The following is a 54,797-nucleotide window of genomic DNA, read 5'->3' as shown; positions in this document are numbered from 1 at the left end:
CCCGATTCGATCACCGTGACATCCGTACCGGTACCCGCATCGGCAATGGTGAAGCGCACGTGCGTCGAGTACTCGTCGAGCGCTTCGGCGGGGATTCCCGACCAGCGAAAGCCGAACGAGTCGTCGGGCACGACCTCGGTGATTTCGATCGGGAAGCTGCCGTAGTCATCCCAGTCGATGCTGCCCGTAGCACCGGGCTCGAGCGCGGCGAAACCCACACCGTCGCCAAACCACTTGGCCATCACCTCGGGGTCGGTCAGCGCCTGCCAGACGCTCGCGCGCGAGGCCTCGATGTGCACGGTGCGGGTCACGGTGTGCCCCTTGATTCTTGCGTGATCAGACACGATATTTCCTTCAGGTTCAAGCCGAGCGCGACGGCACAGTGCCCGCCGAGCGGCACGTTGACAAGTCCTGCAAACGCACCTCATCGAGCGTACACACGATTGCGTCTCCATTCACGGGCGAGGAAGCGCCGTGACCGCGTGGGGCAACGCATCAGAAGCCTGTCCTCCGAAGCCGGAGGTCGGCCGGGGTCACTGCGTCCTGCGGGTCACGGGCCAGTGAGGCAATAGGGCCGGCTGTTCGATCATCGAAGCAGCTCGAGCACGATCCCGCCCGCAGCGCCGACCATGACCACCGCCCACGCCGGCACCTTCCAGGCGATGAGCAGCACGAAGCAGACCAGTGCCAGGGCGAACGTGGGCGGTCCGGTGACGGCGGTCACGAACACGGGGTCATAGAGCGCGGCGGCGAGGATGCCGACCACGGCGGCATTCGCACCGCGCATGATGGCCTGCGCTCGCGGCCGCGTTCGGAAGCTGTTCCAGAAGGGGAGCACGCCGACAAGGATCAGGAAGCTGGGCAGGAGGATTCCGCCCAGAGCGACAGCCGCGCCGAGAATGCCACCCGGCCCCGTGGTGGAGAGGGTGCCGAGGTATGCCGCGAAGGTGAACAAGGGCCCGGGAACGGCCTGGGCGGCCCCGTATCCGGCGAGGAACTGATCGGAGGTGACCCAGCCCGTGTCGACGACACCGGTTTGGAGAAGAGGGAGAACGACATGGCCGCCACCGAAAACCAGCGCCCCGGCTCGGTAGAAGGCGGCAAGCAGCTGAATGATTCCGGAACCGGTGACGGATGCGACCACGGGGAGCCCGACCAGGAGGACGGTGAACAGGGTGAGGCACATCCACCCGGCCAGGCGACTGACGGGAAACCGGGCGAGGGTCGTGGTGGAACTCGTGCCGGTGCGGCAGCAGATCAGGCCGAGGAGAGCTCCAACCACGATCGCCCCGATCTGGCCCACAGAACCGCCGAGCAACAGGGCGCTCAGCACGGCCACCACGGCGATCGCGGCACGAGGCCGGTCGGGGGTGAGGGTTCGCGCCATTCCCCGGACTGCCTGGGCGACGATGGCGACGGCAACAATCTTCAGACCGTTCAGGATGCCGGCGCCGATGACGCCCTCGAACAGGGACGTCCCGAACGCGAAGGCCGTGAGCAGCACAGCGGACGGAAGAGTGAACGCGACGGCCGCGGCGATCCCGCCGGCGGGACCCGCGCGGTAGAGCCCGATTCCGAAGCCGACCTGGCTGGAGGCCGGGCCGGGAAGGAACTGCCCCAGGGCCACGAGGTCGGCGTATTCGTCGTCATTCAGCCACTTGCGCCGCTGAATCAGGTCCTCACGAAAATAGCCCAAGTGCGCGATCGGCCCGCCGAAGGAGGTCAGGCCCAAACGGAGGAAAACCCGGAACACCTCCCACACGGATCCCCGCCCGGTCGCTCTCACGGCCGTGATCGTGTGGTCATCGCTCATTGTCGGGAGCCTCGTTGCTGTCGGTCACAATTTCATTATCGATGTTTGGGTCACGAACTCGTAAACGCCGAGTGAACGCTTCCCGAACCCACCCGTCGCTCGACTGGCGAGTCCGGCCTGGAGGCTGGGCGGCTAAACGGCGGCTTCCCGAATGGCGGGACGCCGGCCGTGGCGTGACAACCGCACTCACCGCCTGACCGCCGCTGCCGCTGCCGGTCACGGCGTTGTTCACTTGGTCAGTTGCACAAGTCGATCGCGGTCGCACTGACTGTCCCTGCAGGCGCAATTGCCAGCCCAGGGTTAATGCCCTTCGCGTAGTTACCTTGATTTGTCAGGCCCGTTGAGCAGACGTGACGGATGCCCCACCGTAGAGCGCAATCGACGTTCGTGATGTCCTTGGGCGTGACTCCGGGAACCGTACTCGCCGCACAGGGCCTCGCGGAGCGAACAGCACCTCGGTGGTCACGAAGCAACTCCTCATGCGTTGCCGGGTCACGAGAATCTAGACGAGTATTTTTGTCCAGGTGGTCGAGGAATGCTTCAATCGCGGCCTCCGGAGCCCGAAGCTGCCGCTTTCGATACGCACGCCGTTTTCAGCACCGAGATCTCGCAGGTCGCCCGTTAGCCCTTTTGATCAACTCCATGCAGTTCTCGCCCCCGATAGCTCAATACAGGGCGAGACTATCGCCCTGCAGCGGTCTGAGCGGGGCCCCGTCGTTTCGGCCTCTAGTACTCGGGCCATTCACGGCCGGCCGGACGGCGCCCAACTACGAGATGGTGTCGCCGAGGTTGTCGGAGAGAATTTCCAGCACCAGACCGCGAGCGTGCTGTGCCCGGTCGGCGAAGACCTCCGCGACCAAGTCCACGAGCGCCTCGACGAAGGCGGCTTGCGCGACCCGTGAGTAGTGTTCCAGTTCATCCCGAAAGCTTGCCGGGGCGACGACCAGCACCCGGTGGGCCAGGCCCGTGAGGTCAGACTTTTGGAATGACGTGATCGCGATCACATTCGCCCCAGCGCTCACCGCGGCCGCGGCGGTGCGCAGGCTGAACTCGTTCGTGCCCGTGCCGCTCACCACCACGCATACGTCGTCGGGTGTCAGCTGCCGCGCCGCAATTTGCTGCGACACCGCGTCGGGCACGATCTCGGCCGATCGTCCGATCGACGTCAGACGCGTCGCAAGATTGCTGGCCACCGAGGCGGACAGCCCGTTGGCTACGACGAAGACCCGTCGCGCCCGCGCGATCAAATCGATTGCGCCCTCGAGCTCATCAACATCGAGAAGGCTGGTGGAATTGTTCAGGGCCCGCGCGGTTCTGTCCATCACTGTGCGCAGCCGGCCGATGGCCCCCTCACCGTGGTCGAACGAATCGTGGGCGCCCAGCTCGCCAGCGAGCGCCATCCTGAGCTGTGGGTACCCGCGGTAGCCCAGGGATTGGCTTGCCCGCACCACGGACGATCGGGCAACGCCGACTCGATCCGCCACCTGCTGGGCGGTTAGTTCCACTACGAGTTCCGGCTCGGAGACGATGAGGTCAGCCACCCGACGTTCGGTGGGCTGCAGGGTGTTGCGTACGGCGGCGACTCGCACCGTGATGGGCGCACCCGAGCCGACCGGAGGTTCAGCGATCACGAGCGTGCTCCTTGACTGATGGGCGGTCGCCTGATGCAGGCCATTTTCCTACGGTACCGCGTGGCAAAGTGTGAGCGACCGCTGCCGTCACCTCAGGACGCCACCGAAACGAGTTCGTGCCCCACGACGGTCCCATCGAGCAAGTACACGTCACCGTAGCGAGGAAGCACCCGAGGCATGGAGACGGTGAGCGCCTCGGGCCGCTTCCCGTGGATGGGAAGCACACAGCCGGGGGCGACATGCTCGACGAAGGCCAACAGGTCATGACCGAGCGCATGACCGGTGGATCCGGCCTCGATTACCGCAATACCCAACTTCTGCAACCAGAGCTGAAAGACTTCCCAGTCGGGCATGAACGGTCCGAGCGGCTCGCCCTGCGAGTGCACCCAGACGGTACTACCGGAAACGATCGGCAGGTCCGCCAAGGCCGGTGCATCATGCCCGTCGGGCTGCACGAGATAGTGGCCGGGCTCAGCCGCCACCGCTGCGACGGTCACTCGGTTGATTCCCGCAGCGAGCGGGCGTGAATCGGACTCGGCGCGCTCCGATGCCCAGCTGGTGACGTCCGACACTCCCATCGCCGCCAGGAGAGCGGCGTCCCGGCTCGGCCACACGAGTTCGCGCCCGTGGGTTCGGGCGAGCGCAATCAGCCGCTGGGCACGCTCCGCGTCGCGGGGGTAGGCCGACATGAGCACCAGGCCGGGCACGCCGGTCAGCTCTGCGGCCAGAATTTCCTCGATCTCTGCCTCGCTGCGCGTAGTGATCGGGGGGTGATCGAACGAAAGCATCGTCGTTTCGGTGACGAGCAAATCCACACCGCGGATGCGTTCGGCGAAAGCGTGCGAGCGCATCCCGCCATCGCGATGAAAATTGAGATCCCCCGTGTAGACCACGCTACCGTCAGGTGCTGTAACCAGCACCCCGCACGCGCCGGGGATGTCGTGGTCGACGGGGATCAGCTCGACCGTGAGGTCGCCCACCCGAATCGTCTCTCCGGTGTCGACCGCGATCGGCGCCAGGGGGTGTCCCGGGCGGTACTCACCGGTGTCGCGCAGGGCGTTGAGCATCACCGTTGTCTCCTCAGACGCGTACAGCGGCAGGCTCGGGTCGAGAAATCCGAGAGCCCCCTCGTGATCGATGTGGGCGTGCGAGAGGAACACGGCTGTGGGTCGCGCATCGCGGTTTGCGCGGGTGGAGGCCGCCAGCTGCGGATCCGAGGCGAGCTGCGCCGGGTCGTAGAGTCCCGGCGAGACGGGCAGCTCGGCGGCCCGCAGCAGGTCGACCAGCTCGTGGCCGCGGCGCGGGCCGCCGGGGGTCTGGAGCAGGCCGGTATTGAGGTCGCGCATTCCGAAATCGAGAATCACCCGGGCGTTCGGGGTGGAGACGAGTACGACGCTGCCGCCGATCACCTCGATGCCACCCAGAATCTGCACCCGCGTTTCGGTTGCGGTAGTTGTCGTGTTCATGTCGTTCGTCCTTTGGTTGAGAGATGATCGGAGTGTTCCGGGGCGTTCCGGGCGAAGCGCCCGGCGTCAGCCGCGCACGGCGCCCTGCAGGCCCCATTTGTCGCCGATGAAGAAGCGCTGGGCGAAGAGGTAGAGCACGATGAGCGGAATCGTGGTGAAGACCACGGCGGCGCTCAGGCCGGTCCAGTCGGTTCCCTCGGTGCCGTAGAAGAGTTGCAGTCCCACCTCGATCGGGCGCACCGCGTCCGACGTCGTGAAGATGTATGGCCAGATCAACGCGTTCCACGACCCCAGGAACGAGGTCAGCCCGACCAGCGCGAGGCTCGGCACCACGAGCGGCGCACCGATGGAGAACAGCATCCGCAGCGGGCCGGCGCCGTCCATCTCGGCGGCCTCGAAGATCTCCGGCGAGACCTTGGTGAACGCCTGCCGAATGAGAAAGATTCCGAAGGCCGTCGCCGCGAAGGGCAAAATTTGAATTAGATAGGTGTCCAGAAGGCCGAGCGTGCTGGCCACGAGAAAGTTGGGAATGAGCAGCACGGTGTGGGGAATCATCAACACCCCCATCACGAGAGCGAACGCGGCGTTACGGCCGCGAAACCGCATGAGCGCAAAGCTGAATCCGGCCAGCAGCGACGTGAACATACACAGGCTGGCGACGGAACCTGCGATCAGCATCGTGTTGCCGAAATACCGCAGCCACGGCGCCGCCTCCCAGGCCCGCTGGTAGTTCGCCCAATTCCAGGAGGGAAGAAAGGACGGCGGAACCTGGTAGACGTCGCCATCGTTGGCCAGGCTGGTGTTCAGCACCCACAGGAGCGGGAACAGGAACAGCAGCGCAAGAGCCGTGACGACGACCGCATGCGTCAGGCGCGCAACTCGCCGCCGGTGCCGCCCCGCGCGGGGCAAGGCGGCGACGGGTGCGAGCGCGGGCTCATCGAGCGCTGAGTCGCGTGGCCGCGCCCGCTGCTCGGTAAGGGCGGTCACTTGACCAGGGCGAGAGCGGCGTCCTGTGCGCGTTCGAGTGCGTCAGCGGGCGTGGATGCGCCCGCGAGCGCTTCGGAGACCATCGCGGCGAAGATCGACAGGCTGTCCGTGGTCCACGGGCGCGGGGTCGGGCGCACGGCGATGTCGAGCTGAGCGATCACGTCGCTCACCCACGGGTTGCTCGCGATGTAGTCGGCGTAGACGGGCTCGTCGATGGCGTCGGGGGTGACGGGCAGGTAACCGGTCGCGGCCGCCCACTCGGCCGTTTCGGCGGACGAGGCGAGAAACTCCATGTACTGCCAGGCGGCATCCTGCTCGGCGTCGGTCGCGTCGGCGAACATCGCGATGTTGGTTCCCGACAGCGCGTTTGAGGCGCCCTCTGTGCCCTCCGGCAACGTCGCGACGCCCATCTCGAACTTGCCATCCACCGCGGCCAGGTTGTACTGGTAAGACGCCACCGTGCTCAGGTCGAACGCACCCTTCTCGGCACCGAGCGCCTGCTGGCCGGGATAATTGGTGCCCGCGGCCAGTGCGCCGTCTGCCTGCAGCCCCACCAGGTATTCCAGCGCGCTGATCACCTCAGGGTCGGTGAAGGTCGGCACACCCTCGTCATCGAACATCGATCCGCCGTTGGACTCGGCGATCATGCCGACCAGCTCGCTGCCCTGGCCGATGCCCGAGGCTCCGCCCGGATCCGTCGAGACGGCCACGACACCGTCGGTCGACACGTCGCGCGCGGTCGTCGCGAACTCCGTCCACGTGCTCGGAGCGTCGGCAACCAGGTTTGAGTTGAAATACTGCACGTAGAGCGACTTGTTGAAGGGCCACATCCAGTTCTGGCCGTCGACCAGGGTCATGTCGTTCTTGATTCCATCGTAAAACGAGTCGTACGTAGCCGACCCGGCGACGCGATCATCCAGCGGCAGGATGACGTCGCTGTCGGCGAGCGTCACGGCCCACGCGGCGTTGACCTGGGCGATCGTCGGCGCGGCGCCGGCGGCGACCGAGGACTCGATCTTGGTGAACAGGGTCCCGTAATCCGGCTGCTCGATGAGCTCGACGGTGATGCCGGGATTGTCGGCTTCGAACCGCGCGGTGGCCGCCTCGAGCGAGGGCTTGAGCGCCCCCGACGACATGGCTTCCATGAAGGTGACCGTGACGTCGCCCGAAGCCGAACCGGCGTCGGCGTCGGGGGTGCTGCATCCGCTGAGCGCGATGGCAAGCACCACTCCGGCGCCGGCGACGCCCAGGGTGCGCCGTCGTGAGCCGAAGGCGGATGTGGAGCTGTTGGTCGTGGAGCTGTTGGTCGTGACGTTGTGCGACGTGGTGCTGTGAGACGTGCATCGAGACATTGCGGACTCCTGAGGTTGAGAGTGGGAACGAACAGACACGGAAAGAGTGCGGGGAAAGATGGGCGCGTCAGGGATCGAGGCGGCGGTTCACGCGCTGCTGGGCGTAGGCCATGACCGCTGTGATGGCGAACAGCACGACAGCCAGAGCGGCGGCGTACCCGGCGTTACGCGACACGAACGCCTGTTGGTAGACCTGAAAGCCCAGGGTGGCGGTCGAGTATCCCGGCCCGCCGCCCGTCATCACGAAGAACTGGGTGAAGGCCTGCAGGGCGTTGATCGTGGCGATGATGACCGCGAAGACGACGAAGGGCCGCAATTCGGGCAGGGTGATGTACCAGAATTCCTGCCAGTGGCTGCAGCCATCTATCCGGGCCGCCTCACCGAGCTCCTGGGAGACACTGGCTAGCCCACCGATGAAAATCATCATCGAGAAGCCGGTGGCGTGCCACAGGGAGTAGATGAGGATCGCGAGCAACGCCGTGTCGGGGTCACCCAGCCAGTTCACGCGCGGCAACGCGAGCCGCTCGAGTACGGCGTTGATCACACCGAATCGATCGTTATACATCCAAATCCAGGAGATGGAGGTGGCAACCTGGGGTGTGACGAAAGCGAGAAAAATCGCTGACCGGCCAAACATCGATAGCCGGGTGGGCCGGCGCAGCAGCACGGCGATGGCAAGCCCGAGCGCGGTGACGATTACAACCATGCTGACCACGAAACTCGCGGTGACGGCGAGGGTGCTCCAGAAAGACGGGAGCATGGCCCCGCTGACCATCGCGGTGTAGTTGTCGAGGCCGATCAGCGTGGACTGGCCGATATTCAGCCAGTTCCACTCGAACAGGGAGATCCCGAGCGTGGCCAAGGTCGGCACGATGGTGAAGACGGCGAATACCACGACCGCCGGGGCGATGAAGGCGTAGGCCCACCGCGAGGCGAACGGACGACGGCGACGGGAGACAGTCACGACGGTCATTGCCGGGCCGGTTCGCTGATGGTCATGGTGCGCACCCACTCGCGTAGGTCGGGCAGAAGCGCGGTGATTCCAGCGGCGCGGTAGGTGGCCGGTTCATCTCCGGTGCCCCAGATTCCGACGTGCGCGGTTATCAGCCCTCGCGCGTGGGCCGGGGCAAGATCGTTGCGCCAGATGTCGCCGATGCACAGAATGTTGCGTGGCCCGTCTTGCAGCAACTCGTCGAGCAGGTGTTCGAGGCCGCTGGGTTTGCCAGCCGAGGTGACAATGCGGTCGAAACTGGTGGCCAGCCCCAACGAGACCAGTGCCTGCTCGAGCCGGGTGGTGGGTGAGTTGGTGACGAGCATCCGCTCGGCGCCGGTGTTTTCGAGAAAGTCAGCGAGCCCGTCGGGCGCGACGACGGGTGCGGTCGGTGTGGCAAGCAGGTCGCGGCTGCGGCGGTAGCCTTCGTCGAGGTCGGCCCGCTCGACACCACAGCCCACCGCGAGCATGCGCACCAGGTCGTAGGCGTCGGTGGCGCTGAGATGGATTCCAGCCGCCAGCATCCGTTCCGTGTCGCGACGTAGGTGATCGCCGAGGCCGGCAGCGGCGGCCACCATGGAGGCGTAGGCCAAAACGGGGCCGTCGCCGAGGGCAACGGTGCCGTCGAAGTCGAAAATGAGAATCGGGCGTTGCACTGTTCTGCTCTCTGACCCAGGTGATCGGCAGTCTGGGCGCTTCGTCCATAATGTTGAATCAAAATGGACGGAAGGGCCAGAAGTGGTGAACGCAGCGTAAATTCCGGACTTCGACGAAGGCCGCGCCCGTCCTGCGCGCACGTCTCTGACCTGTGCGAGCTCATGCGTCGACTCTCCGAGAGGTCTCAGGCGGGATGTCGCAGTTCGGAATCAACATTCCCGCAGCATCGGCGGTCCACTGGACTGCCGCCATGCCACCCCACTGCAAGCCGGTCGGATCGAAGGGAGGAAGATGGACGTCGTGAAGATTCTCTCGATTCAGTCGGCCGTCGCTTACGGCCACGTTGGCAACTCGGCCGCGGTGTTCCCCCTCCAGCGCATTGGGGTCGAGGTACTGCCGGTCAACACCGTGCACTTCTCCAACCACACGGGGTACGGAGCCTGGCGCGGATCCCTCATTGCACCCGAGGATGTGCACGAGGTCATCCTCGGTATCGAAGAACGCGGGGTGCTCCCCCAGATCGACGTCGTGCTCTCGGGATACCAGGGCGGCACCGGCATCGGCGACGTCATCGTGGATGCGGTCAAGCGAGTGAAGGCGGCGAACCCCTCGGCCATCTACGCGTGCGACCCCGTGATGGGTAACGCGAAGTCGGGATGCTTCGTGGCGCCCGAGATCCCCGTGCTACTTCGGGATCGCGTCGTCCCCGTGGCCGACATCATCACTCCGAACCAGTTCGAGTTGGGATTCCTCACCGGAACCGAGCCATCGACGATGCAGCCAACACTCGATTCCGTCGACCTCGCCCGAATGATGGGACCGTCCACCGTGCTCGTGACGAGTGTGGAACGCCCCGACCGCGAGCCCGGCACCATCGAGATGCTCGCAGTGGATGCTGCGGGCGCCTGGATCGTGCAGACTCCCCATCTTCCTTTCAAGGCGAACGGATCGGGTGATGTCACCGCGGCGCTCTTCTCGGCGCACTACCGCGCGACGGGTGACGCCGCTGTGGCGCTGGAACGGACCGCGTCCAGCGTGTTCGACCTCATCGAACTGACCTACAAATCGGGTGAGCGAGAACTGCAGCTCGTGCAGGCGCAAAACTCCTACGCGGATCCGCGCATGCAGTTCTCCGCCCGGCGCGTGCGCTGAGATGTCAGACCTCTGCTGGGGTTGCACCCGCCACGCCTGACTGTCTGTCCAGCGCGCCGAACCCTCACGCCCGCGCAACGGAGTTGCTGGACTTCTCGACAGCGTCCTCGTGTGCTGGTTCGGAGGGTTTTCGCCTGCTTGCCGCGTTGATCGGTCGATAGGTTGTGAGCATGTACTTCTCAGAGAGCAATCCAGAGGACTTCCCGGCGCCCCCGACCATAGCGGAGGTGACCGCCCGATTTCGAGTGCCGGTGATGTCGTTGGTTTCCCAGCCCGCTCTGGAGCTGCGAAGCGTCTCCACGACGGAGTCGTCCATGAACGGAGAGCCAGCCCTTCTCACTACGGTGTCACTCTCGTACACGTTCTGGCAGGTCCCCGGAGACCACGCGGATCCGGCCAATTTGGCAGATCTCGGAGCGGCGGACCTAGCGGCGCTCGACGCACCGCCGATTCGGCCGCTGCCGGACTGGTTGATGGCGCAACGCGCGCTGATACGCTATCCGATGCTCTGGGAGGCGGTCATGACCACCCGTCCGTCGAACGACGGATGGCAGACCCCCGAGTCCACACTCGTCGATCACGTCAACTACGTCGTGATGAACACATTCCGTGAGCAGCGTGCAGCCGGAGGATTCCCGGGGGAGCTCGATTCACCCGCGACTACAGCGCACATCGAGCACACATCCGTCCGAGTTGACGGTGCCGACCTCCCCGGGATGCACCTGGACACGGACCCGAACGTGTACGGCGTCGGCGTCGCATTCACTGATCGGATCTTGACCGCGGTCATCGCTCGCGACCACCTCACGGACATCACCCTCGCCTTTGAGACGCTCGCTTCGCATCCCCCCGCGGGCTGACGGTATGCGTCTGAGGTGCCAAACACCCAACGAACACCGCAAGGTGAACCTCCAGCGGGCACCCTCATAGCGTTGACGCGATGGTGACAGGTCGTGTGTATGCTCTGCACATGACGGCGCCCCAGATCTATGTCACATTCCCCGGCACAGCCCGCGAAGCACTCGGCTTCTATGCGGAAATTTTCAGTGGAGAGCTCTCCTTCCACACCTACGAGGACTTCGGTCGCAGCGACGGCCCGCCAGATTCCATAGCTCACGGAGTCCTCACCGGCGTCGTTGCTTTAGCGGGATCCGATGCCGCAGCAGGCGAGAAGAGCGTACGACTCCAAGGAATGATGCTCTCATTACTGGGGGCCGCCAAACCGGAAGTTCTCCACGAGTGGTTCAACAAACTTGCAGTTGGCGGCCAGATCGTCGACCCCCTTGCCCCGAAGCCATGGGGCGCCTCGGATGGCCAGGTCATTGACCGTCATGGACTCCACTGGCTCATCGGATACGAACGGCAATGAGTGACACACAGCCGCTCGCCCAGTGAGCGAACGAGCGCCAGCACGTGCTTCGAGCGGCAAGGTCCGCTGCAGGATCGATCTCGATGCACCTCCCCGTTGGACGCCTCCAGCCAGCGTTTTCGATGCGCCACCGATGCGTGACGGGCGAGAGGTCGTCCTCCGCGTACGCCCACGCGGTGCCGCCCATTCTCAGGCCGGCGGCGCGAAGAACTCTAGCGGCAGCCCGTCAGGATCGCGGAAAGACAGGCCTGACCCGTATCCGGCGTCTGTGATGGTGTCGTGGCTGACGCCGAGCTGGTCCAGGCGCTTCTCCCAAAGCTCCAGCTCGGACCGGTCCGCGACGCCGAATGCGACGTGATCCAAGCCCGCACGGCGCTCGCTGAACGGCGTCGTCACGTCTGAGTCAGGGAATTGGTGTAGCCCGACGAGGGTACCGCTTACCATCCAGACGACGTGACGGAAGGGTCCGGTGTCCTCATCGAGCACTGGCTCGTCCTCGAACAACTGCGTGTACCAAGGGATGCTCACCTCGAGGTCTCGTACCGTGAGCGCCACATGGGCGATGGGTGGGAAAATCGTCATCGATGGTTCCTCCTGGATTCCACTCAGCACGATCGTTCGTGCGTACGTCAACCCTACGGTCGTTCGTCTCGCAACCGTCGAGGGACCCGGCGGGCTCGTGGTGAGGAGACCGTCGGCGGCGCAAGTTTCTTCGTTCATGCCACGAGGCGGTTTGACACATATTCGATTCACTGCGACCGTGTAAGGAAGTTAGTAGCGCCGCAACGATGGGGGACTTCACAATGTCGACGACAGCCTGGCCACGCTGATGAATACAAAACTGAAGGAGAACAGCGTGACCGAAAGGCGGGATGGTCACGCCAAACGACCAAGCGGCAGTCAGATCGTGGGCTGGGCCGCGATGGTGTTCTGCGGGGTGCTGGCCTTCGTTAACGCCGCAACGATCGCGTCAAGTAATGGGATGCGTGCGTTTCTGGTCGTCTGCGGCGTCGTGCTTAGTGGAATCTTCGTTACCCAGCTGGGCCGCTGGTCCTTCACACGCGGGAACCCTGCGGGTCCGAAGGGGCGCTGACGACCCCTCCCATTTTTGACAAGGGGCAGCCCGCGTGGGCCGCCCCTCTGTTTTGTTCACGTGACATTCGATTCCGCCACTGGTGTCGTGACCAAGGACTGAAAGCGGTGTCAGGTCAGCCCATCGTGGTCATCGAGGAGCAGGTGCTCCCCCACACCTAGGCGGCGCGCGGGCCCCTACGCCCGCACGCGCACCACCCAGCCGACCACCTTGCCGGGATGGGCACGGCGGTCGCGAAAGCTCAGCACCCGGTGCTGCATGGCTCCGCCCGGTTCCGGCACCAGCCCGCGCACCGCAGGGTCTGTGGACTGTTCATATCGCACCGAAACCTGGTCGATCCGGGCCACCCGGCCGGCGAGGTGGGTTCGCTCCGACAGGTCGGCGAGGCCTCGCCCGGCGTCAGCATAGGTGTCCAGCTGCAACGGGATCGATCGCCGACCCGCGAACAGGCGGGCAACCCAGGCCAGGTCCATCCGCACCAAGTCCCAGTCAACGCGTTCGTCGAGTTCTACGTTCATGCCGTCTTCGGCGACCTGCCAGTCGGTGAACCACACATCGGTCTCGTCGGAATGCTTGCTGGGAACGATGTCCTCGTCGTCGACTGCTTCGGCGTTCTCGCGCACGAGCGGTTCGTAGGAGCCGACGTAGTACACCCTCGCTGCCGGAGATTGCTCGCTGCCCGAAGTCGTCATGTCACCACCTTATGAAGCCGCCGCCGCTGTTGCGAGTTTGCAGATCCGGCCCGATCATTGGCGTCAAGCACAGAGCTGCACCAACTGGTTTTCGGGTCACATCGAGCGCGAGGCGGATGCCCCTCCCGCGGTCTTCTTTGTCGGCCGAGGGGTCTGCGCGAGGTGCGTTCCCCGTGACCGACGGTTGTGGAAAATAGCGACGAATCATCACTATCTGCTGTTCAGACAGGGCATAGTGTGCAGATGACCATCCCCGTTGATCCCACCCTGATCATGTCCGACCGGGACGCGAGCTCCGGTCCTTCCACCAAACGAGACGCTCCGCTCGATACGGGCGAGAGGAGCGGCCCCCTGCCTGAGCCGAGCGTGGCCCTGTGGGTCACGATGTGCGGGCTAGTGCTCGTGTTGGCTGCGAGCGTGGTCGCCTCTGTGCAAGTCTCCGGAGCGGCGCAGACGGCCGGCATCGTACTGGCGGCGTTCGTTGCCTTGATGGGTATCGTCTACTGGGCGTCCGTTGCATCCATTCGCCGCCTCGTCAACCAGCTCGAAGCTCGCTTCCCGGGTTCCGTCGTCTTCCCTGTTGCTACCACCGCAGGCCTGAGGTCCGATGTTGCGTTGCTTGCCGCCGTCAACGGTGCCAAGCTTGGTCAATACGCAGGCGTAACGGCGGACCGCGCCGGTATCTCCATCTGGAAGACGGCACGCTCAGAGCAGCCCCTGAACGTGCTGCTCTGGGACGAAATTGCCACTGTGGAAACCAACTCGGTGCTGGTTTCGTTGGTACCCGTCACCTCCCTGACTCTGAGCGGGCACCAGCATGGATTTCCGTTCAGGTTGCCGCTGCCCGTCTACTCTGCGACCACCGGTTATCCGGGGTCGCGTCGCCAGTTCGCTTCCGTCTCCACCCGACTGCACGAATTGCGAGCCTCCGCTGCAGCCGACGGACGGGCCGGCGATGCCCGGCTGACACCGGCTGAGGTGAGGCGTAAGAAACCGCGCGTGGTGGGCGCGCTTGTCGTCACTGTTCTCGTGGGTGTCGTCGGCTGGTTCGGCGGCCAGTACATCTTCGAGTACGCCGACGATGCCCGAGTGGCACTGTTCGACACTCCAGAAGCTGCCGAAGCGGTCGCGTGGGTGTCCGATGACGGATTGAGTAGTGTCACGTTTCCTGGCACGCCGGCGACCACCACCCAGGAGGAGGTGGTCTTCGGACAACCCGTGCTCCTGACCGTGACCGTCTGGGAGCGCGAGGACGTGGCTTTGGCCGTTCAGTCTTCGCCTGTCGCCCCGCTACTCCCCACCGGCGTGGAACTGTCCGCGCTCACCGCGGCCGATATTGACTCGCTACTGAAGTCTTCGCTCGACGGAGCTGTCGCAAACGTCAAGGACGGCACGCTGGTGACCGAGAGTTATGCCGACCTGGACGGTGCACGCACCCTCCGCGGCACTATCTCGTCCGCCGCGCCCGGGACGATGGACGTCATCATTGCTTTCCATGCAGGATCCCTCCACATCGCTTTGGCCGGCGGAGAGGACAACCGGAGTGAGATGAAGTCTGCGTTCCTGGCATCATTTCACCTGAGCTGAGCGTGGAACCTTCTCGCGAGCGGATTACGAATCTAGATTCCGTCGCCGTTTCAGCCCATCTCTTGTGCGTACCTGCCCGAATGAACCAGAGCACACCGACCAGGCCGGCCCCCGCGAGGCGCTGGACCGGCTGGGACCCACCCCCGCGGGCCTGATCGTGCTGCATCTGCTCGGCGCGGGTCCGCTCAGCCAGACGGAGCTCGAGAACGCCGACGCGATGTGGGTCGCGCTGCTCAAGATCATCTCCGCCTCGTCTGCGCGCCGCTGGTAACCGGCCGCACGCACCTGGCAAGCGGGGCACCCCACGGGCGTGTCTCCTGCGGCTGCAACCAGGTCATGATGGCTCGGAAAATGACTCTGCCACGCGGATGAAAACCCAGGTCGCCATCTAAACTGGTCGTTTGCCCACGGAAGGAACCACAATGAGCATGGAAGGCGCGGCCTGGAGCTCGCTCCACAAGATTTCTCGCGCCCGGGAGGGCAAGCACGGCTTCTCCCGTGAGTCCGTGCGACGGATCATGAGGTTTGCGGTGCCCTACCGGTCCAAGCTGCTGATCTTCATCGCCCTCTCAGTCGTTGGAGCTTTCCTCGCGGTCGCGACACCGGTACTCGCCGGCCAAGTGGTCGACGTCATCGTCGCCCAGGGCGGGGTCACCACCATCGTGTGGATCGCCGTTGTCATCGCCCTCGTAGCCGTGGCCGACGCCGCAGTGTCCCTGGTGACGCGCTGGTACTCGGCGCGGATCGGCGAAGGCGTGATCCTCGACCTCCGCACCGCCGTCTTCAACCACGTGCAGAAGATGCCGATCGCGTTCTTCACCCGCACACGCACGGGCGCCCTCGTGAGCCGCCTTAACAACGATGTGATCGGAGCTCAGCAGGCCTTCAGCGGCACGCTTTCCGGCGTGGTCACGAACCTCGTGGCGCTGATCCTCACCCTGATCGTCATGCTCAGCACCTCATGGCTCGTGACGGTCCTCGCCGTGATCATGCTCCCCATCTTCCTGGTCCCCGCGCGCCGCATGGGCAGCCGCCTCGCCGCGCTGCGCCGCGAGGCCGCCGACCACAACTCCGCCATGAGCACACAGATGACCGAGCGCTTCTCGGCGCCCGGCGCCACCCTCGTCAAGCTGTTCGGCCGGCCCGACGAGGAGGCCGAGGAGTTCCGCGTGCGCGCCGCCCGTGTCCGCGACATCGGGGTCCGGGCCGCGATGCTGCAGTTCGTCTTCTTCACCGCACTGATGCTCGTCTCCGCCCTCGCCCTCGCGCTCGTGTATGGGCTCGGCGGCTTCCTCGCACTTGCCGGCCAGCTGAATACTGGTGACGTGGTCACCCTGGCGCTGCTCCTCACCCGCCTCTACGCGCCGCTGACCGGCCTCGCAAACGCACGGGTAGAGATCATGAGCGCGGTGGTCAGCTTCGAGCGCGTCTTCGAAGTGCTGGACCTCGACCCGCTCATCAAGGAGAAGCCCGACGCCGTCGCCGTCCCCCTAGGCCAGGTGGCCGTCGAATTCGACAACGTCCGCTTCGCCTACCCGTCCGCAGACAAAGTGTCCCTCGCCTCTCTCGAGGAGGTTGCCACGCTGGACACCCGCGGCGGCGAGGAGGTGCTGCACGGCGTGTCCTTCAGGATCGAGCCGGGGCAGACTGTTGCCCTCGTTGGCACGTCCGGCGCCGGAAAGTCCACGATTGCGCAGCTCCTCTCGCGCCTCTATGACGTCGACAGCGGCGCCGTGCGCCTCGCGGGCACGGATGTCCGCGATGTCACCTTCGCCTCCATGCGGCACACCCTGGGCATGGTCACACAGGACGGCCACCTGTTCCACGAGACCATCCTCTCCAATCTGCGCCTTGCGAGGCCGGAGGCGTCCGACGACGAGGTGTGGGACGCCGTCCGCCGTGCGCGGCTCGAGCCTCTCATCAGGTCCCTGCCGGACCAGCTGGACACCATGGTGGGAGAGCGTGGCTACCGACTGTCCGGGGGTGAGCGCCAGCGGATGACCATCGCGAGGCTCCTGCTCGCCCAGCCGCGCGTCGTCATCCTCGACGAGGCGACGGCGGCGCTGGACTCGACGTCAGAGGCCGCCGTGCAGGCGGCGCTCAGCGAGGCGCTCGCGGGCCGGACCGCGATGGTGATCGCACACCGCCTCTCCACCATCCGCAGCGCAGACCTGATCCTCGTGGTTGAGGACGGCTCGATCGTGGAGCGTGGTACGCACGAGGAACTGCTGGCGGTCGGTGGGCGGTACGAGGAATTGCACCGGACCCAGTTCGCCATGCACAAGAACCCTGCGGTCGAGGAAGCGCTCAGCCCGCTCAGTCGTTGAGGAGGACAGATGCCTGTTTTCCAGGATCCCGTCGCCGCTGCGGACACAGCCAACGAAGCGATCCGCGCGTCGGCGTGCTCCACGGCATCCGCTATGTCGTGCCTTGGAGCACCCCGAACACAATCCGGCGTCCTAGCCGTCGGCGCCAGTCACAGGTTCAGGAATGCGAGCTGGATCGCTGACAGGGCCTCCGAAGCACCTGCTGAGTGCTCAACGGTCGCTCACCTCGGCGGCGGGCTCAGTGACGACATCAGCGACGGGGACTCGCTGGCCTTTGGTCTTAAGGAGGCTGGCGGCGGTGGCCACCGCAACCGTGGTCCCGATGAATACGAGCGAGAACCAGATCGGGATGTCGAAGGCCCACGGCACGGGCTGGCCACCGTTGATGAACGGCAGTTCGTTCACCTTAAGCGCGTGCAACACGAGCTTCACTCCGATGAAGGCCAGGATCACTGCGAGTCCCTGGGCCAAGTAGATCAGGCGCTGCAACAGGCCGCCGATGAGAAAGTACAGTTGGCGCAGACCCATCAGCGCGAAGGCATTCGCGGTGAAGACGATGTACGCCTCGTCGGTGAGGCCGAAGATCGCTGGGATCGAGTCGACCGCGAAGATCAGGTCGACAAAGGCTATCGCGACAAGCACGAGCAGCATGGGGGTCACGAAGCGGCGGCCGTCTTTCATGACCGTGAGTTTGTCTCCGTGATACTCGTCGGTCACGGAAAGGTGACGCCTGACAAACCCCATGAGACGGCCATTGGCCGGGTTCGACTCGCCATGCGTAAAGGCCTGGCGGTAAGCCAGCAACAGGAGCAGTGCGCCGAAAAGGTAGAAGATCCACGAGAAGTTCGCGATCAGGGTCGCGCCGACCGCGATGAATATTCCGCGCATGACAAGTGCGAGCGCGATGCCGATCAGCAAGACCTTCTGCTGATAGGCACGCGGGACGGCGAAGGCCGTCATGACGAGCAAGAACACGAAAAGGTTGTCGATCGAGAGAGCCTTTTCGGTCAGATAGCCGGCGAAGTACTCGCCGCCGAAGGTCCACCCGGAGACGATGCCGATGCCGACACCGAAAAGCAATGCCAGGCCGATGTAGAAGGCCGACCACCGGGCGGACTCACGGATCGACGGCTCGTGCGGCACTCGCACATGGGCGAAGAATTCGAATACGAAGAAAGCTATCGTGACGACGATAGTGATGGTCCAGACGAGCAGGGACACGTCCACTAGGGGATCCAATCTTGACGTTGATTATGCGCCAAGGTCTTTTCCATTCCCGCGAACGAGAACCGGCGGCCCGGGATGCGCCCTGCATCCGTAATGACGAGCCAACCGTGTCGGAATACTCCCCTTGCTCATTTGAGGGTACGGGTATCACCTGCCCAGAGTCTGGGGATTCGCCGAAGGTGTCACCTCAAAGCTCGGTGACCATCTCGACGCCCTGGGGCTCTCCAGCGCATTGTCGAAAGCGGATGCTCTGGTCACGGCGGGCGTCCGAGCTCGAAATCTGAAAGATTTAGCCGCTAAATTATTTCCATGACCGTGATCAGCATCTTTGGGGCGACAGGCAGAACTGGCAGCCGCGTTCTCATCCGCGCGCTCGATGCGGGCTTGGAGGTACGCGCGCTCGTCCGGGACCCTGGCAAGCTGACGACATCGTCGCCGCGACTCACGGTTATCCGGGGAGACGTCCTTGACGACGCAGCTGTAGATCGAATGGTGCGGGGCTCGGATGCTGTGCTCAGCCTCTTCGGGCAGGTGAAGGGCTCGCCTCACACGTTGCAGACCAAAGGAACGGCGCTGATTGTGGCGGCGATGGAGCGCCACGGTGTGACTCGCGTCGTAACCCTTTCAGGTGGAGGGCTCCCGGCGCCTTCCGACCGTCCCGGTGTGCCCGACACGGTCATCCGCTTCTTACTCAAGACACTCGCCGGTCATGTGTTGGCCGATGCCAAGGGTCACCTAGCCGTACTTGAGTCCTCCGGACTGGACTGGACAGTCGTTCGCGGCCCGCGCCTCACCGACAAGCCGGGAAGGGGCTCGTACCGGGTCGGATGGGTCGGGGTGAACGCCAGCACGCAGATCAGCCGTGACGACCTGGCCGACTTCATCCTCACGCAGATCGATGACCGCACCTACACTCCTTCATGCAGAACTTGTCGACAACGTACGCCGGACCGATCCGTGAGCGTGGCGAGATTTTTGTCCCCGCCGGCCGGCCCCGGACCGCGTTCATCGACGCCCGCGATGTCGGCCGGGCCGCTGCGGCGACCCTCACCCATCCCGGGCACATCGAAAAGGCGTACACGCTGTCAGGTCCACAGAGCTTGAGCTACCACGAAGTGGCCGAGACCGGCGGCGCCATCACGTTTCCGAACTTTGCGGTGGGGTCGCTGTTTTGGCAGATTTTCGCCGATTCCGGCTTCTTCGACGTGGACCTGCCGCTCGCGCAGTGGACCCAGGCGGACCTCGGTCAGTTCCCTCGTCCTCGGCTCGATTCCACGAACCGCCGATCTTGTCGTCATCGACCAGACACCGATCAAAGGCTCACGACGGTCGAATCCGGTGGTCGACCTCGGCCCCGGCGCCGGCCACGACGGCGGCCGCGTCGTCTACGAGGGACCTCCCGCCGACATGCCGACCGACGGGGAACCCCTCACCGGACGCCACCTTCACTGATCCCGCTGACTCTGATGCCAAGAGAAACACCGAGGACCGTGCGATGAGCCCAGACCCGCACTCCGCACCGGTGCCGACCAGTGCCTGGTTGGCCGACGACCTCGCCCGAGAGCGTGGTCGAGTCGAGATATTCAACTCGACCCGTCCCGGCGGTCTGGATGGCTGGACCATGGACCTCGAACAATACGAGCTTGTGCGAGCTTGTGCGAGCGCACATTCTCGCGGTCCTCGCGCTCCCAGACCGCTCGGACGGTACCGTCTTACTCAAGGACCTTGTTGCCTCCACTCAGAACGAGCTGGGTGCCCACGCCGCTTTTCCCCACGGCAGGCTGCGCAATTATTGCACCTACGTGAAGGTTGACCTCGAGGCACGGGGAATCATCGAACGGATCCCGGGCAGCAGCCCGCAACGCATCCGCTTGGTGAACACACCGTCTGCCTAGAGCCCGGCAGCGTTCGCTTCAGCGCGACATCTAACCGAGCGCAACGACCAGCCTGACCGCAGCGGACGTCCGAACCGCCGCCCACAAGGCAGGGGGGCGGATGCCGGCACGACTCCGGTCAGGGCCGAAACCTCACCGATGCGCAAAATCCCGCGCGATGTGACGCTTGCCCCGAGGGAACGATTTGGAACCTCGCCTTCTGGGACGGAACCACCGTGATCTGGCCCGAAGCGGACATCCTCCAGGGCGTGACGATGCAGATCCTGCAGCGCCAACTCAGTATCCTCGGCGCCGCCCAGACAACCCGCCCCATCCGGCACGAGAGATCACTCGGCAAGCTCGCCGGCGTCGTGATGAATTCCTGGACCCCAGGAATCGCAGTCACCCGGATCGGGGAACGCCAGTTGGCATCAGACGACGACTTCACCCGCCTGCTTCACGCTGCGTACGAGCAGGAACGTCTGGAACTTATCTGAGCTGAAGCCGAAGGACGTCCAACACGAGTGGCAGGGCGGTAACGCCGCCGTCGGCGAGGAAATGCCCTGCGCCCGGCTGAATGGCAACTTCTGCGTCGAGCCGGTGCGCCAGCTGCTCCGATGCTGACGGCGGGACGAACGCGTCGTTGTCCGAGCGGATAACCACGCGCACACCGATGTTCGGCACGAGAAGTTCCGCGTGGACATCCGCTGTGAGAAATGCATCAAGCAGGGGCAGCGCTGCGAGGGGGCCGGTGAACCCCGATACCAGCACGAGCCCGCCCAGACGCCACTCGCCGGCAATGGCGGCAAGCACGCGCAGCGCGGTGATGCCACCGAGCGAGTGCGTAACGACCCAGGTGCTCGCATCCGGCGTTCCGAGCGCGGATCGCACCGCGCTCTCCCACGCGCTCGTCTGCGGATCGTTCGGAGTCGGCAGGTCAACCACGATCGCCTCGATCCCAGAGTCGGCAAGCGAATCACGCAGCCACGGGAACCAGTGCGAGACTGCGGTAGCGCCGTACCCCGGCACGATGACGATGCGGCGGATGGAATGCGCATCTTCGAGAGTTGTTGAAGTCTTCATAGACGTCACCGTAAGGCGTGACACTGACGTGAGGGTCAAGCGGAAAGGTGTGACGCCATGAGAATCGGCGAACTGTCCCATCAGAGTGGCGTTAGCCGACGGGCGTTGCGCTACTACGAGGAACAAGGCCTCCTCGTGCCGCAGCGGGGATGCAACGGATACCGCGAGTACGCCGAGGATGCCGCTCTGATCGTCTCGCAGATCAAGGGTCTCTACCTCTCCGGGCTCAACTCCGAGGCCATTCGGCGCTACCTCCCGTGCGCGCGCGGCCAAACGCCTCAGCTTGAGATGTGTGCTGAACTTCGCGCCGACCTCCTCGAGCGCGCGGCTGCCCTTGACGACGACGCCCGGACCGCAGCCCGACAGCGAGATATTCTCTTGGGGCATTTGTCGTAGCCGCTACTGGAACAAGGACTTCAGCGCATCGATTTGCCGGTTCACGCCGTCGATGGGTACATCCTCAAGCGTGAGACCGTTCAAGCGGATTGTCGTGCAGTTTGCGGATCAGGCCACCGAAGAGGAGCCGGGCCGCCGCTGTCATGGGTTTGCGCGCTGTCTGGTCTGCCACACCTGACCTGAAGCTCAGCGGGGTGACGGCCGTGCGGACGCTGTCCCGCCTCAACCGGATGGCGAAGGGCAAGGACACGACCTTCGTGCTCGACTCAGGCACGAATTTTGAGTCGATGGTCGCCGAGGCCCTGAACAGCGATACCACGCTTGCCAAGATCATCGAGCTGATCGGGCGCGCGCTGTGCCGCGATGGGCGCGAGGCCGCTGAAGTACGACAGCGGGAATGTCGGGCAGCAAGAAGTCGGGACCGTCGGAATCATCGTCGATCTCGTGCCCGAGGATCATGTGCGCCAGTGCTTGCAGCACGAACTGCTGCCGATGGACGGAACCACTGCGGGCGTGCACGATCAGGTCCTCGGCATCCGTCGTGAGCAACACGGCGCACAATCCGTCGTGATCGCTTGAGATCTATCAGCCCGACGACGTCGAAGTAGGCAGCGAGGCCCTCGAACAGCGGAGCGTCTTGCACGTATCGATGGCCGTTCACGATGTACGTCCAGCGTGACCGTGAGAGGTTCGTGCCGCGTTGCTTCAGAAACTCGGCGATCTGGGTATACGTCGGTTCGCTACCCGACTCGGCCACCGCGACGTCGAAGAGCAGCCGCAGTCGCTTCGCGAGATCCTCCGCGGCTGTCCTTTTCTCATCCTCGGTCATGGCAGACCCTCTTTGGGCTTCTGGGGTGAAGACAACCGGGTACTTTCCCTTGTGGGCGGAACGCTCCGCAGCGAGCCGATTGCGCACGTGGGCTGCGTTGACGGCACGCGAGGAATCAGCGGCAAGCGCGTCGCACGCCTCGCCGACTCCGGTGCGCAGCCGCTCTTCGACCGCCCGGTCCCGGGCGAACAGAACTCGCAGACCATCACGAATGGCTTCGCTCTCGCTGGCGTACTCCCCCGATTGCACTCGTGCCCGCAAGGCGTCGGCCATCTCGTTGGGAAAGGTGATGCTCAACTGTCGTGTGGTCCGCATGATCGGCCTCCGAGCCTTGATAGGACTGAATCCTATGCAGCCTTCCCGTCGTTGTCTTTCCAAGATGGCAAGTGTAAGGTTGCCGATATGGAAAACAGCAAGGGGACCGCACCGATCAACCGAGATGACGCCCAGACCCAGCTCGACTCGTTGGCCGGTGATCGCGCGTGGTCGGGAGCGCGAGCGGCTGCTCCCTGGTGGTTGATCGTGCTGCACGGGGTGAGCGTCGCGGGGTGGACGCTGTCCTTCGGTCTCGGCAATTGGCAGGCGATGGGCTTCGTCGTGAGCGCCCTGGCGTTCGTGGGCCTCGGCCTGATCCGCCCGTGGATAACACGCAATCACGCAGAACCCTGGGCGACATCCCGACGGGCGGGCGTTCCTGGAATTATTCAGATCCTCATCGCGGCCGTCATCATCGCGGTCGGGGTGATTGCCTACGACCGGTTGGGTGTCGAATGGGCGCTGTGGCCTGCGGCGATTCTGGCCGGAAGCACGACGGTGTTCTTCGGGATGCGGATGGAGCGAGCCCTCTCGCGCGACGTTGCGGAGGGGAACTGACGGTGTCCGGCGCCGTTTCTCGCTTCGACGAAACCATCCACGGGGTCGTTCGGCTCCGCATCTGCGGAATGCTCGCCCGGCTGGGCGCCACCGACTTCTCGGTCATCCGTGACGCACTCGAGGTGAGTGACCCGACCCTCAGCAAGCACCTGAAGCAGCTGGAGCAGGTCGGATACGTCCGCCTGCATAAAGGCCTCACCCTCGGTGGGCGCACGAAGACCTGGGCAGAGATGACGGATGCCGGCCAGGTCGCCTTCGAGGGGCACGTCGCCTTTTTGCGCGAGGTCACGAGCGACTGATCGACGGTGAGATCGATCATGACAATCGCAAAAGCTGCACAGATGCGGCAGATCCAAAGAGCTACCTCGTGAAGTGTGACCCGACGCCCAGCGTGCTGGGTCTCAGTCAAGAACGCGCCATTCGCGTACGAACTCATCGACGGTCTTGGTTTCGAGGTCGCGACGCACGGTGTCCAAGAGGACGTGGGGGTCGCCGACGTCAGTGGCAGTGCGGAGAACCTCGGCCCCGCAAATGACGGTCGGCAGGCGTCCCGTGTCAGCGGCTTGTAGCCATCAGAGCGGGCCGCGCCCTATTGTTGGCGAGTGAGCGAAGATTCGCGGGTCCTCGATCCGGTTACGCAGGTTGAACTACCGGTGCCTGCATACGGCACTCCGGAACGAGCAATTCGCCGGGCCGCTCTAAAAAGAGACGGACTTCTGCGGGCGATTCGGTTCTATCCCGATTACACGCATCCATGGCCGTTATGGGACGAAAGCGGTGACGTTTCCGCGGAGGATCTCGGGCTCAGCGATGCACTTCGGGAAGACCTACTTCGCTGGGGCGACGAGTGGGATACGACGTACCGGCATGACACCGGCTGGCCGAGTGTCGCTGCGCGGGATGTGTGGATGAACGAAGGGGATGACCTTGCCGAACGTGTCCAGCGTGAGGTCTGGGACATCGCCGAGGTGAGAGCCGAACACCGGGGATTCCAGGAATTTCGACCGTGACGCGAAAGCCACTCACCGTGGTTTCCCCGCGAGGGGAACCTCCAGCGCGACGGATCCGCGGCCACACCACCGCGGGACCGAGCGAGCCGATGACGTGTCACTTCGGAACCCAGGTGACTCCACTCAGCTTGACATTCCGCGTGCTTCGGGAGCAGTCAGGGCGCGCGCAGGGCGGGATGGGAGGGGCCGTCGGGCTGCTCGCTGGAGAGCGCCAGGTTGACGAACGCTTGCACCGCGGCCGACGCGCGCCGCTTGCGGGACGCGGCGAGGTAGACGGTGAAGTCGGGCACGGTGCCCACGGGGATGCGGCGCACGTTGAGGGCGGCCTGGGCGGCGAATTCGGGCAATAGGGCCACGCCCAGGCCGTTGGTGACATACTCCGCGGCGGTACCGATGTCGGAGACCTCGATCATCACCCGGCGCTCCACCCCTGCGGCGGCGAACGCGTCGTCCACGATCTGCCGGCTCGCATAGCCAGGCGGCAGGTCGATGAACTCCTCGTCGCCCAGCGCGGCAAGGTCCACGCCCGCGGCGGCGGCCAGCGGATGCCCGGCGGGCACCACCAGCACCATCGGGGAGGAGGCGATCGGCATCACCGACAACATCGCCGGGACGGGCCCGCTCAGCGCCAGGAAGGCGAGGTCGAGTTCGCCGCTGGCCAGCTCGTCCACGAGGTCGGCCGACCCGCGCCGGGCCGCGCGCAACCGCACGCTCACCCCGGGGTGCCCGGTGCGGAAGAGACCGAGCAGCCGGGGCGAGTTCACGAGCGTCACCGACGTCATCAGACCGATCACGATGGACCCGGTGATGGCGTGGGTGGACTGCTGGGCCACATCGCGCACCTCGTTCACCGCGTCGAGGGCCTCTCGCACCTTGGGCAGCAGCAGCTCGCCGGTGGAGGTCAATCGGATCTGCCGGCGGCTGCGGTCGAAGAGTTCCACGCCGAGCTCACTCTCGAGTGAGCGCACCCCTGCCGAGACCGCGGACTGGGCAATCGTGAGCCGTTCGGCAGCCCGGGTGAAGTTGAGCTCGCCGGCGACGGCGCTGAAGAATTCAAGCTGGCGAAGGTCCATCCGCTAATTATCTCATTGACAGATCGTTGCTATCCACAATCGACGTTGTTTCTTATCGGTCAAGGAGGGACGATTAGTGCAGACGCCGGCTCGACCGGCACTCGGGAGGCATCACATGGCACAGACGACACCAGCACTGGACACCAACGCTCAGCAGGCATCCGGCAGCGTCGCTGCCCCGGCGGGCACGCCCGCCGCCTTCGGTCTCGGTGACCTCGGTTCGCCCCGCCGGGCGGCCGACCGCGTCGTCGAATGCCTGGAGGCCTACGGCGTGAAGTGGATCTTCGGCGTCCCCGGTGCCAAGATCGACCCGGTCTACGACGCCCTCCTCGACGGCGGTCCCCAGATGATCGTGGTGCGCCACGAACAGAACGCCGCCTTCATGGCCGCCGCCGTCGGTCGCCTGACCGGAGAACCGGGCGTCGTGCTTGTCACCAGCGGTCCCGGCACGTCAAACCTCGCCACCGGGCTGCTCACCGCCACCACCGAGGGCGACCCGCTGGTGGCCATCTGCGGCGCGGTCTCCCGCGGCGACCGGCTCAAGCGCACCCACCAGGCGATGGATGCCGTGGGCATGCTCTCGGCCGTCACCAAGTCGGCAGGCGAGGTAGGCATGGCCGACAACGTGCCGGAGGCCATCGCCAACGCCTTCCGCCAGGCCGCCGAGGAGCCCAAGGGCGCCGCCGCGGTTGTCCTGCCCTACGACGTGCTCACCGACTCCACCGCGGTGTCGATGAAGACGGTGCACTGGGCGCCGCGGTTGGGCGCCGCCCCGGCCGAGAGCATCACCCGTGCCGCCGAGCTGCTCAAGCAGGCGCGACTCCCGGTGATCCTCGCCGGTGCCCGCTCCGGGTCCGACCGCGCCGTCACTGCCTTGCACCGCCTGCTCGGCGCCGCGCAGCTGCCCGTGGTCGAAACCTTCCAGGCCGCCGGTGTGCTCTCCCATGAACTCGAGGAGCACTACCTCGGCCGGGTGGGCCTGTTCCGCAACCAGCCCGGCGACGTGCTGCTGCACAAGGCTGACCTGATCCTGGCCATCGGCTACGACTTCGTGGAGTACGAACCGTCCAAGTGGAACAAAGACCACCTGCGCCGCATCATCCACCTCGACGAGCTATCGGCGGACCTCGATGACTACTACCGGCCCACGGTGGAGCTGCGTGGCGACGTGGCGGAGACCATAGATGCGCTCGCCCGACAGATCGACGGCCTCACCCTGTCGGAGTCGGCGTCCGCCGTCGTGGCCACCGAACGTGCCCGCCTGGCCGAGGCCGACAACCCGCTGCCAGACCACGACGAGCTGGAGGGTGTGCACCCGGCCGAGCTGACCCTCATGATGCGGGCTCTGCTGCCCGACGACACCACCGTGCTCTGCGATGTGGGCTCGCACTACATTTACATGGCCCGGCACTTCCGCACCTATCACCCGCGTACCCTGCTATTTTCCAACGGCCAGCAGACCCTGGGTGTTGCCCTGCCCTGGGCGATCGCCGCGTCCCTGGTGCGCCCCGGCACCCCGGTGGTCTCGGTGTCCGGCGACGGCGGCTTCCTCTACTCCGCGATGGAGTTGGAGACCGCGGTGCGGCTGGGTTCCACCTTCACCCACATCATCTTCAACGACGGCACCTACGACATGGTCGGTTTCCAGCAGCAGGGCAAGTACGGCCGCACATCCGGCGTGCAGCTCGGCGACTACGACGCCGTGCAATACGCCGAATCGTTCGGCGCCCACGGCTACCGGGTCACCCACCTCGGCGATTTCGCCGGCGTGCTGGCACAGGCCATGAACGAAGACGGACCGAGCGTCATCGACGTGCGCGTCGACTACCGCAACAACAGGGATGAGCTCATGGCTGATCTGGAAAGCGACGTACTGCAATGAGCGACACAACCGCAGCCGAGTTCACCGGATCCCGGCACGAGATCTTCCAGACCAGCCTGATGAGCGCCCTGCTCGACGGCGTTTATGAGGGCGAGATGACGGTGCGCGACCTGCTCCAGCACGGCAGCTTCGGCATCGGCACCTTCAACGGGCTTGACGGCGAGATGCTCATCCTCAATGGCACCTGTTACCAATTGCGTGCCGACGGCGGCGTGAACAAGGCCGACCTGGGCGCGCACACGCCGTATGCCGTGGTGACCAACTTCGTGCCGCATATCGAGAGCGAGCTGCCCGCCAACGTGCTCCGCACCGAGGCGAGCGACTTCATCGACCACATGACGGCATCCGAGAACTACATGTACGCGCTGCGCATCGACGGGGATTTTGAGTGGATCCGCATGCGCACTGTCGTCAAGCAGCAGAAGCCATACCGCCCCATGGTGGAGGCGACTGACGAAGACGCCATCGTCGAGCTGCGCAACGTCACCGGTTCCATCGTCGGCTTCCGCACCCCGCTCTACGAGCAGGGTATCGGCGTGCCAGGCTGCCACGCGCACTTCATTACCGACGACCGCACGGGCGGCGGCCACGTGTTGGACTTTAAGCTGCGATCCGGCAGTGCGGCCCTCTGCCTCGGCACCGATCTGCGCCTGCAGCTGCCGCTGACGGATGCGTTCCGCGAAGCCAACCTGTCGCCGGAAGACCTCGCCCGCCAGCTGGCCAAGACGGAGCAGCACGCCTGACCGCTGCCGGCGCGAGCCCGGAGGCTGAGCCCGAGCCACGGATGCGCGTCAGAGGCCGGTCCCAGCGATCGCGTCGGGGTGGCGCACCTCCTCTGTGAAGGCCCGCAGGGAGGGGATATTTTGTATATAAACAATGGATGCATCAAGTCTTGCCCTTTCGGTGCAGACAAGAAACCCTGATCAGATCAAAAAATAAAATAGGGCGACCGGGACTCGAACCCGGGACCGACGGTTTGTGGCTGCACAAAATTCGGCCCAGTAACCACTCCGGTGACGCCTCGATTTTTCTGGGGATATTTCGCTCTGATCACGATTTACTTTCTGCTGTGCTCTTTTGTTTCAGCGTGGCATCTCGGTCCGACTCACGCAGTTTCGACGCAATAAACGGTGAATAAAGGTGCGCGGTTCAAGTCCGTCGTCGTGGACGATGAGCCGAGCGCTCGTCACGTTCGTGTCATGAGCCTAGGCCGACGGACTGATCGGCGAAAGAGTAACTCGACGACGTAGCAGACGAGCGTTTTCAGCCCCAGCTCAGACCACGGAGGCGCATGGCCGCCAGAACAGCTGGATGCTCAGGTCGAAGTTCCTCCACGACGATGTTGCTCAGCTGGGCACTGCCGGCGTCATCCGTCTGATCGTGCCAGCCCATCGGGCTGTCTCCTCACTGGTGTTTCCGACCTGATGCGCTGGATGTGGCTCTGTCGGGAGTGGCGGCGATGCAACGAATTGCCGCTACGCGGGGTCGACAAGGGCGCCGTCATCCTCGTCGCTCCAGGACTCAACAAGCGTGATTCGCCCGCGCGAATCGCGAATCGAAAGCACGAGCGCAATGATCGCGGTCGCGATTCCGACAACGCCCAGGGGATTTGCGATACCAATAGCGATGCCCAACCCAGGCTCTGTGTTTCCGCTGATGATCGTCTGCAAACCGCGAGGTGTTGAATCGGGAAGCGTAAGTCCCAGCAAGATTCCGCTCACGACTGATGCAAGGAGAAAAACGTATGTTAGCGCGCGAGTTTCGAACCCTCGACGAGCCGTGCGTCCTACCGCGACCCCCGTGAACACCAGCAGGGCGGCGAAAATCACACCCAGCGTTGACGCGTAGATAATGGTGAGGTCGCCACCGATCCCAAAGAGGTGGCGGCCGAAAGAAATCCACGTGGCCACCGCGATACCAGCGACCACGACCACACCACCTGTGCGCCCTGAGCGCGCGGCACCAGGCGTCGCGCGAACTCGAATTACGCTGTACGTCATCACGCGCTCTCAATCACTGTGCTCGCCACAATCGTAGCCATGGAAGTGCGTTCGCGAGCGTCCTTCTAGAGCTGAACAAGCCCCGCGAACCGCGAAATGGATGCCGGTTCTGCGCACTATTGCCCCAGGCACGGGGAACGCGGTGAGCAGCAAGCTGGCCATGTGGCCACCGACGATACGGACATCGTCAATCTGCTGAGTGATCTCCGTGACGTCGGCAAGAGCGCGGAATGCCGCGTCGTCGGCGTTCGATGTCGCCACCGTCGCGATTCGTCGACGAATCATGAAACCCAGCCTGACAGAACCGTCTGCCGGATCTTGTTGACCGCGTGAAGACTTGGTGGACGTCTCGTGCTCAAGTGGACATGACGTTGGTGAAGGATCGTTCCAGTAGAGGAGAAACCCATGAGCCACGACGTCGAAGAGCACACGATTGAGCCCGACCCGCAGGTCGCGGCGTGGCTGCAACAGGCAGCCCCCCGCGTCCCGGCGGATGACGACCCGTTAGCCGAGCACGTGGACGCGATGGCCGTCGCTACGACGCGGAAGCCGCAGAACGCCTCACGGCGCAGACAAGGAATCGTCGCCGCGCTCGGGTGGGGAACCTCCTGCGGACTTTTGGACGTCGCGTCACCGGTGTTGGAAATTACGCGTGGACGAGCGACGTGGCGTAGTTTCTGTACTGATGCGTTGCATCGGGCGGTTCCTCGGTCGGGAGCGGCAGCGGTGGCGGTGGCGGTGGCATTCTCGCCCTGCGCGAGGAGTTTGTTATGCCCAGTCCGGGGATCCTCGTGCCGAGTGATCGTTTCGAGTGCATCCGGACATGTCTGTAGTAACGCACCCTTCAGACTTGGAGCCACACATGAACGCAACAGACCCACTCGACGTGATGCTCGGCCATTCATCACCAGAGACGGTGACGATCACGGCCGAGGTCCAGCGCGACCTCGCGGTGATGAACCGGGCAGCGGCACGTGAAGTCGCAACTAAAGCTCCGTCTCGCTGGACCACGAGTCTGGTCGTCGGATTCGGTCTCGCCCTCGCTTTGACGGGTACGGCCGGCGCTGCCACCGCTACCGGCGTCTTCGCGTGGCTGCCCTGGGCTGAGAATCCTGACATGGTCTACGCGTTCGTGCTTCCCAGCGGCCGAGCCTGTGAGGGACGCATCGCCCTCCAGCACGAGGCCGCTGCCGGAAACTGGGACGCGTTCGTTGAATCGATGGGCGCTCTGGAGGTTGACCCCGCCGATATCGAACAGGTCGCAATGGAGCTCCGCAACGACTCTCTGGTCGTGGTCACCGATGACGGCACTATCGAAGACCGACCTCCCGGATCCGTACCCCAGACGGATGACGGCACCTACGCCGCCGCCAACCTGGTCGCTGTGAAAATGGCCATGACACGATTGTCAGCGACAACCGGTGTGGTCGTCTCCGACCTGCAAGTCCAGTGCGCCACCGTCGCACCGTGAACGCCCGCCAAAAAGCCAAACAGCTGACGAATGTCCTCGACCAATGCGCTGGAGACGTGCTGCGGTACTTGCAACGCCGAGTCGGGCCCGACGACGCCGCCGATCTCCTCGGCGACACCATGATGGTCGCCTGGCGACGGGTGAACCTCCTTCCCGACGACGCGGAAGGTGCCCGGATGTGGATCTTCGGTCTCGCCCGGGGAACCCTCCTCAACCATTCCCGTGGTGAACGACGTCGCCTCGCCCTGACCGAAAAAATTCGAACCCACGTCATGTCGGCCCCGACCGCGCCGGCAGCCGACGAGGGCAGCGACGTGCGGGACGCTCTCTCACAACTCAGCCCCGAACTTCGCGAAATCGTTCAGCTCGTCCATTGGGAAGGCTTCACCCTCGCTCAAGCCGCCCAGATAGTCGGGATTCCCGCACCGACGGCGCGCGGACGGTACTCACGTGCCAAGGACGAACTGCGGGTCGCACTCGGGGTGATCGCATGCACCTCCACCAGCACGTCCTAGCAGCGCACGGCAAGCGGAATAACCCGAGGGGCTGACGTTGCGTCGCGCGGCGGTCGCATAGATCACGCCCTCTGGATAGATCACGCCCTCTGGCTCGATTTCGTATTCCATATGCTCGAATACGGCGATGATCGGGAAAGCATTCAACTTCTGGGCGTCGTTGCGTTGACATCGTCGTAGCAACCGAGTTCGGCACGCGGAGGCCGGCGCGGTGCGCACGAAGTTCTGATGCGAGCGAGGGCACCAGATGACGAGAGGATGGGGGGGGAATGAATACCGAAGCATCGGCGCTGTCCGCGTTCGCGGGTCGTGGAGCGGTGACTTTGCTGGAGACCGACAGCACGAATCAAGCGATGTTGCTCGAGTGGATAGACGGCCCAGCACTGTGCACGATGACTGACAAAGGCGCCGCGATGGCGATTGCCGGACGGCTCAGTCACGAGTTGACTTTTGCGACTCCGCCGACCGGTGCACCCAGCCTCGCCACGCAGGCATCGGGTTGGTCGGCGCAACTGCGCGCACAGCATGAGATCGCACAGCAATCTCCCCCCTGGATCAAGAGATCATCCGGCTGGTGCACTGGGACGGCCTCAGCCTCAAGGAAGTCAGCCAACACCTCTCACCGCCCAGCGGAACCATCCGCAGCCGCTACCACCGCGCGCGCCGCCGGCTTCGCGAGGAACTGGATGATGCCGCACACAAGCCTTCGAACCAGCCCCTGCCGTAGGTTCTTCCCCGCAAGCGCCAAAACGCGAACGGTCGCGTCTGAGCCCTCGTAAGAGAAACTCACACCGGGAACCCTAACGGGGACGGTGCACCAGCAAATCGCTGGCGAGCATGATCGACAATAGTGTGTGTCACACACTACCGTTAGTGGCATGACCGATCGCGTATCCCTCGACACCCATCTGCAGGAGGTGCGCCGGGGAACCGTGGTGCTTGGCTGTTTGCAGATCCTTCAGACCCCGGGCTACGGCTACAAGCTCCTCGAAGAGCTCGCTCAGCGCGGTTTCACCACGGATGCCAACACGCTCTATCCGCTGTTACGTCGGCTCGAAAAGCAGGGCTACCTGACTAGCGAATGGAACACCGATGAGGCCAGGCCACGGAAGTTCTATCGCACGTCCGACGCCGGCACCTCTCTCGCTACGACCCTCACTGCCGAATGGCGATCGCTCTCCACCGCGATCGCGTCCCTCACTGCATCGGAGAACTGAAATGACCACCACACTCACCCATCGCTACATCGCCGCGTCGACGAAGAACCTCGGCGCAGCGTCGGAGAGTGACGTTCGGGCCGAGCTCGAAGGCTCCATCGCTGACGCAATCGACGCGCGCGTCGAACAAGGCATAGAACGAACGGATGCCGAACGTGCAGTGTTGACCGAGCTCGGCGACCCCGCAATCCTCGCCGCCGGCTACGCCGACCGGCCACTGCACCTCATCGGCCCACGGCACTACCTCACCTGGCTGCGGCTACTCGGGATCCTTCTCGCAACAGTTCCGCCGATCACCTTCATCGGTGCCGCCCTGGTGGAATCCCTCTCGAACGATTCCATCGGTGAGATCATCGCCGCTGGTATCACCGCGGGCCTCTCCGCCGCGATGCATGTCGCATTCTGGGTGACCGTCGTCTTCGCCGTCCTGGAGCGCCTCGGTGCCGCCACCAGAGGTCACTGGAATGTGGATCGCCTGCCAGATTATCCACGTAGCAATGTCGACCGCGCCAGCTCCATTGCCTCGCTCTCCGGCCTTACTCTCTTGGCGGTAGCAGTGTGCTGGGATAGCTTCATCGGCTTTGCGCGGCTGGACGCCGAACCAATCGCGATCCTCAACCCCGATCTGTGGCCCTGGGCGATAAGTGGCCTGTTCACCTTGATAGCGGCACGAGCAGTTTTGTCAGTCAGGATCTTGACCGTCGGCCCGTGGACCACCCGTATGGCGATCGTAAACACCACCTTGGCTATCTTGTTCATAAGTCTCATCGCCACGCTCCTTGGACGGGGTGAGCTGATCAATCCAGAACTGGTCCTCGCCGCCATTGATGCGGGCGCCAGCAGGGACATTGTGCGAGTTCTTGCTCTGGTCGCCGGACTCGCGACCGTCGGCTTCGCAAGCTGGAGCATCGCCATCGGTTGGCGTGGGACAGTCAACTCGACTAACCGCTAACCAGCCGCCCGCCCGCCGGATCACCTGTTCCGGAGTGAACAGCAGAAATCGGTTATAGGTGTCTGCGAAGCACCACGATCGAGTAGCGGAACCACGACGGTGGACGAGGTGGCAAGTGCGGGTCGTAGGAGGAACCCTCAGCGGGAATTTGGCGCAGTCAGTGAGCTGATAGCCCAGCGGTCCCCACCTAGCATTGCGCCGATACCACCGAAACAGTGTGGCTAGGACCTTCGCTTCCTGTGCGGTCTCTTCTCCGTCGTGATCGGTCCCTCTTCGGAGGAGGTGGCCGCGCGAACGCCAGCGCTTACCGATGCACGATCTGGTCGTGGTGACGGATGCAACCTGGGTTGACAAAATCAGGTTTAGCAACGTAGGTTGACCGTATGGAGTCTTCAGAGATCGCGGCGGTGGCGTCAGACACCAGCGACCCGAGAGCCGGGCTGCGGGCAGTGGCATCACTGCGCCTGCTCGCGGACACCCTAGAGCTGCAGCAGGTCGAGGCCGCGCTGCGTGCGGGTTTGAAGTGGCAGGACATCGCGGACGCGCTCGGAGTCACGAGGCAGGCCGTCCATAAAAAGCACGCTAAACGAGTCGATCCCACGATCCCCATCCCCAGGAGAAACACATGAGCACGTTCGTTCGATTCGCCCGGACTAGCCAGTCGCTCTCCCTTGCGGCCCTGGAGGAAGTCTCCCGACTCGGGCTTCGCGAAGCGGACATCGAGCACCTGTTCCTCGCCCTCGTCATCAATGAACAATCCGCTGGGCGTTCACTGCGCAGCATGGGCATCGACCTTGACGTCGCCCGTCGCGCCGTCGAAGAACAGCATGAAGCGCAACTGGTGGCGCTCGGCATTGACACAACATTCCCCGAGCCCGGACGGATCGTGTTGCACGAGACACACGGGTATCAGTTGAGCAAGCGTGCATCCGACCTTATTGCCCGCTCCGGCGGCCGAGGCAAGCAAGGCGACGCCGCCGCCGTGCTCCGCGAGCTCGTGCAGGAGCCCAGCGGTTTGATTGCCAGCATCCTTCACCGACTCGGCACGACACCTGACGCTCTGCTCAAACACCTTGACCTGCCCGACGCACCGAGCGAGAAAAGCCCGCCTGCCGGAACAAAAGTGAAGGGACGGGTTTCCGGGTCATCAGATTCGTTCGTTCCGGCACCGGTCGAGCGGGTGTGGGAGTTCCTCGCGGACCCCACGCATGTGCCCGAGTGGGAGATGAGTGTCGGCTCCATCGATCACTCCGGCCAGGACGCGGCACCGGGCACGGTCTGGCAGGGGTACGCACGGACTCGTCTCCCGGATGGGAAGCCGCTGAAGGTGAAGCCGAACTTCCATCGCCGCAGTATCGAAGCAGTCGCGGCCGACCGACCGAATCGGGTCGCGTGGCGAGTAGCGTATCCGGACTCTCCACGAAGCACTGGCCTCCTGACAGAGTTCACGTTGGCGGCCACGACAAGTGGTACCCACGTCACGATCACGACCTCTTGGCTTCGACGTCACGGTTGGCGCGGGGTGGTGGGATTGCCTCTGTTTCCGATCCGCAAGTTTTTGCTGTGGATCAGCGCGTTTCAGACGGGCAGTGCGCTGGGTCGAGTATTTCGATGATCGAAGGCACGAATCCCGACCAGATCACATACGGCCATGGCGGCATCCGCAGCCTTGTATACAACCACCAGAATGCACTGCGATTCACGACCAGCACATGCCTGCAGCATTCCGGCGATCACCAACATCTGCGGATGAAAGCCGGTCAGGATGTGAGACAAACCGCGTGCCGCTCGTCGGCTGAGCTGGACCGCTCCGATTCGTAGCCCACCTAATTGCCTGGGGCAGCCTTCTCGGCGGAGTCTCGCTGATCGCGTCCGCGTGGTCCAGGAAGACCGCGGTGCAGGGCGAGGAATGACGAAAACTCTGCCCTAACCTACACGGAGCGCCTAGATTCACTGCCGATTCCTCGGACCCGCTCAACGCCGATTAAGACGGACCGGTGCAGCGCATCCTGGCTCAGTTCGGGAAATCCTTGGGTTGACCCCAGTCTTACAGTTAGCGATTGGAGGCTCACCGCGGCCGGCCACGCGCCGTCTCAGAAAGGGAACGGTGAGCGGAACAGGTACACGTCGCAATAACGGGTCACAGGGTGGCTCTCCAGCGGCAACGCGGGGGCCTTCAACGGGCGAGATCGCAAACAGCTCGAGGCCGCGAGCGATCGCTCACGCCTACTTGGTTTGGTTCGAGTGCCTCGTGAACACGTTGACGATCTTCACTGTTCTGCCCTCGATGTAGAACCAAATGCGTGCACCCTCAGAGAGTTCGTACTGCCATTGATCGTGTTCGACGCCGTCACGAACAATAGTTGCGAGTTGGCCCTTGAGCTGGTGGCATTCGGGGTCCGACTGGTTCGGGGCCGTGGTGGGCCGGTCCCAGGCGTCTGCGGCTGAGCTTTTCTGGGTAGCGACGATGTCGCGCCATCCAGTCACGGCTTGACTCGTCACATGCTCGATGGCGAATTCTGATGATTTGAGAGGGCGTGTGACGAGCCCTTTCTTCGGGGCCATTAGGCGCGGGGCTTCTTGACCGCCACAGGTTCACGAAGCCAATCCGGTTCTTCCTGTCCCCAGCCGGCAGCAACAGCCTCCGCGGTATTCTGCCAGGCCTTGATCTCAGTGAGTATCCGCCCCGGCTGATTCACAACGAACGCACCGCGAGCCGTGTTGATGGTGTCCTGGGCGCAGGTTCTCTGGTCCTGAACGCTGAGTATCTTGATCCAGGGAAACGGTCGTGCCAGGCGGCGAAGACGGCTGCAGAATTACGGGACAGTTCCGACGATTGCACAACGCGTCGCTCTGCAGGGGTGAGTACTTTCGACGCCATGAATCGAGTCAATTCCGAATGTGTTCTGAATTCAACGCCAGCCGGTCCGACGACTGGGTGGGGAGCGCTGCCATTGAATCCCGTCGTGGCGACGTCATGCTTCGTCCTGGCACCCCTTTCCCGGCATCGTGCCCGGGTGGATAATCAGGGGCATGAATGCCCCGGGAGAGTCGGCCGACTTCGCGGAATCGGACGAGTTGCAGCGCCTGCAGCGACGCGCGTACGGACCGAATGCTGACATCGCGGGCGATGCGGCCGCTCAGGCTCGACTTTCCCAACTAGAGGCCGCCCAACGTCGAGAGCGGGTCCCCGTCGTCGACACCGCCGCAGCGCTCCCAGCCCCAGTCTCGGAAGGCTTCCCGGTCCCTAAGCCTCTCCAAGGGTCGCGCCCTTCATCGACATCGATCCCGCAGCCAGTGAACGGGGCGTCCGCCAAGCATGACCCTGACGAAGGGGCAGTCACCGAGCAAGACCCCGCGCGGGCGCCGATCACCAATGGACCGATAGACGGAGCCCTCTCGGCACCGTGGTGGCGCCGTCGCCGATCGCTGCCCTGGGTCATCACCGCTGTGGCGGTGCTGTCCGCAGCCATCGGCATCGGTGTCGACGAGTCGAACCAGCCCACACCGGTCGCACAACTCACTCCGCAGGGCCAACCCGGGAAGGCGTCCATTCCTGTGGACGATGAAGTCCCCGTGAGGTATGACTTGACCGTCGCGGACTTCGTCTCCTACGGCTCGTATGGGCCTCTGCAGATATGGAGCACAACGAAGCTGGAGAATAAGCGATGCATCGCCGTGGTGCTGGAAAACCACATCTCGGTGTTCGAGTGCACGGCGCCTTCTGTCGACACCATCGCCGATTACAACATCGAACCCAACCAGATCCCACCCGCGCCGTCCGGTGAGTCGACGCCATACGTCCGCTTCGTACTCCACGATGAGGTCGTCGACGTGTACCGGCCGACAGAGGAGGGCGAGTTCTACGGATCCACGCCGCGCGAAAGCCAGGCGCCACGTCGAACAATTGTCACGGTTGACTATCGGTTCGACAACTCGCACGCCGACTCGGTTGGCGCCGCCACGGAGCTCTCGACGATCGGTGCCCGCGCCACCGGATTCATCGACGAGGCTACACTCGCGTCTTGACGCAGCCGCTTCAACCTTCGTTCCTCGAGGACCCGCGCCCGGTCCGCTGTGATGCGCAACTGGGCTCGGCAGTGCCGCACAGTCTTGCAGACGAGTGCGCCCTTCCTTGATCGATGCGAGGGAACCGGACACCTGCTGTTGCACCAGCACCGTTCGGCTCCATTCGGCTGGCACCGAGACTTCGCGGATGCCCACCTGCGCCTCCACGACTGGGTCGCGACCTCCGACACCGGCCTCGAGCGCGACCGACCGACGCGGCAGACCTCGTGGCCAGGCGAACTGACTGCCGACGTAATCGAGGGCATCGACAATCGCTACGAGGACTTCGTGCAGTTCGTCATCGACGATGTCGCCCGTCGCCGAAATGCCAAGGCGTTGTTCTAGGCCCATAGCGACTCTGCTTGATCGGCCCACGGCGCTGCTGCCCGATGTGCGGGAACAGCCACCGTTCTACCGCTCGGCGCTGACTAGCGCCCACTAAGCTGGGCAAAATGTGGGCACGGCCGTCGCGGTTCGCGATCTCATACGCCCGCGGTGGGGCACCTCGAGAGCATGAGAGCTTCTCGGTCGGGGGTTAGTCGGTGAGCCGACGCACCCAGTAAGCCGGGCGACGCGACTCGTGGGCGTAGACCAGCATGAATATGTCGCCCTCTCGGACGGCATAGACCACGTTGTACGGAAACTTACCGAGGTGCCATGTGCGGACCATGGGCTCGCGCCGCCGCCCTCGGAATGGCGCCGCCGCATCCGGCCATCGGAGGATGAATTCAGCCGCGGCTTCCGCTGCGTCCGCGAATTCGTCTCCGAGCCTGCCGTCCTCGAACGCGGAGTAACGTTCGTAGGCGTCGAGGAACTCGTCACGAGCGGCGGGATGCTCGTTCCAGTCCCGCGTCACTTGCGCCGTGCGTCCGATCGTGCCCTTGCGATGGCGATGGTCTCCCGGCCACTGACCGGCTCGACCTTGCCGCTGACAAGTTCGTCGAGTCGCCGACCGACCACCTGCTCCCACGCATCGTCAATCGCGGTCTGGTCTGACTCATCGACCTGCTGAAGAGCGAGCGCGGCGATCTCTCGCTCGTCAGCGTCGAGGGCCTTACCCGCCGCGATGCAAGCCGCAAGCTTCGGTGTCATTTGGCCAGCGTACGACGGCAGGCTGACATCAGCCAGTGCCCAAATTTGACGCACGGAACGCGCTGGTCCACCGCCCGGCGCACCTCGCTACAGAAGTGGCGGACTGCTCAAAAGACGCGAGGCCCGAAAAGGGAACCCCGAGCGGGCGGGACCAATTGTTGGGTGCTGCCTGCCATGCTTGTCACATGGTGCAGCCGAATGATCTCCTTGCCGTGCTTGTCGACGCTGACAACGTGCCGCCTGCAAAGATCGGCGCAGTTCTCGCCGAGGTCGCACGTTTCGGCACGGCCTCGGTCAAGCGGGTCTACGGCGATTGGACCAAGCCGAACTTAGGCAGTTGGAAGCCAGTCGCGAGCGAGCACGTGATTCAGCCGATGCAGCAATTTGCGAACACGATCGGCAAGAACGCTACCGACAGTGCACTCATCATCGATGCCATGGACCTGCTATACACCCGTCGTTTCCGCGGATTCTGCATAGTGTCATCCGACAGCGACTTCACGCGTCTCGCGTCCCGTATCCGCGAGGAAGGCGTTATCGTCTACGGCTTCGGAGAGCGGAAGACGCCCGCCGCGTTCCGCAATGCGTGCGATCTATTCACCTATCTCGACGTGCTCGAAGAGGCTGAAGGGGAGAGTGCGGCTACGGCGCTCACGCGCGTTTCGCCCCCGAAGCTGCGCAGCGACACGAAGCTCATCTCGGGGCTTCGGATAAGTGTCACCACCGCATCAGGAGAGGACGGATGGTCGAACCTTGCCACGGTCGGCCAGCTAATGCGCAAGCAACAGCCCGACTTCGACTCACGAAACTGGGGCTACACAAAACTGTCCGACCTAGTTCGAGCGACGGAACTCTTCCTCATCGAAACCCGACCTGCTGGCGGACTGCAGCTACAAAACAAGAAGAAGAACGGCGGCTGAGCACGGTCTCGACCGGTGCGAGAGCACAATGGCTTCAATCGCTCGCGTTGCTCAGCCCCAGGCCTGACGACCTGCACGCCGTTAACCTCTCCAGCGGCCCGGGAACTCAGCCCCCGATGCAGTCGCCGCTTACGCTGTAGCAGGGGCGAGGTGGACTCTACTCACCTCTATGACCGCGCGCGTCGGATCTCGCGTGCCGGTGCTCAACACACGCTCAGTGCCTGAAAGGGGGACGATCAAGGGAGATTCGCCGCGCCCGTGCTCTCGACAAAGTTTTCCAGCGGGATCAGCGGATCGGACCACTAGTCAGGCTTGTCGAATACGCCCTGGATGAACACCGTGCGCCCGGCGTCGGTGTTGCGCCCGGAGTTACTAATCTTGACGACTGCCTGTTCTCCCAGCACGAGATGCATTCCAAGCGGAGGAGGGGCGCTGGAGCCGCTCGCACTCGACGCTTGCGCCTTCGCCTGCTGTGCCTTGCGCGCCGCCACGATGTCGGCGGTAATGTCGCGCCAGATACGCTCCAGGAGACCTGCACCGCGGATCAACCCGCGGAGGGATTCCGCATCGGCCAGATGGCTCTGGTTGGGGCGGCTCGCCCATGGGACCGGAAGCTCAATCGGCTCGCCGTTCCCCGCGCAGATTTCCTGGCAGACGAACAGCCCGCCCAGCCTGAGTACTCGGGCGACTCCGGAATACAGGCGGCGCTTGTCCCGGATGTTCATCTGCATTTGTATCGTCCACACCACGTCGAAGCTGGACGCGGCGAACGGAAGCTCCAGGGCATCACCCGCCTGAAAGCGGGTGCGATCGGACAACCGCGTCATCCGAGAAAGGGCGTTGGCCACCCCGCAGAATTCAGGCGAGAGATCGATGCCTGTCACGTCGCAACCCAAGGTTGCGGCGAGGTATCGCGCCGGGCCGCCCAACCCGCTGCCCACGTCGAGCACTCGCGATCCTGGCGGAATCTTTGCAAGCTCCACCAATGCGCGCGTGGCCGAACGTCCCGCGGAGTGAAACTCGTCGGCCGGCGCGAGATCTTCGTGCGTGACCGAGTCCAGGTCCTTGCCGAGAGCTTGCAACCCCGCCACGATTCGCGGCAGAAGTCCGCCCGGCTCGTAGTGACGAAGCATTTCCTCGTGCGACTCGCCCATGGACGCATCCTGCGCGGATTTCGGAGAGCCGTCAAGTAAGCGCTTGCTCCCACCACCCCGTCACCTGCCCTCCTCCGGCAGGAGGGAGGGTCTGGCCTGTGCCCTCACGAGGGCTCCACTCAACCGCAGAACGGCATCGCAGACCCCCCCCCGACGAGCAAACGATCTTTGTCCCCTTAAACGACATCGGAAGGGTCGCGGTCGTGCAATTCTCCCTTCGTCCCGAGGGTCCGTGGGTGGCTGACAACCTGGATCAGCGGATAGCTCGCCTCCCCGCAATCGCTTACGGCTTCGTCGTCCGTTGGACCGTTCCCGAGATGCGATCTCTGGCGCAATTCCTACTGGTGCTGTCAGGCGTCTTGCTCGGCGCCGCAGCAACGCTTCTTACCGAATTTCTCCTGCCCCGCCGTGCGGCAGAGAAGGCAGAGGCGGCGACGGATGCGTCCCGAGAAATTCCAGAGACGTCGATAGAACTTCTTCGCGAGACTCAACTCCTGCTCGCCCACGCGCAGGCCGAGTTGCGTCAACGACCCTGGTGGCGACGGCGGCCGAAAGGTTCAAGGCGATACAAATGGGAACCTTATCTACCTCGACCCTGTCGTCTCGCGGAGGCCAACATCGCCGCTCGGCGATCACAGCGAGCCACCAGCGTTCGTAAGCCGGACCCACACTGCGACGGTTATTGACCCGTTCACAGCACAGCGGGATGGTTTCGCCATGGATGGATGCCTAATTGGATACGCACGCGTTTCCACAGAGGAACAAGATCTCAACGCCCAACAAAACGCCCTGGAACGACTGGGCGTTAGATCGTCACTGATCTACACCGATCACGGTCTGACCGGAACGAACCGGGCCCGACCCGGGCTTCGCGAAGCGCTGGCCGCCTGCCGTGCCGGAGACACCCTCGTCGTCGCCAAACTCGACAGACTCGCACGATCACTCCGAGATGCGAAAGACATCATCGACGAGCTGACGGTCAAAGACGTCAAACTCAGCATCGGCGGAGCGGTGCATGATCCGAACGACCCGGTCGGGCGCCTCCTCTTCAACGTCCGGGCGATGGTCGCCGAATTCGAGTCGGATCTGATTCGCGCCAGAACGCGGGAGGGAATGCAGGTGGCCACGGCGAAAGGACGGCTTCGCGGTAGCAGCCCAAGCTGTCTGCGGCGCAACAGAAACACTTGATCGAAGTCCACACTGCCGGCCTTCACTCCAGCGCGGAACTGACGGAGCTCTTCAACGTCGCGCGGTCGACCGTTTACCGAACCATTCAAGGTCAGTTCGAATCAGGCCATTGAACGGGTCCCATAACCGCTGTCTCGTTGCCGGACGGGCTGGTCCGGCAACGGGAAGCCTGCGCGAGAGGCCATTTGTACATTTGAGGATCTATTGTACATCTGGGGCGTGGAATGTACGCTTGAAACATGTCATCCACGGTCCCCGTCAGCGTCTCTGATGCACGCGACCAGCTCGCATCGATCATCGACCGGGCTCGCAACGAGCACGAGCCGGTCTTCTTGTCTCGCCGCGGGCGGCGAGTTGCGGCTGTTATCGACGTCGACGATTTGGAGCGTCTCATTGAATTGGCCGAAGACATGGCCGATATTCGTGCCGCTGAGGAATCCCGTGAAGAGATGCGTCGCACGAAAAGCGAACCGATTCCTTGGGAACAGGTGAAGACAGACCTCGGCCTCGTATGACGTACTCGGTGGAGATCGCACCGGCCGCTGAACGCCAACTGCGAAAGTTCGCTCCGCAGGTTCGACGTCGAGTTCAAGCAGCTATCGACCTCTTGGCAGACGATCCGCGGCCACCCAAGGCGATCCAACTCGTTGGAGGCTCTGGCGAATGGCGGGTCCGAACGGGTGACTACCGCATCATTTACGAGATTCATGACGACCTGTTGATCGTGCTCGTCCTCCGCCTTGGATATCGACGCGAGATATACGAATCCCGATAAGTGATCCCGCAACAGGAACGTCATTCGAGACCCATGGCGTTAACTCTGACAGGTAACGAGTAGTCATCGGAACGCTTCTGTATCCGTGATTCACGCGTGGCAATGGGACACTCATGACATGCCTTCCGACATAAAGACGAGAAACCGTCTGGGTGTGGTGCTTCCAGCGGTGGCCATCGTGGCCGTCGCTTGGGTGGTCTTCTGGATGGCACAAGACTTACCCACGGCGTGCGCTCTCGTGGCCCCGTGCCCAGGTCCCGACGTCAGGGTCATGCCCGCCGTATTCTTCGGCGGGTTGATGCTCGCACCGCTGACAGCCGTGATCCTCATGTCGTTCGTGCGGTCACCAGAAAGTTGGCTCGTCCGACTGTCCTACGTCGTCCTCGTGCTGATGGCAATCGCTGGGTACGGAGCAATCAGCTTCAGCGGCGGCTTCAGCGTGACGAGGACCTTCCTGCTTGGTCTTCTCGGAGTCTGTGGGACAGCCGGGCTCGCCTTTGTCGGCACCAACGCGCTTCGACGCGAGCTATCGAAGGATGCCTACCCAGAGGGCGTCCGGTTTCTGAGCCCAGCGATCGCAAAGAGCGTCATTGTCCTCGTCTTGTTGGTCTTGACTGTCGCCTCGATCCTGTTCGCGCGGAGTATCGATTCAGGCGACACGGCTGTTCTGAAGTGCTCGGCGCCGAACGACTCACGGACGTTCACGCCTGTCTGTCCCTGACCTCCAAATCGCCTCTCGTCGTCAATCCCGCAGGTGGGACGGCCACCGCGACAGATCTGGGGCCTGACTCGCCCGGCGACCGAGTTCACCGGTGCTGTGTCGCAGGGGAACCCTCTGCGGGACAGCTGAAACAGCTGTCCCGCAGCCTTAACTCCGAGCAGGAGGTCGTAGGACTAAACCAAGGGACCGTTGGGCAGAACAGACACAGTGATGTTTCCGCCGGGACGATCGCCGACGTACTCGAGTGCGTCGTTGACCTCGTCGAGGGTGAAGGTTTTGTGAGTGAGGAAGGAGAAATCGACGACGCCACTTTCAAGGAGCTTGAGCAGGTTGTACATCTGCGGGCGGGTGGGAAAGCCGGTTCCGAGGATGGGGGCGCTGTGAGCCATCGCTTCCGAGTAGCTCTGGGTAATGTCACCGACGGCGCCGCCTGCGGCCAGGGCGGTCCGGCCGGACGGCTTGACGGTCTTGATGAGGTCGTTGGTGCTGTTGGCGTCGCCGCCCACGCCCAGGCAGTCGTAGAAGACATCGACGCCGACGCCGTTGGTGTGGGCGTGTACCCAGTCGGTGGGGTTGACGTCGTCTTGGGTGGAGAGGATCTCGATGCGGCTGGGGGCGAGCTGCTTGACGATTTCGAGTCGGTCTTTGTTTCGTCCGATGCCGAGAATTTTGGTGGCGCCGAGGCCGAGGGCGATGGCGACGGCGGCCATCCCGAGGGTTCCGGTGACACCGTTGATGAGCAGGGTCTGCCCCGGGGTGAACTCTGCCGTCATCAGGCCGTTGTAGGAGGTGCCGATGTAGCCGAGGCGGGAAGCGGTGAGGTAGTCCAGGGTGTCGGGGAGGAGGGCGATCTTGTCGGCGGGAGTAAGGGTGTATTCAGCAAAGCCGCCGTCGCGCCACTGGTTGATGATCTCTTTCGACTGCGGGCTGGTACCCATGTAGCCGCGCATCGTTGCGAACGGGCAGACACCGCGTCCGCTGCGGCAGGTCTCGCATGTCCCGCAGACGAAGACGGGATCGATCCAGACGCGGTCGCCGACTTTGAGGTTGAGGACGTCGTCACCCAACGCATCGATGGTGCCCGCGGTGTCGAGGCCGAAGATGTAGGGCATGTCGGGGAGCGCGAACGGCGTGTAGCCGTTGACGACGTTGAAAGAGTTCGGGACCAGGCCACAGGCCGCGACCTTCACCCGCACCTCATTTTTGCCCGGGGTTGGAATCTCAGCGGTCCCCACCTCCAGCGGCTTGCCGATGGCAACCATGCGCGCGACGTTCATGTCAGTCATTTCTTTGTCCTAGGTTTCGTGGGAAGTTCGGGCTGTGCTGTTGCACCGTGGACCGACTGGCGTGTCTTTTGGAAGTAATCGCAGTAGTCGGTCAGCGGGCAGGCGCCGCACTTGGGTGTCCCGGCGACACAGACTTTGCCCCCGTGCTGGATGAGCCATTCGTGCGCGTGACGTTTGTACTCAAACGGCGTGATGCGGTTCAGGGCGTCGGCGGTAGCGACGTGGGTCGTGGTGTGCACGATTCCGAGGCGGTTGACGGCGCGGTGAACATGGGTGTCGACGGCGACGCTGGATTCGTCGAAGAGGGTGGTCATGACGATGTCGGTGCATTTGCGCCCGATGCCGGCCAACGCCATCAACTCATCGTGAGTGTTGGGAATCTGACCATCGTGGCGGTCCATGATCTGCTGGCTCATCTTCTTCAACGAGAGGGTCTTCATGTTGTAGTGGGCCACCGGGCGAATGAGTTCACGCAGCTCATCGTCGGTGAGCGCGAGAATACCTTCGAACGTGGACACTTCAGCAAACAACGCAGTGCAGGCGCGGATTACCCGTTTGGAGTGGGTGACCGTCGACAAGGCGGTGGCGACGATGACCCGAAAAGGAGTGTCGGACATCCCACTGGTCATCCACTCGTCGTCACCCTCGTCAAAGGTCGGGTAAGTGTCCTTCAAGACCTCGTACACACGCGTGATGGTTGCCTGGTCGTGCATCAGGATTACCGCCTGCCCTGTTAGACGTCGGTGGCGGTGTCGCCGGGATGAACGACGACGTTGACGAAGCCGCCGGGTCGGTCGCCAACGAACGCGAACGCGTCGTTAACTTCGTCCAAGGGGTAGCTGCGGTGCTCCAGGAAGGACAGGTCGATGACACCGGCTCCGATCAAAGTGATCAGTTCGTCGATCTCGGTGGAAGTGAACCACTGTGAGCCGACGACGGCGACATCGCGGGTGAGGATGTCCCAGTAGGACTGCGAGATCTGACCGTCGACGCCACCGGCGGCCAAGACGGCACGGCCCCCCTTAGTGATGGCGGCCAGCAGCGTGTTGGTGCTGTTGCTGTCGCCGCCGTTGCCGAGGCAGTCGAAGAGAGCGTCGACACCGTCTCCGCCGGTGGATTCTTGGACCCAGGCGACGAGGTCGATGTTGTCTTCGGAGCTGCGGGTGCTGATCCGATCCGGTGCGAGCTGCTCGATGCGGCGCATCACGTCGCGGTTGCGGCCGATGCCGAGGATCGTGGTGGCGCCCATGCCGAGAGCGATCGCCACGGCCGCGAGGCCGAGGGTGCCGGTGACTCCGTTGATCAGCACCGTCTTGCCCGCGCCGACTCCCGCTTTCTTCAACCCTGCGTAGGAGGTGCCGATGTAGCCCAACCGGGCAGCGGTGCGCAGGTCAACGGTGTCGGGCAGCTTGGCGATGCGGGTGTCGGGGGCGATCACGTATTCGGACAGACCGCCGAGGGGGTTCTGGTTGAGCAGTTCGCCACCTTCGGGGGTGAGGGCGACGTAGCCGCGGAGGCTGTTGTAGCGGCAGATGTCCTCGCGTCCCCGGCGGCAGCTGGTGCAGGTGCCGCAGGTCATATGCGGATCGACGTAGACCCGGTCACCGGCCTTGAGGATCAAGACATTCTCGCCGACGGCTTCGATGACGCCGGAGACGTCAAGACCGAACACCGCAGGCAAGGTCGGGACGGGGGCGCCGACAGCGGTGATGATGCTGTACGCGTTCGGGACAAGGCCCGCAGCAGCGACTTTCACCAGAACATCGTTCGGACCGGGAGTGGGCTTGTCGGCGACGCCGAGGACGAGCGGTTCCCCGGCAATGACGAGGCGTGCGACACGAATTTGGGACATGGGGGTTCCTGACGGGTACGTTGAAGAGACTGCGGGCGCAAGGATGGCCGCAGCTCGATGAGTGAGGTGGACGGTCGCGACGAAGCGACAAGAACCGGCCGTCAACAGCGCGACGAACCAGGCGATAACAATGAGCCTAACATTAATCGTACGAAGTAGTCCTGTTTGTGGCTGGGAGACTGCTGGCAGATCGGGGCCGCACTAGTTGGCCGTTACGGTGGCCGATTCGCGCCTGTGGGTGGTCGTCCGCGGCGAGGGGCCGGCGCAAGATCCGAGGCATTACAGGCGGTGCAGGCACCTCGTGACAACTCCCCAGATGACCAGCTCGCTCATCTCCTCCAGCACGATCTCCGGGTAGGACGCATTCTCCGGGACCAGGCGCACGGCGCCATCGACACCGAGTCGGAGACGTTTGATCGTGAGCTCGGTGTCGACCATGGCGACGACGACGCTCCCGTCACGGGCATTCATCGACCGGTCGACGATGACCTCGTCACCGTCCCAGATGCCGGCGCCGATCATGCTGTCGCCGCTGACTCGAATGATGAATGTCGCCGTCGGATCCGTCATCAAGTGGCGGTTCAAATCGACAGGACCGTTGTAGTAGCCCGTGGCGGGCGAGGGAAATCCGGCGTGGACGGACTCCGGAGCGGACCGGGCGAACAGTTGGGGCGCATCCGGATCTGCCGCAGCGGACCGCGTCGAAACAACAACGGTTTGCACAGGTGCTCCTCGTGCTGTTGCGGGTGAGGGTGGTGGTCAGGCGTCAGCCCCGGAAGGAACATGCAGCAGGTCAGCGGCAGTGACGAGGGAGGCGAAGAACATTCGGGCGACGAGGGCGACGTCGATGCGGGCCTGCTCGCGGAGGCCGGCGAGGTCTTCGCCGTAGAATGCCCGCATATACAACGGATGCAGGGCCATCTGAACGAATCGCTCCCCCAGCGGCGTTGCCGCCTCGAGCGTGCCTAACGTCGTGATCTCGGCCAGGCATGCGGCGATCGCAGCGGCGCATTGACTGAACCCGACGCGGCCGACTTCGACCGCTAGTTCCGGGAACGCGTCGGACTCGGCCGCAGTGACGAGCATCAGGTCAATGCAGAACCGGGTCAGGGTCACATCAGCCAATTCGAGACCGGCCTTCACGAGACGCTCCTCAGCGGACCCCTCAGATTCACCGACCGTGACCGCGCGGGCGAATTCCGCGGTGGAGCGGCGAATGACAGCGGCGAACAGGTCCGGCTTGGTCGGGAACCGCCCGTACAGGGTTGTCTTTCCCGTCCGGGCCGCGGCGGCGACCTGGTCGACGGTGGTTTTCGCATATCCCTGGGTGAGAATGAGGGTGGTCGCGGCGTCAAGGATGCGCTTTTCGACCTCTCCCACTTGATCGGCGCGAGGTCGACCGCGCCGCGGCGGGTCGGGCTGGGGAGGAAATGTCATCGTTGGCCACGATATCGGATTGACCGAACGATCACCGAGCGGCCTCATTCAGGTAGTCCACCAGCGGACGGACTGTGCTGAACGTCTCGACGATGTCGGACATCGACTCGGATTCCTCGACGCGTGCCATCGTCATCGGCCGGTTCGCGCAATACCCCTTCATCCGCAGGTACTCGATCGCCGGGTCGTCAGGGTCGTAGCCCTGGGGCGCGATCTTCAAATTTCCCGGGCTGGTCAACCCGTGCGGGAACATGCGTGTCATCGGTTCCGACTCCACGACGGCAAGCCACTTTTCGTAGGAACCGGCCATCCGCTTGCGGATGCGAGTCAGTTCCGGCCGCTGCGGAGTGAAGGCACCGCCACCGGAGTACACGTTGCCTGGCTCGACGTGCAGGTAGTACCCGGCGATGGCTGGGGCGGCCGCCGGGGCCTTGAACGCGAGGAAGAAGTCCGACTTGAATCGAGGTTTGCCCGGTTTCGCGAAGCGCATATCCCGGTGGATGCGAGAAATCGTCCGCCGGGGGTCGGGATTCGCAGCAGCGAAACCTGCGTCCTCCTTGTCGAACCCGGTAATCAGAGCCTGGGAGACCTCGGCGAGGTTCGCAAGGACGTTGTTGTAGGCATCCCGGTTTTCCTCGAACCACTCCTTGGTGTTGTTTTCGGTGATGTCATGGAGAAAGTCAAAAGTCTTCGCGTCGATCACAGTGCCTTGTCCTGTCGTGTGCTGCACAGCCCTGAGGATGCGGAATATGGAGTCGCGCGCGGAGATGAGGCCGCAAAGCAATAACAGTACGATATCGTCTTTATCTGTGAATTGTCGGTAGTTTCGGTGACGACTCGCTGTGATCGTCCATCGACAAGGTCTTTTGAACCAGGGGCGGGCTGTAGAGGCCACGTCGTGCTCTTCATCATCTTGGACGGCATCGCCCTGCGAGCACGTGTGAGCGGATCTCCATTCAGGCCCGCCTCGACAAACCGTGGAACTCGCCACAACCGGCCAGCGCGACATGCAACACCACGTGACCGTAAAGGGGACGTCGAGCGCTGCAGATCTGAGGCCAAACCACCTGGCGGTCGAATGCGCCGGAGTTGTGTCATAGGGGAACCCTCAATGGCGACCTTGTGGGGCAGCTCACCGCCGTAGCTGAAGCGCTCACCTGTGGTGAGCATCACGCTGATTCCAAGGCTGGGACGACACATCGGCTTCGGGCAGTCCCGCCCGATTCGTTGAATGCCGGCGGTTGCGGTGAAGCGTGCTGGATAAGCTGCGGTCATGTCTAAACGTCTCATCGTGGTTGTCGCGGGTCTCATGGTGGTCGCTATAGCGGCGGTGTTCTATCTGTTCGGCGGCAACCCGCTGCGTGGCGGTATCCAGGGTCTAATTGAACCAAGGTCAGCGATGACGATCGATGAGGTGTTGGCGGGGTTTGAGAGCCTTCCGGGGCTTCCCGTCACCAACGCGGCGTACGTCACAGAGGATGTATGTCCTAAGGTCGGCTGCATCCAGGCGCTGCGATCAGAGGAGGTTTCGGTGTACAAGTTCGCGGACCGAGACGTTGCGGCGAAGTTCAACAAGACACTCGGCGCAGATGGCCATCAGTCAGACTGGGTCGTCCTCGAGTACGACGACGCCCGGAGCAATAACGTGGCACAACTGTCTTACGCGAACACCGTCGATGGCATGTGGACAAGCGACTGACCTGCGGGGCTGGCCAGACGCCCTGGCAGTCGTGGTGAGAGGCTGCCGCCTGGTCCCCGAACGATTCTCGGCTCGAACCTTCAGGGGGCACAGAATCCGCCGCCAGTTCTTCGAGCCGGCGTTGAACAGCTGGGTGGCATTTTGGAACGTACTACGGACTCGCTTCATTGCGGGCTCAGGGGCGCAGCAACCGAAAAACGATTATGAATGAGAGTGCCGGATCCGTGCGGGCGAAACACGAGCTCGGGCCAGAAGAAACCGAAAAGGCCACAGACGACGGGACGGATGCGACAGGCCTTGCAGTGCACCCCTCCGAAGACACGCCGGACGGGAGTCAGAAATTGAAGCTCACGGAGCCGGCATTGATCGAGTTGACCGTCGGCGCCTGTGATCTCGGCGCAACTATGCGCTCACGGCAGGCATCCAGACGACCAATAGTCAGCTCTGATGAGAAGCGAGTCACCCTTCGGCTCGGCACACAGCCGAATAGCTCGAGGGTCTAGAAAGGAGCCTGAGACGCGAGCTTGTGGAGTCGTGCCGAGCTCCGTAGCAAGCTGACTCGGCGACGAGTCGTCCGGCGGGCGCACCTCAAAGAGTGACCAACAACCGCCTGACGCACAAACGGAAGTGTCACTTAAAATCTCGCTCCCCGCGGGGAGCGAGATCGACGAGGCGGGTGGCACATCCCCCTCTGTGGCGCCAATGTAGAGCCAAGCGATCCGTCCGAAATACGCCAGGATGAGAGCGCAACCCACAATCGTGATGAAGACGATGACGTCGCGGTGACGCGTTCGTGTGAGCCCCATAGGCCCTCGACGTTAGCAGCACTTACCAAAGTCGCCCGTTCCCGAATCGATTCGTGACCCTGGGCGTGGATACATGCAGGCCGGTGACCATCATCCACCCTTGCAACTCGATTCGCCTCTTCACTGATTGGATGTTTCATAACCAACCTTGACTGATACAGAATCCGTCGCTGGACTTTCGATTCACTGCAGAACGGTTCGGTTTCACTTGGAGGGTTTGCACGGAGTGGGTTGCCGTCGAGAGCTGGTCCGCCAGTAGGGTTTGACCATGGCAAACGACGGACCGGCGCGGACAGCACGACGGCCGTTATGGCCGGTAGTAGTAGCCACGGGATTCTTCCTAGCGGCTCTTGGCGCGTTCGTGATCGCACTCGATCTGCTGTTCGGCGTCGCGCCCCGCAGTGTGGGCGGCGGTTTACTCGCCATCGGCGCGATGGTGGGGTTCGGCGGAGGCTACCTTTACTTCACCAGCTATTTCCGCGGTCTTGCGCACGAGGAGCGTCAAGCCGCACGTTGAAAGAGACGGCCGCAGGCCGACTGAGAACTGACAGCCGCCGGGTTCACAGGGGAACCCTGAACGGGACTCTTCCGTAATCACGAGGCGGCGGGCTTCTCGTCATCCCAGGCCAGGATGTCGCCGGGCTGGCAGTGCAGGACTCGGCAGATCGCATCGAGGGTGGAAAACCGGATGGCTCGAGCACGCCCGTTTTTGAGGACCGCCACGTTTGCCGGGGTGATGCCAATCGCTGCGGCGAAGTCGCCGACGGACATGCCGCGTTCCACGAGCAGACGATCGACAAGGATCCGTACGGCCACTACACGACCTCGTCGAGCTCGACCCGCATGAGGACCGCCCGGCGCAGCAGCGACCGGAGAACGCTGAGAACGAGAGTCAGCGCGATTCCGACGAGGACGCCCCCAAGTATTAGGAGCGCCAAAGGCGGCGGGCCCGGAATGAACGGCAGGAGAGCCGCTGTCAGAACCGTCGCGACGAGCACCGTCAGCACCAGCAGGTCGACCGCTCGTGCGGCGGCGCGATCGAAGATCCGGTCCTGAAGGATATACCCGACCAAGAGCGCCGTCACGGCAAGCACGGTCTCTGCACAGACGACGATGGCCAAGGCCAGCCCTAGCAGTGGAGTGCGCAGATCAGCAAACTCAGGATTGTCGCGAGCGACGGATGCAGAAACGGGAAAAAGGAGAATTCCGCCAACAAGAATGACGACGGCCAGCAGGCCGAGTGCCGTCCAGGACCCAACGGTCAATGCAGGCGAAGGTCGAAGTTTGTCAAGGGTCATCTATCGATTATCAATCGATATATATCGACTGTCAATAGTAAGAGGTGCTTCAGTCAGTGTCTGCGCGACCTTCCACATCCAGTGCTGCTGCCGGAAAAGCTCGCCACGATCTACGGATTCTGATCGACGGCGGCCTTCACGGCGACAGCTCTCGCGATTCTTACTTCAGGCGTCCCCCAGGCCGGACCTCTACCGGACGACGATAGACCCGGTCAGAGTACTTTGGGAGACATGACTAGTCGCATCGGACGCATGACGTTGATCACAGTCGGCGTGATGGCTCTGATCATTGGTGGAATCTGGACGGGTCAGGGCATGAATCTGATCCCGGGAAGCTTCATGACGGGCAGCAAGATGTGGCTTTTCATTGGGCTCATCCTCGCCATCGTTGGCATCATCCTGATTATGTTCGGTCTTAGACGGCCGGGGCGAGGCCGCACGACCAAGTAAGACCCGCCTTCCCCCGCAATCACTCAGCGAAGCTGACCGACGCCTCATCGCGAGGTGGGCTGAGGAGTGCGCTGAGAGACTCCTGGTCTCTTTCGACAGCCGGACGGCGAACGGCATTGATTTAGAGGCACAGCAGCCGGCGGCCGAGCTTGCCGACGCTGTGTCGCAGAACCCTCTACGGGACGCCACGAGTTCTGGATCCGTCTGTGCGCGAAAGCTGAGTCAGCTTGAAAGACGGGCGATCGGGTTGCGAGCTACGACCGGCCCCGTGTACCTCACCCGCCTCAGAGCGTCAGATTCCGAGTGGGGGCGCATTCGCAGTGCTTTTGTAGGTCATGCCAGCCGCACAATAGGGTGGGCGGATGAATCGTAGTGGAGTGGGCAAGGCCTCATGAGCGGGACGCCGTGAGTCCGAGGGGCAGCGCGATACTGAGTCTGAGTCTCGGCTTCGTCGTCTCCGTACTGGCGGGGAGCGGTTTCCTGCTGACCCTGGTACGTGACGACCTGCACTTCCAATGCAGTTTCCTCCAGATGGGCAGCGACGACCCCGGCTCGTTCTATTGCGCGGACGGTATCGGCTACATCGGCGTTGGGGCGGCCACCTACGGTGTGTACGGCGTGATTCTCCTGATCGCTCTCGCTGTCGCCACGGCCGACCCGCAACGTGCGGGGACGCAGTCGCGGCTCATGGCAGGCATCTCAATCCTGCCCATTGCCATGTTCAGCTGGTCCAACTGGTACGCGACAAGCCCGCGTCCTCTTGATCAGGCACCCGGTGTCAATTACTGGGTTCAGCCTCTTCTCGCCGTGACGGTCGTGCTTGCCACTGCCGTTATCGTCATCCTGACTGCTGGGCTTTTGTCGCGGCCTCGGTTCCGCACGGCCGGATACATAGCGGCAATGTTGCTGTTCGTTGTGGGCGTGTTCATTCAGCCGGGCAGCCTCTCGGCCGTCGCTGTATCCTGTGGAGCTTTGGTCGCGGCAGTGTCTCTTGACCGGCGTGTGCCAAACGAGGTCGAAAGCCCCGCGGTTCCTTCCGCACGTGAGAACCGTTGATACTCTGCTGTGGCATCCGGCGGCAACGTCATATCTGGAGGTGAGGTTTCGTAATCTCATTGCCCATATCCACTCATGAATGGGACAGCGACAACGTTCCGGCAGTGAATCCCCTAATGCGTTGGCTGAGTCGCAGCGTGGACTGGGAGAAATTCTCAGGCTCCGTCACGTCGCTGCTGGCGACTATTCCAAAGAATCACGATAGAGGGGAACCGCGATGACTTCTGATGCAGATCACCCGTTTGTGACGCAGTTCTTGCGGCAGTTCGATGAGGCCGCCGTGTCGATCACTACGGCCCGTCGGGCAGAACTCCGGGAAGAGATCGGCGCCCATCTCCGCGAGCTGGTCCAGGTCGACACTCCGGACGCGGACGCGACCGCGTCGCTCTCGAGGTTTGGATCGCCCGCCGAAATTCTTGGGCAAGAACTTGACGGCTCCTCGTCAGTATCGTCATTACGCGGTCGATCGCGGCCTACTCGCCGAACCCTGGTATTCATGCTCTCGGCAGGTGCCGCGGCGACACTTCTCATCGTGCTGGTTCCGCGCCTCGTTGGCGACGCGCCTGCCCCAGAGGCCAGCGTCGACGGCACGGTGACGTCGGTGGTTACCGACACTCCTCAAGGTCCTGCCCGGGTGACCACAGGCACAGGGTACTTCGAGTATCAGGCCGCGATCGACGCGATGGAGGATCCTTTGCCTGCGGGGGCTGCCTATCCGACTGGCGTGCCAGAAGGCTTGGATTCGGGATCAAGCTCGGCGGGCATGATGCAATCAGGCGCTGGCAACGTCGTCGCTCACTACACCTGGCTGTGCGCGTGGGAATCCGAATATCTGACGTCGATGGCCGAGAAGGATGCCCAACGTCAAGTTGCAGCGGAGGCCATGCTTACAAAATGGTCCACGAGCGAGTTCTACATAGCCAGCGATCCGAACAGAGGCTGGGTGGAGACGGTCCTGGATCCTGTCCGGTTCGGTGACCCTTCTGGTGTTGCGCGGGATCAGCCCCAATCGTGTTCGCAGGCCGGGATCGTGAACGTCCGAGGCTGACGTGAAGCCCAATTGCTGCCCATTTTCCGAGAGACTGCACAGGCCCGGATACCTTCCGGTCGTGTGACCTCGGCGGTCTTCACCAAACCGTCCGTAAGCGGGACCCCATACGGGCGGAGCCGTTTCCCACGCCAGACGCCGGCGTTCTTCGTCATCGGCAGATTCCGTGGCGGATCCAAGAAGTGGACGAACCTGTGTTAACGCCGACCGAAAATAGGGCCAATATCGCCGTTTGAAAATAGGGCCACCAGCCACTATGGAGGGTGATCAATATGGACGATTGGGCGAGGATACGCCAGCTGTTTTCAACGGGGCAGCACTCGAAACGGGAGATCGGCAGAGTCGTCGGGGTGTCGCGGGGAACGGTGGATCGGGCGCTGGAAGCGGACCGGCTGCCGAAGTACCACCGCGCAACGACAGGGTCGAGT

At 63.6% G+C, this 54,797-nt stretch carries 64 protein-coding genes and 2 pseudogenes (1 of these 66 running past the window's edge); 37 read left to right on the top strand and 29 right to left on the bottom strand.

Going from position 1 to position 54,797, the window contains the following annotated elements:
* The 8 genes from D6T64_RS13680 to D6T64_RS13645 form a co-directional block, all read right to left on the bottom strand.
* Window positions 1-344, bottom strand: the 5' portion of a protein-coding gene (locus D6T64_RS13680; RefSeq protein ID WP_158594893.1) for an SRPBCC domain-containing protein. The gene continues 118 nt to the left of window position 1, outside the view; 344 of the gene's 462 nt are visible here — the first part of the coding sequence; the start codon lies at window positions 342-344; the stop codon falls past the left edge of the window.
* Between the two features lie 242 nt (window positions 345-586).
* On the bottom strand, window positions 587-1,813 hold the full coding sequence (gene chrA / locus D6T64_RS13675; protein ID WP_119975237.1) for a chromate efflux transporter: 1,227 nt from the start codon (window positions 1,811-1,813) through the stop codon (window positions 587-589).
* A gap of 767 nt (window positions 1,814-2,580) precedes the next feature.
* On the bottom strand, window positions 2,581-3,444 hold the full coding sequence (locus D6T64_RS13670) for a MurR/RpiR family transcriptional regulator (protein ID WP_233551171.1): 864 nt from the start codon (window positions 3,442-3,444) through the stop codon (window positions 2,581-2,583).
* 92 nt (window positions 3,445-3,536) lie between these two features.
* Window positions 3,537-4,910 carry an MBL fold metallo-hydrolase gene (locus D6T64_RS13665; protein WP_119975236.1) on the bottom strand — a complete coding sequence of 458 codons (1,374 nt, stop codon included), beginning with the start codon at window positions 4,908-4,910 and terminating at the stop codon, window positions 3,537-3,539.
* A 66-nt stretch (window positions 4,911-4,976) separates the two neighbouring features.
* Window positions 4,977-5,897: a carbohydrate ABC transporter permease gene (locus tag D6T64_RS13660; RefSeq protein ID WP_119975235.1), complete on the bottom strand. Its 921-nt coding sequence runs from the start codon at window positions 5,895-5,897 to the stop codon at window positions 4,977-4,979.
* Window positions 5,894-7,249 (bottom strand): extracellular solute-binding protein, encoded by a 1,356-nt coding sequence (locus tag D6T64_RS13655; RefSeq protein ID WP_119975234.1) that lies wholly within the window; start codon window positions 7,247-7,249, stop codon window positions 5,894-5,896. The genes D6T64_RS13660 and D6T64_RS13655 overlap by 4 nt, the downstream gene beginning before the upstream one ends.
* Before the next feature lie 67 nt (window positions 7,250-7,316).
* Complete coding sequence (locus tag D6T64_RS13650; RefSeq protein ID WP_119975233.1) at window positions 7,317-8,222, bottom strand: carbohydrate ABC transporter permease; 906 nt, start codon at window positions 8,220-8,222, stop codon at window positions 7,317-7,319.
* Entirely contained in the window at window positions 8,219-8,896 is a 678-nt protein-coding gene (locus D6T64_RS13645; protein ID WP_119975232.1) for an HAD family hydrolase, read from the bottom strand. The genes D6T64_RS13650 and D6T64_RS13645 overlap by 4 nt, the downstream gene beginning before the upstream one ends.
* 301 nt (window positions 8,897-9,197) lie before the next feature.
* Between D6T64_RS13645 and pdxY the strand changes: the two genes are divergently transcribed.
* The 3 genes from pdxY (at window position 9,198) to D6T64_RS13630 (ending at window position 11,418) form a co-directional block, all read left to right on the top strand.
* Window positions 9,198-10,049 carry a pyridoxal kinase PdxY gene (gene pdxY / locus D6T64_RS13640; protein WP_119975306.1) on the top strand — a complete coding sequence of 284 codons (852 nt, stop codon included), beginning with the start codon at window positions 9,198-9,200 and terminating at the stop codon, window positions 10,047-10,049.
* A gap of 521 nt (window positions 10,050-10,570) precedes the next feature.
* Window positions 10,571-10,909: a hypothetical protein gene (locus D6T64_RS22305; protein WP_147364572.1), complete on the top strand. Its 339-nt coding sequence runs from the start codon at window positions 10,571-10,573 to the stop codon at window positions 10,907-10,909.
* A 110-nt stretch (window positions 10,910-11,019) separates the two neighbouring features.
* Window positions 11,020-11,418, top strand: coding sequence for a VOC family protein (locus D6T64_RS13630; RefSeq protein ID WP_119975305.1), 399 nt, complete (start codon window positions 11,020-11,022; stop codon window positions 11,416-11,418).
* Between the two features lie 189 nt (window positions 11,419-11,607).
* On the opposite strand, the gene D6T64_RS13625 is transcribed toward D6T64_RS13630, so the two are convergent.
* The gene (locus D6T64_RS13625; RefSeq protein WP_119975230.1) at window positions 11,608-12,000 is read right to left on the bottom strand and encodes a VOC family protein; all 393 of its coding nucleotides are present in this window, start codon (window positions 11,998-12,000) and stop codon (window positions 11,608-11,610) included.
* A 247-nt stretch (window positions 12,001-12,247) separates the two neighbouring features.
* Between D6T64_RS13625 and D6T64_RS22300 the strand changes: the two genes are divergently transcribed.
* On the top strand, window positions 12,248-12,511 hold the full coding sequence (locus tag D6T64_RS22300; RefSeq protein WP_147364571.1) for a hypothetical protein: 264 nt from the start codon (window positions 12,248-12,250) through the stop codon (window positions 12,509-12,511).
* Window positions 12,512-12,687: 176 nt separating this feature from the next.
* On the opposite strand, the gene D6T64_RS13620 is transcribed toward D6T64_RS22300, so the two are convergent.
* Window positions 12,688-13,203 (bottom strand): DUF6578 domain-containing protein, encoded by a 516-nt coding sequence (locus D6T64_RS13620; protein ID WP_147364570.1) that lies wholly within the window; start codon window positions 13,201-13,203, stop codon window positions 12,688-12,690.
* Between the two features lie 243 nt (window positions 13,204-13,446).
* Here D6T64_RS13620 and D6T64_RS13615 point away from each other — a divergent pair, with 243 nt between their 5' ends.
* From D6T64_RS13615 to D6T64_RS13605, 3 genes are all read left to right on the top strand, one after another.
* The gene (locus tag D6T64_RS13615; protein WP_147364569.1) at window positions 13,447-14,790 is read left to right on the top strand and encodes a hypothetical protein; all 1,344 of its coding nucleotides are present in this window, start codon (window positions 13,447-13,449) and stop codon (window positions 14,788-14,790) included.
* Window positions 14,791-14,854: 64 nt separating this feature from the next.
* Window positions 14,855-15,061 (top strand): hypothetical protein, encoded by a 207-nt coding sequence (locus tag D6T64_RS13610; protein ID WP_119975227.1) that lies wholly within the window; start codon window positions 14,855-14,857, stop codon window positions 15,059-15,061.
* 151 nt (window positions 15,062-15,212) lie between these two features.
* Window positions 15,213-17,117 (top strand): ABC transporter ATP-binding protein, encoded by a 1,905-nt coding sequence (locus D6T64_RS13605; protein WP_119975226.1) that lies wholly within the window; start codon window positions 15,213-15,215, stop codon window positions 17,115-17,117.
* Window positions 17,118-17,327: 210 nt separating this feature from the next.
* On the opposite strand, the gene D6T64_RS13600 is transcribed toward D6T64_RS13605, so the two are convergent.
* Complete coding sequence (locus D6T64_RS13600; protein WP_119975225.1) at window positions 17,328-18,344, bottom strand: TerC/Alx family metal homeostasis membrane protein; 1,017 nt, start codon at window positions 18,342-18,344, stop codon at window positions 17,328-17,330.
* Window positions 18,345-18,653: 309 nt separating this feature from the next.
* On the opposite strand from D6T64_RS13600, the gene D6T64_RS13595 reads away from it, so the two are divergent.
* The 3 genes from D6T64_RS13595 (at window position 18,654) to D6T64_RS13585 (ending at window position 20,715) form a co-directional block, all read left to right on the top strand.
* Window positions 18,654-19,448 carry an NAD(P)-dependent oxidoreductase gene (locus D6T64_RS13595; RefSeq protein ID WP_199719164.1) on the top strand — a complete coding sequence of 265 codons (795 nt, stop codon included), beginning with the start codon at window positions 18,654-18,656 and terminating at the stop codon, window positions 19,446-19,448.
* Between the two features lie 539 nt (window positions 19,449-19,987).
* On the top strand, window positions 19,988-20,239 hold the full coding sequence (locus D6T64_RS13590; protein ID WP_119975224.1) for a DUF6958 family protein: 252 nt from the start codon (window positions 19,988-19,990) through the stop codon (window positions 20,237-20,239).
* 215 nt (window positions 20,240-20,454) lie between these two features.
* The gene (locus D6T64_RS13585; RefSeq protein ID WP_119975223.1) at window positions 20,455-20,715 is read left to right on the top strand and encodes an aminotransferase class IV; all 261 of its coding nucleotides are present in this window, start codon (window positions 20,455-20,457) and stop codon (window positions 20,713-20,715) included.
* Here D6T64_RS13585 and D6T64_RS13580 read toward each other — a convergent pair.
* Window positions 20,708-21,301: an RBBP9/YdeN family alpha/beta hydrolase gene (locus D6T64_RS13580; protein ID WP_199719163.1), complete on the bottom strand. Its 594-nt coding sequence runs from the start codon at window positions 21,299-21,301 to the stop codon at window positions 20,708-20,710. The genes D6T64_RS13585 and D6T64_RS13580 overlap by 8 nt on opposite strands.
* A gap of 57 nt (window positions 21,302-21,358) precedes the next feature.
* On the opposite strand from D6T64_RS13580, the gene D6T64_RS13575 reads away from it, so the two are divergent.
* Window positions 21,359-21,697 carry a MerR family DNA-binding transcriptional regulator gene (locus D6T64_RS13575; protein ID WP_119975222.1) on the top strand — a complete coding sequence of 113 codons (339 nt, stop codon included), beginning with the start codon at window positions 21,359-21,361 and terminating at the stop codon, window positions 21,695-21,697.
* 430 nt (window positions 21,698-22,127) lie between these two features.
* Here the strand turns inward: D6T64_RS13575 and D6T64_RS23235 are convergent, their stop codons facing one another.
* A complete protein-coding gene (locus D6T64_RS23235) occupies window positions 22,128-22,823 on the bottom strand; it encodes a ribbon-helix-helix domain-containing protein (RefSeq protein ID WP_233551170.1) in 696 nt (231 codons plus the stop codon).
* Between the two features lie 105 nt (window positions 22,824-22,928).
* Here D6T64_RS23235 and D6T64_RS22290 point away from each other — a divergent pair, with 105 nt between their 5' ends.
* The 3 genes from D6T64_RS22290 (at window position 22,929) to D6T64_RS22285 (ending at window position 24,409) form a co-directional block, all read left to right on the top strand.
* Window positions 22,929-23,399 (top strand): hypothetical protein, encoded by a 471-nt coding sequence (locus D6T64_RS22290; protein ID WP_147364567.1) that lies wholly within the window; start codon window positions 22,929-22,931, stop codon window positions 23,397-23,399.
* Between the two features lie 2 nt (window positions 23,400-23,401).
* Window positions 23,402-23,698: a transcriptional regulator gene (locus D6T64_RS13550; protein WP_233551169.1), complete on the top strand. Its 297-nt coding sequence runs from the start codon at window positions 23,402-23,404 to the stop codon at window positions 23,696-23,698.
* Window positions 23,699-24,001: 303 nt separating this feature from the next.
* Window positions 24,002-24,409: a hypothetical protein gene (locus D6T64_RS22285; RefSeq protein ID WP_147364566.1), complete on the top strand. Its 408-nt coding sequence runs from the start codon at window positions 24,002-24,004 to the stop codon at window positions 24,407-24,409.
* 155 nt (window positions 24,410-24,564) lie between these two features.
* Here D6T64_RS22285 and D6T64_RS13545 read toward each other — a convergent pair whose 3' ends face one another.
* On the bottom strand, window positions 24,565-25,482 hold the full coding sequence (locus D6T64_RS13545; protein ID WP_119975218.1) for a LysR family transcriptional regulator: 918 nt from the start codon (window positions 25,480-25,482) through the stop codon (window positions 24,565-24,567).
* Between the two features lie 115 nt (window positions 25,483-25,597).
* Here D6T64_RS13545 and alsS point away from each other — a divergent pair, with 115 nt between their 5' ends.
* Window positions 25,598-27,364, top strand: coding sequence for an acetolactate synthase AlsS (gene alsS / locus D6T64_RS13540; protein ID WP_119975217.1), 1,767 nt, complete (start codon window positions 25,598-25,600; stop codon window positions 27,362-27,364).
* Window positions 27,361-28,107, top strand: coding sequence for an acetolactate decarboxylase (gene budA / locus D6T64_RS13535; RefSeq protein WP_119975216.1), 747 nt, complete (start codon window positions 27,361-27,363; stop codon window positions 28,105-28,107). Before alsS ends, budA begins: the two co-directional genes overlap by 4 nt.
* 520 nt (window positions 28,108-28,627) lie before the next feature.
* On the opposite strand, the gene D6T64_RS23455 is transcribed toward budA, so the two are convergent.
* The 3 genes from D6T64_RS23455 to D6T64_RS22280 all read right to left on the bottom strand — a co-directional run bounded on the left by D6T64_RS23455 (window position 28,628) and on the right by D6T64_RS22280 (window position 29,793).
* Complete coding sequence (locus D6T64_RS23455; protein ID WP_267900489.1) at window positions 28,628-28,756, bottom strand: hypothetical protein; 129 nt, start codon at window positions 28,754-28,756, stop codon at window positions 28,628-28,630.
* Between the two features lie 83 nt (window positions 28,757-28,839).
* On the bottom strand, window positions 28,840-29,292 hold the full coding sequence (locus D6T64_RS13530; RefSeq protein WP_233551168.1) for a hypothetical protein: 453 nt from the start codon (window positions 29,290-29,292) through the stop codon (window positions 28,840-28,842).
* Window positions 29,293-29,373: 81 nt separating this feature from the next.
* Window positions 29,374-29,793 (bottom strand): hypothetical protein, encoded by a 420-nt coding sequence (locus D6T64_RS22280; RefSeq protein WP_147364565.1) that lies wholly within the window; start codon window positions 29,791-29,793, stop codon window positions 29,374-29,376.
* A 433-nt stretch (window positions 29,794-30,226) separates the two neighbouring features.
* On the opposite strand from D6T64_RS22280, the gene D6T64_RS13520 reads away from it, so the two are divergent.
* The 8 genes from D6T64_RS13520 to D6T64_RS22270 all read left to right on the top strand — a co-directional run bounded on the left by D6T64_RS13520 (window position 30,227) and on the right by D6T64_RS22270 (window position 35,340).
* A complete protein-coding gene (locus tag D6T64_RS13520; protein WP_119975213.1) occupies window positions 30,227-30,835 on the top strand; it encodes a hypothetical protein in 609 nt (202 codons plus the stop codon).
* Complete coding sequence (locus tag D6T64_RS13515; RefSeq protein WP_119975303.1) at window positions 30,832-31,350, top strand: RNA polymerase sigma factor; 519 nt, start codon at window positions 30,832-30,834, stop codon at window positions 31,348-31,350. Before D6T64_RS13520 ends, D6T64_RS13515 begins: the two co-directional genes overlap by 4 nt.
* A gap of 541 nt (window positions 31,351-31,891) precedes the next feature.
* Complete coding sequence (locus D6T64_RS23665; protein ID WP_119975212.1) at window positions 31,892-32,077, top strand: sigma factor-like helix-turn-helix DNA-binding protein; 186 nt, start codon at window positions 31,892-31,894, stop codon at window positions 32,075-32,077.
* 151 nt (window positions 32,078-32,228) lie between these two features.
* Window positions 32,229-32,567 (top strand): PadR family transcriptional regulator, encoded by a 339-nt coding sequence (locus D6T64_RS13500; RefSeq protein ID WP_119975211.1) that lies wholly within the window; start codon window positions 32,229-32,231, stop codon window positions 32,565-32,567.
* 1 nt (window position 32,568) lies between these two features.
* The gene (locus D6T64_RS13495) at window positions 32,569-33,519 is read left to right on the top strand and encodes a permease prefix domain 1-containing protein (protein WP_119975210.1); all 951 of its coding nucleotides are present in this window, start codon (window positions 32,569-32,571) and stop codon (window positions 33,517-33,519) included.
* A 383-nt stretch (window positions 33,520-33,902) separates the two neighbouring features.
* Entirely contained in the window at window positions 33,903-34,148 is a 246-nt protein-coding gene (locus tag D6T64_RS13490; protein WP_119975209.1) for a helix-turn-helix domain-containing protein, read from the top strand.
* Window positions 34,145-35,134 (top strand): SRPBCC family protein, encoded by a 990-nt coding sequence (locus tag D6T64_RS13485; RefSeq protein ID WP_119975208.1) that lies wholly within the window; start codon window positions 34,145-34,147, stop codon window positions 35,132-35,134. The genes D6T64_RS13490 and D6T64_RS13485 overlap by 4 nt, the downstream gene beginning before the upstream one ends.
* Window positions 35,131-35,340, top strand: coding sequence for a hypothetical protein (locus tag D6T64_RS22270; protein WP_147364563.1), 210 nt, complete (start codon window positions 35,131-35,133; stop codon window positions 35,338-35,340). The genes D6T64_RS13485 and D6T64_RS22270 overlap by 4 nt, the downstream gene beginning before the upstream one ends.
* A gap of 405 nt (window positions 35,341-35,745) precedes the next feature.
* On the opposite strand, the gene D6T64_RS13480 is transcribed toward D6T64_RS22270, so the two are convergent.
* Window positions 35,746-36,084: a hypothetical protein gene (locus D6T64_RS13480; protein WP_119975207.1), complete on the bottom strand. Its 339-nt coding sequence runs from the start codon at window positions 36,082-36,084 to the stop codon at window positions 35,746-35,748.
* A gap of 468 nt (window positions 36,085-36,552) precedes the next feature.
* Here D6T64_RS13480 and D6T64_RS13475 point away from each other — a divergent pair, with 468 nt between their 5' ends.
* Both D6T64_RS13475 and D6T64_RS13470 read left to right on the top strand, forming a co-directional pair.
* Window positions 36,553-37,548: a hypothetical protein gene (locus D6T64_RS13475; RefSeq protein WP_119975206.1), complete on the top strand. Its 996-nt coding sequence runs from the start codon at window positions 36,553-36,555 to the stop codon at window positions 37,546-37,548.
* 138 nt (window positions 37,549-37,686) lie between these two features.
* Complete coding sequence (locus D6T64_RS13470) at window positions 37,687-37,932, top strand: hypothetical protein (protein WP_119975205.1); 246 nt, start codon at window positions 37,687-37,689, stop codon at window positions 37,930-37,932.
* Window positions 37,933-38,122: 190 nt separating this feature from the next.
* On the opposite strand, the gene D6T64_RS13465 is transcribed toward D6T64_RS13470, so the two are convergent.
* Both D6T64_RS13465 and D6T64_RS13460 read right to left on the bottom strand, forming a co-directional pair.
* Window positions 38,123-38,443, bottom strand: coding sequence for a hypothetical protein (locus D6T64_RS13465; protein WP_119975204.1), 321 nt, complete (start codon window positions 38,441-38,443; stop codon window positions 38,123-38,125).
* The gene (locus D6T64_RS13460) at window positions 38,440-38,679 is read right to left on the bottom strand and encodes an addiction module protein (RefSeq protein WP_119975203.1); all 240 of its coding nucleotides are present in this window, start codon (window positions 38,677-38,679) and stop codon (window positions 38,440-38,442) included. The genes D6T64_RS13465 and D6T64_RS13460 overlap by 4 nt, the downstream gene beginning before the upstream one ends.
* 185 nt (window positions 38,680-38,864) lie before the next feature.
* On the opposite strand from D6T64_RS13460, the gene D6T64_RS13455 reads away from it, so the two are divergent.
* Entirely contained in the window at window positions 38,865-39,599 is a 735-nt protein-coding gene (locus tag D6T64_RS13455) for an NYN domain-containing protein (protein WP_119975202.1), read from the top strand.
* A 302-nt stretch (window positions 39,600-39,901) separates the two neighbouring features.
* On the opposite strand, the gene D6T64_RS13450 is transcribed toward D6T64_RS13455, so the two are convergent.
* Window positions 39,902-40,753, bottom strand: a complete 852-nt coding sequence (locus D6T64_RS13450; protein WP_119975201.1) for an SAM-dependent methyltransferase — start codon at window positions 40,751-40,753, stop codon at window positions 39,902-39,904.
* Window positions 40,754-41,470: 717 nt separating this feature from the next.
* Here D6T64_RS13450 and D6T64_RS13445 point away from each other — a divergent pair.
* From D6T64_RS13445 to D6T64_RS13430, 4 genes and pseudogenes are all read left to right on the top strand, one after another.
* Window positions 41,471-42,054: pseudogene (locus D6T64_RS13445) on the top strand (recombinase family protein).
* Window positions 42,055-42,180: 126 nt separating this feature from the next.
* Entirely contained in the window at window positions 42,181-42,456 is a 276-nt protein-coding gene (locus D6T64_RS13440; RefSeq protein ID WP_119975200.1) for a type II toxin-antitoxin system Phd/YefM family antitoxin, read from the top strand.
* Window positions 42,453-42,716, top strand: coding sequence for a type II toxin-antitoxin system RelE family toxin (locus tag D6T64_RS13435; protein ID WP_119975199.1), 264 nt, complete (start codon window positions 42,453-42,455; stop codon window positions 42,714-42,716). Before D6T64_RS13440 ends, D6T64_RS13435 begins: the two co-directional genes overlap by 4 nt.
* Before the next feature lie 118 nt (window positions 42,717-42,834).
* Window positions 42,835-43,437 carry a hypothetical protein gene (locus D6T64_RS13430; RefSeq protein ID WP_147364562.1) on the top strand — a complete coding sequence of 201 codons (603 nt, stop codon included), beginning with the start codon at window positions 42,835-42,837 and terminating at the stop codon, window positions 43,435-43,437.
* Window positions 43,438-43,610: 173 nt separating this feature from the next.
* Here the strand turns inward: D6T64_RS13430 and D6T64_RS13425 are convergent, their stop codons facing one another.
* The 6 genes from D6T64_RS13425 to D6T64_RS13400 form a co-directional block, all read right to left on the bottom strand.
* Window positions 43,611-44,723: a zinc-dependent alcohol dehydrogenase gene (locus tag D6T64_RS13425; protein ID WP_119975197.1), complete on the bottom strand. Its 1,113-nt coding sequence runs from the start codon at window positions 44,721-44,723 to the stop codon at window positions 43,611-43,613.
* A complete protein-coding gene (locus D6T64_RS13420; protein ID WP_199719162.1) occupies window positions 44,720-45,436 on the bottom strand; it encodes an endonuclease III domain-containing protein in 717 nt (238 codons plus the stop codon). Before D6T64_RS13420 ends, D6T64_RS13425 begins: the two co-directional genes overlap by 4 nt.
* A 20-nt stretch (window positions 45,437-45,456) precedes the next feature.
* The gene (locus tag D6T64_RS13415; RefSeq protein WP_119975195.1) at window positions 45,457-46,575 is read right to left on the bottom strand and encodes an alcohol dehydrogenase catalytic domain-containing protein; all 1,119 of its coding nucleotides are present in this window, start codon (window positions 46,573-46,575) and stop codon (window positions 45,457-45,459) included.
* A gap of 279 nt (window positions 46,576-46,854) precedes the next feature.
* Window positions 46,855-47,298, bottom strand: coding sequence for a LexA family protein (locus tag D6T64_RS13410; protein ID WP_325049800.1), 444 nt, complete (start codon window positions 47,296-47,298; stop codon window positions 46,855-46,857).
* A gap of 36 nt (window positions 47,299-47,334) precedes the next feature.
* Window positions 47,335-48,012: a TetR/AcrR family transcriptional regulator gene (locus D6T64_RS13405; protein ID WP_158594890.1), complete on the bottom strand. Its 678-nt coding sequence runs from the start codon at window positions 48,010-48,012 to the stop codon at window positions 47,335-47,337.
* A gap of 31 nt (window positions 48,013-48,043) precedes the next feature.
* Window positions 48,044-48,715, bottom strand: coding sequence for a DUF2461 domain-containing protein (locus D6T64_RS13400; protein WP_158594889.1), 672 nt, complete (start codon window positions 48,713-48,715; stop codon window positions 48,044-48,046).
* A gap of 570 nt (window positions 48,716-49,285) precedes the next feature.
* Between D6T64_RS13400 and D6T64_RS13395 the strand changes: the two genes are divergently transcribed.
* Window positions 49,286-49,711: a hypothetical protein gene (locus D6T64_RS13395; RefSeq protein WP_119975191.1), complete on the top strand. Its 426-nt coding sequence runs from the start codon at window positions 49,286-49,288 to the stop codon at window positions 49,709-49,711.
* A gap of 1,167 nt (window positions 49,712-50,878) precedes the next feature.
* Window positions 50,879-51,034 carry a hypothetical protein gene (locus D6T64_RS22675; RefSeq protein WP_158594888.1) on the top strand — a complete coding sequence of 52 codons (156 nt, stop codon included), beginning with the start codon at window positions 50,879-50,881 and terminating at the stop codon, window positions 51,032-51,034.
* 77 nt (window positions 51,035-51,111) lie between these two features.
* Here the strand turns inward: D6T64_RS22675 and D6T64_RS13390 are convergent, their stop codons facing one another.
* Together D6T64_RS13390 and D6T64_RS13385 are read right to left on the bottom strand one after the other, a co-directional pair.
* Window positions 51,112-51,333: a helix-turn-helix domain-containing protein gene (locus D6T64_RS13390; protein ID WP_119975190.1), complete on the bottom strand. Its 222-nt coding sequence runs from the start codon at window positions 51,331-51,333 to the stop codon at window positions 51,112-51,114.
* On the bottom strand, window positions 51,333-51,815 hold the full coding sequence (locus D6T64_RS13385; RefSeq protein WP_119975189.1) for a DUF2975 domain-containing protein: 483 nt from the start codon (window positions 51,813-51,815) through the stop codon (window positions 51,333-51,335). The genes D6T64_RS13390 and D6T64_RS13385 overlap by 1 nt, the downstream gene beginning before the upstream one ends.
* Window positions 51,816-52,067: 252 nt before the next feature.
* Here D6T64_RS13385 and D6T64_RS13380 point away from each other — a divergent pair, with 252 nt between their 5' ends.
* The 4 genes and pseudogenes from D6T64_RS13380 to D6T64_RS13365 form a co-directional block, all read left to right on the top strand.
* The gene (locus D6T64_RS13380) at window positions 52,068-52,265 is read left to right on the top strand and encodes a hypothetical protein (protein ID WP_119975188.1); all 198 of its coding nucleotides are present in this window, start codon (window positions 52,068-52,070) and stop codon (window positions 52,263-52,265) included.
* 405 nt (window positions 52,266-52,670) lie between these two features.
* A complete protein-coding gene (locus D6T64_RS13375; RefSeq protein ID WP_147364561.1) occupies window positions 52,671-53,321 on the top strand; it encodes a hypothetical protein in 651 nt (216 codons plus the stop codon).
* 217 nt (window positions 53,322-53,538) lie between these two features.
* Window positions 53,539-54,369 (top strand): hypothetical protein, encoded by an 831-nt coding sequence (locus tag D6T64_RS13370; RefSeq protein WP_119975186.1) that lies wholly within the window; start codon window positions 53,539-53,541, stop codon window positions 54,367-54,369.
* 272 nt (window positions 54,370-54,641) lie between these two features.
* Window positions 54,642-54,797, top strand: a pseudogene (locus D6T64_RS13365) (IS21 family transposase); the annotation flags it as partial.

The organism is Cryobacterium melibiosiphilum, from assembly GCF_003602235.1.
In the GTDB taxonomy this organism is placed as follows: domain Bacteria; phylum Actinomycetota; class Actinomycetes; order Actinomycetales; family Microbacteriaceae; genus Cryobacterium; species Cryobacterium melibiosiphilum.
Note: the sequence above shows the minus strand (reverse complement) of the source record. Positions and strands in the feature narration are given on the sequence as shown.

Bases quoted from the DNA above. Each gene is read 5' to 3' on its own strand.
- chrA (WP_119975237.1), bottom strand. From the start codon at position 1,813: ATGAGCGATGACCACACGATCACGGCCGTGAGAGCGACCGGGCGGGGA.
- D6T64_RS13665 (WP_119975236.1), bottom strand. From the start codon at position 4,910: ATGAACACGACAACTACCGCAACCGAAACGCGGGTGCAGATTCTGGGT.
- D6T64_RS13655 (WP_119975234.1), bottom strand. From the start codon at position 7,249: ATGTCTCGATGCACGTCTCACAGCACCACGTCGCACAACGTCACGACC.
- D6T64_RS13650 (WP_119975233.1), bottom strand. From the start codon at position 8,222: ATGACCGTCGTGACTGTCTCCCGTCGCCGTCGTCCGTTCGCCTCGCGG.
- D6T64_RS22305 (WP_147364572.1), top strand. From the start codon at position 10,571: ATGACCACCCGTCCGTCGAACGACGGATGGCAGACCCCCGAGTCCACA.
- D6T64_RS13630 (WP_119975305.1), top strand. From the start codon at position 11,020: ATGACGGCGCCCCAGATCTATGTCACATTCCCCGGCACAGCCCGCGAA.
- D6T64_RS13625 (WP_119975230.1), bottom strand. From the start codon at position 12,000: ATGACGATTTTCCCACCCATCGCCCATGTGGCGCTCACGGTACGAGAC.
- D6T64_RS22300 (WP_147364571.1), top strand. From the start codon at position 12,248: ATGAATACAAAACTGAAGGAGAACAGCGTGACCGAAAGGCGGGATGGT.
- D6T64_RS13620 (WP_147364570.1), bottom strand. From the start codon at position 13,203: ATGACGACTTCGGGCAGCGAGCAATCTCCGGCAGCGAGGGTGTACTAC.
- D6T64_RS13615 (WP_147364569.1), top strand. From the start codon at position 13,447: ATGACCATCCCCGTTGATCCCACCCTGATCATGTCCGACCGGGACGCG.
- D6T64_RS13605 (WP_119975226.1), top strand. From the start codon at position 15,213: ATGAGCATGGAAGGCGCGGCCTGGAGCTCGCTCCACAAGATTTCTCGC.
- D6T64_RS13595 (WP_199719164.1), top strand. From the start codon at position 18,654: ATGACCGTGATCAGCATCTTTGGGGCGACAGGCAGAACTGGCAGCCGC.
- D6T64_RS13580 (WP_199719163.1), bottom strand. From the start codon at position 21,301: ATGAAGACTTCAACAACTCTCGAAGATGCGCATTCCATCCGCCGCATC.
- D6T64_RS13575 (WP_119975222.1), top strand. From the start codon at position 21,359: ATGAGAATCGGCGAACTGTCCCATCAGAGTGGCGTTAGCCGACGGGCG.
- D6T64_RS22290 (WP_147364567.1), top strand. From the start codon at position 22,929: ATGGAAAACAGCAAGGGGACCGCACCGATCAACCGAGATGACGCCCAG.
- D6T64_RS13545 (WP_119975218.1), bottom strand. From the start codon at position 25,482: ATGGACCTTCGCCAGCTTGAATTCTTCAGCGCCGTCGCCGGCGAGCTC.
- alsS (WP_119975217.1), top strand. From the start codon at position 25,598: ATGGCACAGACGACACCAGCACTGGACACCAACGCTCAGCAGGCATCC.
- budA (WP_119975216.1), top strand. From the start codon at position 27,361: ATGAGCGACACAACCGCAGCCGAGTTCACCGGATCCCGGCACGAGATC.
- D6T64_RS23455 (WP_267900489.1), bottom strand. From the start codon at position 28,756: ATGGGCTGGCACGATCAGACGGATGACGCCGGCAGTGCCCAGCTGAGC.
- D6T64_RS13520 (WP_119975213.1), top strand. From the start codon at position 30,227: ATGAACGCAACAGACCCACTCGACGTGATGCTCGGCCATTCATCACCA.
- D6T64_RS13500 (WP_119975211.1), top strand. From the start codon at position 32,229: ATGACCGATCGCGTATCCCTCGACACCCATCTGCAGGAGGTGCGCCGG.
- D6T64_RS13495 (WP_119975210.1), top strand. From the start codon at position 32,569: ATGACCACCACACTCACCCATCGCTACATCGCCGCGTCGACGAAGAAC.
- D6T64_RS13490 (WP_119975209.1), top strand. From the start codon at position 33,903: ATGGAGTCTTCAGAGATCGCGGCGGTGGCGTCAGACACCAGCGACCCG.
- D6T64_RS13485 (WP_119975208.1), top strand. From the start codon at position 34,145: ATGAGCACGTTCGTTCGATTCGCCCGGACTAGCCAGTCGCTCTCCCTT.
- D6T64_RS22270 (WP_147364563.1), top strand. From the start codon at position 35,131: ATGATCGAAGGCACGAATCCCGACCAGATCACATACGGCCATGGCGGC.
- D6T64_RS13480 (WP_119975207.1), bottom strand. From the start codon at position 36,084: ATGGCCCCGAAGAAAGGGCTCGTCACACGCCCTCTCAAATCATCAGAA.
- D6T64_RS13475 (WP_119975206.1), top strand. From the start codon at position 36,553: ATGAATGCCCCGGGAGAGTCGGCCGACTTCGCGGAATCGGACGAGTTG.
- D6T64_RS13460 (WP_119975203.1), bottom strand. From the start codon at position 38,679: ATGACACCGAAGCTTGCGGCTTGCATCGCGGCGGGTAAGGCCCTCGAC.
- D6T64_RS13455 (WP_119975202.1), top strand. From the start codon at position 38,865: ATGGTGCAGCCGAATGATCTCCTTGCCGTGCTTGTCGACGCTGACAAC.
- D6T64_RS13450 (WP_119975201.1), bottom strand. From the start codon at position 40,753: ATGGGCGAGTCGCACGAGGAAATGCTTCGTCACTACGAGCCGGGCGGA.
- D6T64_RS13440 (WP_119975200.1), top strand. From the start codon at position 42,181: ATGTCATCCACGGTCCCCGTCAGCGTCTCTGATGCACGCGACCAGCTC.
- D6T64_RS13435 (WP_119975199.1), top strand. From the start codon at position 42,453: ATGACGTACTCGGTGGAGATCGCACCGGCCGCTGAACGCCAACTGCGA.
- D6T64_RS13430 (WP_147364562.1), top strand. From the start codon at position 42,835: ATGCCTTCCGACATAAAGACGAGAAACCGTCTGGGTGTGGTGCTTCCA.
- D6T64_RS13425 (WP_119975197.1), bottom strand. From the start codon at position 44,723: ATGACTGACATGAACGTCGCGCGCATGGTTGCCATCGGCAAGCCGCTG.
- D6T64_RS13420 (WP_199719162.1), bottom strand. From the start codon at position 45,436: ATGCACGACCAGGCAACCATCACGCGTGTGTACGAGGTCTTGAAGGAC.
- D6T64_RS13415 (WP_119975195.1), bottom strand. From the start codon at position 46,575: ATGTCCCAAATTCGTGTCGCACGCCTCGTCATTGCCGGGGAACCGCTC.
- D6T64_RS13405 (WP_158594890.1), bottom strand. From the start codon at position 48,012: ATGACATTTCCTCCCCAGCCCGACCCGCCGCGGCGCGGTCGACCTCGC.
- D6T64_RS13395 (WP_119975191.1), top strand. From the start codon at position 49,286: ATGTCTAAACGTCTCATCGTGGTTGTCGCGGGTCTCATGGTGGTCGCT.
- D6T64_RS13385 (WP_119975189.1), bottom strand. From the start codon at position 51,815: ATGACCCTTGACAAACTTCGACCTTCGCCTGCATTGACCGTTGGGTCC.
- D6T64_RS13380 (WP_119975188.1), top strand. From the start codon at position 52,068: ATGACGTTGATCACAGTCGGCGTGATGGCTCTGATCATTGGTGGAATC.
- D6T64_RS13370 (WP_119975186.1), top strand. From the start codon at position 53,539: ATGACTTCTGATGCAGATCACCCGTTTGTGACGCAGTTCTTGCGGCAG.